General features: G+C 64.3%; 56 protein-coding genes and 1 tRNA gene (2 of these 57 cut by a window edge). 21 read left to right on the top strand and 36 right to left on the bottom strand.

Going from position 1 to position 56,351, the window contains the following annotated elements; translation table 11 throughout:
- Positions 1-1,710: the 5' portion of a S9 family peptidase gene (locus tag A9W99_RS00470; RefSeq protein WP_067371762.1), read on the bottom strand. It extends 228 nt beyond the left edge of the window; only the first 1,710 of its 1,938 coding nucleotides appear in the window; the start codon lies at positions 1,708-1,710; its stop codon lies beyond the left edge, outside the window.
- A 95-nt stretch (positions 1,711-1,805) separates the two neighbouring features.
- Here A9W99_RS00470 and A9W99_RS00465 point away from each other — a divergent pair, with 95 nt between their 5' ends.
- A complete protein-coding gene (locus A9W99_RS00465; protein WP_067371759.1) occupies positions 1,806-2,576 on the top strand; it encodes a DUF732 domain-containing protein in 771 nt (256 codons plus the stop codon).
- A gap of 46 nt (positions 2,577-2,622) precedes the next feature.
- On the opposite strand, the gene A9W99_RS00460 is transcribed toward A9W99_RS00465, so the two are convergent.
- Positions 2,623-3,432 carry a DUF4383 domain-containing protein gene (locus tag A9W99_RS00460; protein WP_082929744.1) on the bottom strand — a complete coding sequence of 270 codons (810 nt, stop codon included), beginning with the start codon at positions 3,430-3,432 and terminating at the stop codon, positions 2,623-2,625.
- 240 nt (positions 3,433-3,672) lie between these two features.
- Here A9W99_RS00460 and A9W99_RS27645 point away from each other — a divergent pair, with 240 nt between their 5' ends.
- From A9W99_RS27645 to A9W99_RS00435, 4 genes are all read left to right on the top strand, one after another.
- Positions 3,673-4,935 carry a hypothetical protein gene (locus A9W99_RS27645; RefSeq protein ID WP_067371753.1) on the top strand — a complete coding sequence of 421 codons (1,263 nt, stop codon included), beginning with the start codon at positions 3,673-3,675 and terminating at the stop codon, positions 4,933-4,935.
- Positions 4,936-5,192: 257 nt separating this feature from the next.
- On the top strand, positions 5,193-5,963 hold the full coding sequence (locus A9W99_RS00450; RefSeq protein ID WP_067371750.1) for a DUF4268 domain-containing protein: 771 nt from the start codon (positions 5,193-5,195) through the stop codon (positions 5,961-5,963).
- A 175-nt stretch (positions 5,964-6,138) separates the two neighbouring features.
- Positions 6,139-6,211 (top strand) — tRNA-Thr (locus A9W99_RS00445).
- Positions 6,212-6,630: 419 nt separating this feature from the next.
- Positions 6,631-9,315, top strand: a complete 2,685-nt coding sequence (locus A9W99_RS00435; RefSeq protein WP_067371747.1) for an adenylate/guanylate cyclase domain-containing protein — start codon at positions 6,631-6,633, stop codon at positions 9,313-9,315.
- Positions 9,316-10,070: 755 nt separating this feature from the next.
- Here the strand turns inward: A9W99_RS00435 and A9W99_RS00430 are convergent.
- A complete protein-coding gene (locus tag A9W99_RS00430) occupies positions 10,071-10,793 on the bottom strand; it encodes a hypothetical protein (protein ID WP_067371744.1) in 723 nt (240 codons plus the stop codon).
- 160 nt (positions 10,794-10,953) lie between these two features.
- Between A9W99_RS00430 and phoP the strand changes: the two genes are divergently transcribed.
- A complete protein-coding gene (gene phoP, locus A9W99_RS00425; RefSeq protein ID WP_067371741.1) occupies positions 10,954-11,673 on the top strand; it encodes a two-component system response regulator PhoP in 720 nt (239 codons plus the stop codon).
- A gap of 34 nt (positions 11,674-11,707) precedes the next feature.
- On the top strand, positions 11,708-13,135 hold the full coding sequence (locus A9W99_RS00420; RefSeq protein ID WP_067371738.1) for a cell wall metabolism sensor histidine kinase WalK: 1,428 nt from the start codon (positions 11,708-11,710) through the stop codon (positions 13,133-13,135).
- An 81-nt stretch (positions 13,136-13,216) separates the two neighbouring features.
- Here the strand turns inward: A9W99_RS00420 and A9W99_RS00415 are convergent, their stop codons facing one another.
- The 9 genes from A9W99_RS00415 to A9W99_RS00375 all read right to left on the bottom strand — a co-directional run bounded on the left by A9W99_RS00415 (position 13,217) and on the right by A9W99_RS00375 (position 20,161).
- On the bottom strand, positions 13,217-13,621 hold the full coding sequence (locus A9W99_RS00415; RefSeq protein ID WP_067372353.1) for an HIT family protein: 405 nt from the start codon (positions 13,619-13,621) through the stop codon (positions 13,217-13,219).
- 44 nt (positions 13,622-13,665) lie between these two features.
- On the bottom strand, positions 13,666-14,094 hold the full coding sequence (locus tag A9W99_RS00410; RefSeq protein WP_067371735.1) for a ketosteroid isomerase family protein: 429 nt from the start codon (positions 14,092-14,094) through the stop codon (positions 13,666-13,668).
- A complete protein-coding gene (locus A9W99_RS00405) occupies positions 14,091-15,218 on the bottom strand; it encodes an NDMA-dependent alcohol dehydrogenase (protein ID WP_067371730.1) in 1,128 nt (375 codons plus the stop codon). Before A9W99_RS00405 ends, A9W99_RS00410 begins: the two co-directional genes overlap by 4 nt.
- Positions 15,219-15,366: 148 nt before the next feature.
- Entirely contained in the window at positions 15,367-15,912 is a 546-nt protein-coding gene (locus A9W99_RS00400; RefSeq protein ID WP_067371727.1) for a nuclear transport factor 2 family protein, read from the bottom strand.
- 3 nt (positions 15,913-15,915) lie between these two features.
- On the bottom strand, positions 15,916-16,131 hold the full coding sequence (locus A9W99_RS00395) for a ferredoxin (protein WP_067233170.1): 216 nt from the start codon (positions 16,129-16,131) through the stop codon (positions 15,916-15,918).
- Between the two features lie 11 nt (positions 16,132-16,142).
- Positions 16,143-17,498, bottom strand: coding sequence for a cytochrome P450 (locus A9W99_RS00390; RefSeq protein WP_067371724.1), 1,356 nt, complete (start codon positions 17,496-17,498; stop codon positions 16,143-16,145).
- Entirely contained in the window at positions 17,495-18,319 is an 825-nt protein-coding gene (locus A9W99_RS00385) for an SDR family oxidoreductase (protein ID WP_067371721.1), read from the bottom strand. The genes A9W99_RS00390 and A9W99_RS00385 overlap by 4 nt, the downstream gene beginning before the upstream one ends.
- 1 nt (position 18,320) lies before the next feature.
- Positions 18,321-19,541, bottom strand: a complete 1,221-nt coding sequence (locus A9W99_RS00380; protein WP_067371717.1) for a cytochrome P450 — start codon at positions 19,539-19,541, stop codon at positions 18,321-18,323.
- Positions 19,538-20,161 (bottom strand): TetR/AcrR family transcriptional regulator, encoded by a 624-nt coding sequence (locus A9W99_RS00375; protein ID WP_067371714.1) that lies wholly within the window; start codon positions 20,159-20,161, stop codon positions 19,538-19,540. Before A9W99_RS00375 ends, A9W99_RS00380 begins: the two co-directional genes overlap by 4 nt.
- Positions 20,162-20,330: 169 nt before the next feature.
- Between A9W99_RS00375 and A9W99_RS00370 the strand changes: the two genes are divergently transcribed.
- From A9W99_RS00370 to purD, 5 genes are all read left to right on the top strand, one after another.
- Entirely contained in the window at positions 20,331-21,797 is a 1,467-nt protein-coding gene (locus A9W99_RS00370) for an aldehyde dehydrogenase (protein ID WP_067371712.1), read from the top strand.
- Positions 21,798-21,871: 74 nt separating this feature from the next.
- Positions 21,872-22,618: an SDR family oxidoreductase gene (locus tag A9W99_RS00365; protein ID WP_067371709.1), complete on the top strand. Its 747-nt coding sequence runs from the start codon at positions 21,872-21,874 to the stop codon at positions 22,616-22,618.
- A gap of 11 nt (positions 22,619-22,629) precedes the next feature.
- The gene (locus A9W99_RS00360; protein ID WP_067371707.1) at positions 22,630-23,493 is read left to right on the top strand and encodes an NAD(P)-dependent oxidoreductase; all 864 of its coding nucleotides are present in this window, start codon (positions 22,630-22,632) and stop codon (positions 23,491-23,493) included.
- A 2-nt stretch (positions 23,494-23,495) separates the two neighbouring features.
- A complete protein-coding gene (locus tag A9W99_RS00355) occupies positions 23,496-23,933 on the top strand; it encodes a carboxymuconolactone decarboxylase family protein (protein ID WP_067371704.1) in 438 nt (145 codons plus the stop codon).
- A gap of 182 nt (positions 23,934-24,115) precedes the next feature.
- Positions 24,116-25,384 (top strand): phosphoribosylamine--glycine ligase, encoded by a 1,269-nt coding sequence (gene purD / locus A9W99_RS00350; protein WP_067371702.1) that lies wholly within the window; start codon positions 24,116-24,118, stop codon positions 25,382-25,384.
- Between the two features lie 8 nt (positions 25,385-25,392).
- Here the strand turns inward: purD and A9W99_RS00345 are convergent, their stop codons facing one another.
- The 3 genes from A9W99_RS00345 to A9W99_RS00335 are packed head-to-tail and all read right to left on the bottom strand — an operon-like array spanning position 25,393 to position 30,417.
- The gene (locus tag A9W99_RS00345; RefSeq protein WP_082929742.1) at positions 25,393-27,000 is read right to left on the bottom strand and encodes a gamma-glutamyltransferase family protein; all 1,608 of its coding nucleotides are present in this window, start codon (positions 26,998-27,000) and stop codon (positions 25,393-25,395) included.
- 56 nt (positions 27,001-27,056) lie between these two features.
- Positions 27,057-29,201 carry a 3-hydroxyacyl-CoA dehydrogenase NAD-binding domain-containing protein gene (locus A9W99_RS00340; protein WP_067371699.1) on the bottom strand — a complete coding sequence of 715 codons (2,145 nt, stop codon included), beginning with the start codon at positions 29,199-29,201 and terminating at the stop codon, positions 27,057-27,059.
- A gap of 4 nt (positions 29,202-29,205) precedes the next feature.
- A complete protein-coding gene (locus A9W99_RS00335; protein WP_067371696.1) occupies positions 29,206-30,417 on the bottom strand; it encodes an acetyl-CoA C-acetyltransferase in 1,212 nt (403 codons plus the stop codon).
- Between the two features lie 219 nt (positions 30,418-30,636).
- Here A9W99_RS00335 and A9W99_RS00330 point away from each other — a divergent pair, with 219 nt between their 5' ends.
- Positions 30,637-31,827, top strand: coding sequence for a pyridoxal phosphate-dependent aminotransferase (locus A9W99_RS00330; protein WP_067371693.1), 1,191 nt, complete (start codon positions 30,637-30,639; stop codon positions 31,825-31,827).
- Here A9W99_RS00330 and A9W99_RS00325 read toward each other — a convergent pair.
- The 4 genes from A9W99_RS00325 to A9W99_RS00310 are packed head-to-tail and all read right to left on the bottom strand — an operon-like array spanning position 31,811 to position 34,336.
- Positions 31,811-32,248, bottom strand: a complete 438-nt coding sequence (locus tag A9W99_RS00325; protein WP_067371690.1) for an SRPBCC family protein — start codon at positions 32,246-32,248, stop codon at positions 31,811-31,813. The two genes, A9W99_RS00330 and A9W99_RS00325, sit on opposite strands and share 17 nt — an antisense overlap.
- Positions 32,249-32,290: 42 nt before the next feature.
- Positions 32,291-32,749, bottom strand: a complete 459-nt coding sequence (locus tag A9W99_RS00320) for an SRPBCC family protein (RefSeq protein WP_082929741.1) — start codon at positions 32,747-32,749, stop codon at positions 32,291-32,293.
- A 58-nt stretch (positions 32,750-32,807) separates the two neighbouring features.
- Positions 32,808-33,887 (bottom strand): CaiB/BaiF CoA-transferase family protein, encoded by a 1,080-nt coding sequence (locus A9W99_RS00315; protein ID WP_067371687.1) that lies wholly within the window; start codon positions 33,885-33,887, stop codon positions 32,808-32,810.
- A gap of 5 nt (positions 33,888-33,892) precedes the next feature.
- Complete coding sequence (locus tag A9W99_RS00310; RefSeq protein WP_067371684.1) at positions 33,893-34,336, bottom strand: SRPBCC family protein; 444 nt, start codon at positions 34,334-34,336, stop codon at positions 33,893-33,895.
- Between the two features lie 56 nt (positions 34,337-34,392).
- Between A9W99_RS00310 and A9W99_RS00305 the strand changes: the two genes are divergently transcribed.
- Positions 34,393-36,075: an alpha-keto acid decarboxylase family protein gene (locus A9W99_RS00305; protein ID WP_371514896.1), complete on the top strand. Its 1,683-nt coding sequence runs from the start codon at positions 34,393-34,395 to the stop codon at positions 36,073-36,075.
- A gap of 46 nt (positions 36,076-36,121) precedes the next feature.
- Here the strand turns inward: A9W99_RS00305 and A9W99_RS00300 are convergent, their stop codons facing one another.
- The 5 genes from A9W99_RS00300 to A9W99_RS00280 form a co-directional block, all read right to left on the bottom strand.
- On the bottom strand, positions 36,122-36,337 hold the full coding sequence (locus A9W99_RS00300) for a bacterioferritin-associated ferredoxin (protein WP_067372341.1): 216 nt from the start codon (positions 36,335-36,337) through the stop codon (positions 36,122-36,124).
- A 5-nt stretch (positions 36,338-36,342) separates the two neighbouring features.
- Positions 36,343-36,978 carry a fatty-acid--CoA ligase gene (locus A9W99_RS00295; protein WP_067371681.1) on the bottom strand — a complete coding sequence of 212 codons (636 nt, stop codon included), beginning with the start codon at positions 36,976-36,978 and terminating at the stop codon, positions 36,343-36,345.
- A complete protein-coding gene (locus A9W99_RS00290) occupies positions 36,975-38,378 on the bottom strand; it encodes a FadD3 family acyl-CoA ligase (protein ID WP_067372339.1) in 1,404 nt (467 codons plus the stop codon). Before A9W99_RS00290 ends, A9W99_RS00295 begins: the two co-directional genes overlap by 4 nt.
- Before the next feature lie 35 nt (positions 38,379-38,413).
- Positions 38,414-39,604, bottom strand: coding sequence for an amidohydrolase family protein (locus A9W99_RS00285; protein WP_067371677.1), 1,191 nt, complete (start codon positions 39,602-39,604; stop codon positions 38,414-38,416).
- Between the two features lie 79 nt (positions 39,605-39,683).
- Positions 39,684-40,100 carry a lipoprotein LpqH gene (locus A9W99_RS00280; protein WP_067371673.1) on the bottom strand — a complete coding sequence of 139 codons (417 nt, stop codon included), beginning with the start codon at positions 40,098-40,100 and terminating at the stop codon, positions 39,684-39,686.
- Between the two features lie 111 nt (positions 40,101-40,211).
- Between A9W99_RS00280 and A9W99_RS00275 the strand changes: the two genes are divergently transcribed.
- Complete coding sequence (locus A9W99_RS00275; protein WP_067371668.1) at positions 40,212-40,943, top strand: enoyl-CoA hydratase/isomerase family protein; 732 nt, start codon at positions 40,212-40,214, stop codon at positions 40,941-40,943.
- A 59-nt stretch (positions 40,944-41,002) separates the two neighbouring features.
- Here A9W99_RS00275 and A9W99_RS00270 read toward each other — a convergent pair whose 3' ends face one another.
- Positions 41,003-41,665, bottom strand: a complete 663-nt coding sequence (locus A9W99_RS00270; protein WP_067371665.1) for a TetR/AcrR family transcriptional regulator — start codon at positions 41,663-41,665, stop codon at positions 41,003-41,005.
- 210 nt (positions 41,666-41,875) lie between these two features.
- Here A9W99_RS00270 and A9W99_RS00265 point away from each other — a divergent pair, with 210 nt between their 5' ends.
- Positions 41,876-43,159 (top strand): cytochrome P450, encoded by a 1,284-nt coding sequence (locus A9W99_RS00265; protein WP_067371662.1) that lies wholly within the window; start codon positions 41,876-41,878, stop codon positions 43,157-43,159.
- Positions 43,160-43,253: 94 nt separating this feature from the next.
- On the opposite strand, the gene A9W99_RS00260 is transcribed toward A9W99_RS00265, so the two are convergent.
- The 4 genes from A9W99_RS00260 to A9W99_RS00245 are packed head-to-tail and all read right to left on the bottom strand — an operon-like array spanning position 43,254 to position 45,717.
- Positions 43,254-43,538, bottom strand: coding sequence for a cytochrome C oxidase subunit IV family protein (locus tag A9W99_RS00260; RefSeq protein WP_067371660.1), 285 nt, complete (start codon positions 43,536-43,538; stop codon positions 43,254-43,256).
- A gap of 3 nt (positions 43,539-43,541) precedes the next feature.
- On the bottom strand, positions 43,542-44,120 hold the full coding sequence (locus A9W99_RS00255) for a cytochrome c oxidase subunit 3 family protein (protein ID WP_067371656.1): 579 nt from the start codon (positions 44,118-44,120) through the stop codon (positions 43,542-43,544).
- On the bottom strand, positions 44,120-44,935 hold the full coding sequence (locus A9W99_RS00250) for a hypothetical protein (protein ID WP_067371653.1): 816 nt from the start codon (positions 44,933-44,935) through the stop codon (positions 44,120-44,122). The genes A9W99_RS00255 and A9W99_RS00250 overlap by 1 nt, the downstream gene beginning before the upstream one ends.
- Positions 44,932-45,717: a hypothetical protein gene (locus tag A9W99_RS00245; RefSeq protein ID WP_067371650.1), complete on the bottom strand. Its 786-nt coding sequence runs from the start codon at positions 45,715-45,717 to the stop codon at positions 44,932-44,934. The genes A9W99_RS00250 and A9W99_RS00245 overlap by 4 nt, the downstream gene beginning before the upstream one ends.
- Before the next feature lie 105 nt (positions 45,718-45,822).
- Here A9W99_RS00245 and A9W99_RS00240 point away from each other — a divergent pair, with 105 nt between their 5' ends.
- Entirely contained in the window at positions 45,823-46,425 is a 603-nt protein-coding gene (locus A9W99_RS00240; protein WP_067371647.1) for a TetR/AcrR family transcriptional regulator, read from the top strand.
- A 207-nt stretch (positions 46,426-46,632) separates the two neighbouring features.
- Positions 46,633-46,956, top strand: coding sequence for a hypothetical protein (locus A9W99_RS26730; RefSeq protein ID WP_082929757.1), 324 nt, complete (start codon positions 46,633-46,635; stop codon positions 46,954-46,956).
- Between the two features lie 12 nt (positions 46,957-46,968).
- Here the strand turns inward: A9W99_RS26730 and A9W99_RS00230 are convergent, their stop codons facing one another.
- Complete coding sequence (locus A9W99_RS00230) at positions 46,969-47,370, bottom strand: hypothetical protein (RefSeq protein WP_253869491.1); 402 nt, start codon at positions 47,368-47,370, stop codon at positions 46,969-46,971.
- A gap of 245 nt (positions 47,371-47,615) precedes the next feature.
- On the opposite strand from A9W99_RS00230, the gene A9W99_RS00225 reads away from it, so the two are divergent.
- The 3 genes from A9W99_RS00225 to A9W99_RS00215 all read left to right on the top strand — a co-directional run bounded on the left by A9W99_RS00225 (position 47,616) and on the right by A9W99_RS00215 (position 49,700).
- A complete protein-coding gene (locus A9W99_RS00225; protein ID WP_067372333.1) occupies positions 47,616-48,407 on the top strand; it encodes a hypothetical protein in 792 nt (263 codons plus the stop codon).
- Positions 48,404-49,045: a hypothetical protein gene (locus A9W99_RS00220; RefSeq protein WP_067371641.1), complete on the top strand. Its 642-nt coding sequence runs from the start codon at positions 48,404-48,406 to the stop codon at positions 49,043-49,045. Before A9W99_RS00225 ends, A9W99_RS00220 begins: the two co-directional genes overlap by 4 nt.
- A 133-nt stretch (positions 49,046-49,178) precedes the next feature.
- Positions 49,179-49,700, top strand: a complete 522-nt coding sequence (locus tag A9W99_RS00215) for a hypothetical protein (protein WP_067372330.1) — start codon at positions 49,179-49,181, stop codon at positions 49,698-49,700.
- A gap of 42 nt (positions 49,701-49,742) precedes the next feature.
- Here the strand turns inward: A9W99_RS00215 and A9W99_RS00210 are convergent, their stop codons facing one another.
- The 6 genes in view from A9W99_RS00210 to A9W99_RS00185 are tightly spaced (each overlapping or abutting the next) and all read right to left on the bottom strand, a layout consistent with a single transcriptional unit that may run on beyond the window.
- Complete coding sequence (locus A9W99_RS00210) at positions 49,743-51,470, bottom strand: MCE family protein (protein WP_067371639.1); 1,728 nt, start codon at positions 51,468-51,470, stop codon at positions 49,743-49,745.
- Positions 51,471-52,781, bottom strand: a complete 1,311-nt coding sequence (locus tag A9W99_RS00205) for an MCE family protein (RefSeq protein WP_067371636.1) — start codon at positions 52,779-52,781, stop codon at positions 51,471-51,473.
- A complete protein-coding gene (locus A9W99_RS00200; RefSeq protein WP_067371632.1) occupies positions 52,778-54,202 on the bottom strand; it encodes an MCE family protein in 1,425 nt (474 codons plus the stop codon). Before A9W99_RS00200 ends, A9W99_RS00205 begins: the two co-directional genes overlap by 4 nt.
- The gene (locus A9W99_RS00195) at positions 54,199-55,317 is read right to left on the bottom strand and encodes an MCE family protein (RefSeq protein WP_067371630.1); all 1,119 of its coding nucleotides are present in this window, start codon (positions 55,315-55,317) and stop codon (positions 54,199-54,201) included. Before A9W99_RS00195 ends, A9W99_RS00200 begins: the two co-directional genes overlap by 4 nt.
- A complete protein-coding gene (locus tag A9W99_RS00190; protein ID WP_067371627.1) occupies positions 55,317-56,339 on the bottom strand; it encodes an MCE family protein in 1,023 nt (340 codons plus the stop codon). Before A9W99_RS00190 ends, A9W99_RS00195 begins: the two co-directional genes overlap by 1 nt.
- Positions 56,336-56,351, bottom strand: partial view of an MCE family protein gene (locus A9W99_RS00185; protein WP_172828777.1) — the 3' portion only. It continues 1,262 nt past the right edge of the window; 16 of the gene's 1,278 nt are visible here — the last part of the coding sequence; its start codon lies beyond the right edge, outside the window; the stop codon is at positions 56,336-56,338. Before A9W99_RS00185 ends, A9W99_RS00190 begins: the two co-directional genes overlap by 4 nt.

The raw sequence follows: 56,351 nt of genomic DNA, 5'->3' as shown, positions 1-56,351 counted from the left end.
GCTGCCCTGCAACACGATCAGCGGGCGGGTGAGCCGGTCGACATGGTGGATCGGTGACCGCTCGAGGTAGCGGTCGCGGGCTGCCGGTAAGGGTCCGACGAGCCCGTCGAGGTAGCGGCTTTCAAACTTGTGGGTGTCCCGGGCCAGCGCTTCGAGATCCGCGACGCCGAAGTGGTCGGCTCCTGCCGCGAACGGCGTGTCATCGCGGGCCAAAGCCGCCAGGGTGGTGAATCCGCCCGCCGAGCCGCCACGGATGGTGAGCCGTTTGGCGTCGACGCGTCCCGTGCGGGCGAGGTGCCGAGCGGCGGCGAGGCAGTCGGCGACGTCGACGATCCCCCAGTTTCCGGCGAGTTCCTTTCGGTAGACGCGGCCGTAACCCGTGGAGCCGCCGTAGTTGACGTCGACGACGGCGAACCCCCGGCTCGTCCAGTACTGCACGGCGGTGGAGAACACCGGCGACGCCGCGCCCGTCGGGCCACCGTGGATCTCCACGATCAGCGGCGGCAACTCGCCGTCCGGTCCCGTGAGCTCGGCATGCGCGGGCGGGTAGAAAAGCGCATGCGCTGTGCGGCCGCCTTCGCCCGGGAAGGTGATGTGCTCGGGCACCGAGATCCCGCGGGCGTCGACGCCAAGCTCGCGTGGGGCCCGCAGCGTCTCGACGAGGCTGCCGTCGGGGCGGAGGCGGTGCACGCCGGGCTCCTCGGTCGGCGACCCCGCGACGACGAGCAGCGTGTCATCGGCGGCCACGCGCAGCGTCGTGAACCGCGAGAACGGTGTGTCCAGGTCCGTTATGGTGCCGTCGGGCGGGCGGCGGGCGAGGCCGTCGTAGCCCTGGCGGGTCCGCGCGAACACCACCGAGCCGTCAGTGAGCATCGCATAGCGCGCCGAGCCGAACTGCCATGGTGGGACGCCGATTTCGGCGTCGATGCGCACGACGGCCTCGACATCGGTGCCCGGCGTGTAGCGATACAAGTTCCACCAGTTGCTGCGGTCGGACACAAACCACAGTGTGTTGTCGACGCCCCAGCGGGGTTCCAGCACCGACTCGTCCGGGCCGCCCGCGATCACCCGCTCCCTGCCCGTCGCGAGGTCGCGGATGACGAGCTCGGTCGAATCCCACGGCATCGACGGGTGGTTCCAGCGCAGCCACGCCAACGCGGTGCCGTCCGGCGACAGGCGCGGCGCCGCGACGAAGTCAGAGCCGGTGACCAGCACCTCGGGTTCGGACGGGGCATTTGCGTCGAGCCGGACGATCTCGTTGTCGACCTCGGCTGCCGACGGCCCGCGGTGGCGTTCGCGCACGCAGACGAACGAACCGCCGTCCGGGACGAGGTCACCGTCGGCGAACCGGTCGGCCCGCGGCATCGGAGGTTCGGGGGTGAGCGGCACCGGCTCGGCGCAGGATGCGAGCCGATAGAGCCGTTGATCCGCCCAGTTGGCGAACCACACGACGCCCGCGTGGGCCCACCACGCGCCCCCGCCGTACTCGTGGACGGCCGTGCGCGCGTTGTAGCCGGCGGGAAGCAGATCGGTACAGCTGCCGTCGGAGCTACGGCGTACCAGTTGGGTGCAACCACCCTCGGCCGGCCGCCCCTCCGACCACAAGACGTCGGACCCGTCGAGGATCAGCTCTCCCAGTCGGACGGCGCCCGCGACGACCGACGCAGAAGTGAATCGCGTAGGCCAAGACCCATAAGGTGCGGTCGTCACGTCTGCGTACGCTAGTCGCCCCCACCCCGGCCGCCCTTCGGCAAAGTGCTTACTGGCACTTGTCACAATGTCGCGACACCCGCAGACTGACTGATATGCGCGATCGGGAGACGATCGACTCGGAATTGCGGCTCATTGCCCTGCGCCGCCGTGAGCAGGGCGGTCACCTTTCGTCCCGAGAGGTCGACGCGCTGCTCGACGAGCGGCTGGGCCATCTAGTGGAGCCGCCCGAAACCCAGGCGGTTGCGACGCGGGAGACCCGCCGCGTCACGCCGAAGAAGCATAGGAGTGCGCTGCTGCGTTTCGGCCCCCTCGCGGCGTTGCCGCTGTCTCTGCTCGCCGTCGCCGCCGTGTTGGTAACAATGTTCTGGGTCCACAAAGCAACTCCAACGCAGCCGGCCGAAGCACAGCCGGCGGAGGCGTCGCCGCCGTCAGCCGCGCCACCCAGCCCGGCTTCGCCGCGCGACTCGGCCGGCCCGGCAGGACGGCCTGCACCGTCTTTCATCGTCGACACGGCATTCATCGATGTTTTGAAAAAGGACGGCGTTCCAGTTCCCAGCCAGGAATACGTCACGACCCACGGGCACGAGGTCTGCGGTTTCCTCGCGCACCAACCCAATTTCGCGGAGGCCGTCCGCTTTGTGCAGGGATCGACGATATGGGATGCCGATCAGAGCGCCAGGTTCGCCGCTGCTGCCGTCGTCTCCTATTGCCCTCAGTACGAATCTGCAAGTCTGGAACCGATCCAGCCGGGCCTGCAAGCTGCTCTCCCGGATCTGGAAGCCATCGAACGTGATCTGCGACGGATCCAGGGTGATCTGAAGGGCATCCGCGATGGTCTGCCGCCCCTACCCGGTCAGCAGTAACTTCTGGTGAGCCACTCACACTGTTGCGCAGTGTCAACGCCGAAGATCAGCGGAAGCGTCGCCAGAGGACGATGCCGACGACGACTGCCAGGACCGCCGCCGCCATGAGGCCGCCGCGTGATCGCATCGCAGTTGTCGCCCGAGCGGCAAGTTGGTTCTCATTCGTTTCTTGACTGCTCGACTGCTCTAGAACGGGTCGGACGCTTGCCGACGGACTTGGGTTGGCATGAACGCCCGGCTCCTGCTCGCGTCCCTTCCCTCTCGAAGATGATTCGGGGTTCGTTGCCGAAACCTGGCTCGTGGGCGCAGCACTCGGATCAGTGGCCGTTTTGGAGGCCGGCAGCTGTTGCTGATCGCGGCTGCGGCGTCGCCCGCGGCGCGGCACCCAGGCCTCATCTCCCAGCTCGTCCGGGATCAGCCACATCAGCAGCGCGAGGTTGACCACGGCCAACACGCCGTGCAGCAGGATGTGGGCAGCGTGGAGTCCCAACGGCGTCGGCATTCTCTGCGACGTAGCGACACTGCTGAAAAACAACAACATTGTGTAGGCCACCGCACTCAGCGCGGTAACTGTTACCGCCGCGCGGCGCTTGCCGACGGCCGCGACGGCCAATAACCCAAATGCCAGCAGTATTGCGTTGTGCGCTGGAGTAGAAGCCAATCCGAGAACGGGTGTGCCGGTGGGATCGGCATGCGGATGCAGCGCCCCGGCGACCAGCCCGGCACTGGCGAAGGCGCTCACCAACACGCCTTCGGCCAGTAAGAACCAACGACCGCTGCGGAAACGCCGCGGATCCATCGGAACCGTGCGCAACCGGGACGTCAGTCCGGGAACGTGCCCCGCGGTAACAGGCATCGCGCAGCCTCCAGCCTCAAGAATTCGTTTATATCGGCTACCCGCGATGGGCCGGACTACTCCTGCGGTCCACGCGGCGGCTGACCGAACATGGCATGGCCTACCCTGGCCGTGTCAACGTGGGAAATATCAGCGTGGGAAATCGTGGGAAATAGAAGTGGGACACTGGTCGGGTAACGGCAAGGCGCCGTTATCGGTGGTCGCACCTCCCCAGCCAGTGCGGTCCCGAAAGGTCACTAGATGAAAGCACTCCGGATTGCGGCGGCAGCCGCTCTGGCTTTCGCACCGCTCTCGGCGGTAGTAGCCAGCACGCCCGGAGTTGCACAGGCGGCTCCGTGTTCCGGCGCCGGGTCGAGCCCCGCGTCCTGCCAGGATTGTCTGAATTACATTGCGATATATGGCATTCCGACGCCACGTTCGTGCTACGAAGGTGCGCCGTCCCGGCCGGCCCAAACGGCCCCGAGCACCGCGCCACTGCCGGCTCCGGAGTTTCCGCCGGTGCCGAGCGTGCCGCCGGCGCGGACCCCTGAGGTCGTTCCGTCAAGTCCCCCTCCCCCGAGCGCGATTCCGGTCCAGGGCCCGACGATCAATCCCTTGGCCCCCGGGACGCCCAGAAACGCCTCGGTGGTGAAACCGCCGAAAGGGCTGGATGCGCCATTGGAGGCGGTCGCGGCCGCCAAGTCTGGGCCTGCGACGCGGGTTAATCCCGCGACTCAGCAGATGCTTCAGGTGGTGGATTTCAACCATCAGCTGCACGATGCTGCCCAATCCGGCCACGTTGACGTCGTTGAGGCCGATAACCAGGAGCTGACACGCCCCCGTCATTGGGACTACATCGACTACGACGCCTACCACCGCCCGACGCTGTATAACCCGCTCACTCAGGCGATGACCTTCCGCTTCTTCTATAACGGCGCCTATCGGGAGGCGTACGTGCCGGCCCGTGGCCGGATCGTGCTGGATGTGGCCACGGTCGGTCTGTATCCCTTCACCGCGGTCGGGGACAGCTATGTGGCGTCGGGCAGCTTCCACGGCGGGGCCTGGATACCGCCCCCGGACGGAAATGGCTCTCCGCCGCCGGACTACCTCCCACCGGCTACCCCGCAGGTGTACCAGGACGTCTTGGTCTCCGTCCCGGCCGATGACCAGATCGTGCAAGTCGGCCGCGTGGAAGTGGTGGGGCACGACGACAAGCAACCTGCGGGCAGCCAGGACACCTTCCTGCTCGACGACTCCACCTTGGCCTGGGGTCAGATCAACGACCCCGGCAGCAGCAGCCAGATCAAGGTCACCAAGACGCAGTCGCTACCGGGCGTCGGGCCGACCGACAATGGCAGCTACTTGGTGGCGCTTGCCGCTTTCAAGGAGCCCACCGCTTCCCGCCCCTGGTGGCCGTCGGTGCTGGGCTACGGAGGGTTGGCGATAGGGGTTTGCCTCGTCGCCTGGATGATCAGTCGCGGGACTCGAGAGGAGCCTGAACCGCCGGCTCCCAACGGTCGCTAGGGCGCGCCGGGTCGTTCAAGCGATGAAGCACCCGGGGTGGGGACAATCAACCAGCGGAATTTCACAATTTCTGACCTAGATACGCAGCTGGTGCATACGCTCGTTTCGACGAGTCGGGCGACGTCACCGACCCTGAGGATCACCAAACAGGGAGGTTTGGGTGAGTCATGGTGTCCGCCGGCCCAGGTCCCGCGTCGGCGCTGAACAGCCCCTTGTAGTTGCCGTCTCATGACAGCCCGGTTCTAGGCGGTGACGTCGTGGATACGCCGGACTTCTTTTACGTGCTATTTCTCGTTTTCTTCATCGCTATCGGCGCAATGGTATTCGGGGCGTGGGTCGCCAAGGCGCGGGCCGCAAAGGCGAGTGCCCAAGCCGCAAGGGCAAGACAAGCAGCCGCAAGAAACCGCGATGCTCACCCCTCGAGGCTTGAGCGTGAGGTGGTCCAGACCGACCACTCCGCCCACGCACGGAATTCCGATGTGGTTACGCAGCCAAGTAACCGGCGGAAGCAAGTCAAGATCGGCGCCCGCGCAGGTGCACTGACCGAGCGTTCCAAGCTCTATTGGGATTTCTGGGAACAGTTTCTTGACCGCGTTGGGACAGAACACTCCGGCTGGACAAAGCGGAGAACGTCCACCCGCGCGTCGCGGTTCAACCTTCCTACCGGCACGAGCGCGGTTGCCTACTCGACGGCCTTCACTCAGCACGGTCTCAGCGTCCAGCTGTACTTCAGCAGTCCCGATGCCAGCCTCAATTCGGTCAGGTTCGACGCGCTGCGTGCGACAAAAGATGAGTTTGAGCGGGCCCTGGGACGAGCCGCCGAGTGGGACGACAAACCCGGCAAGAAGACTGCCGCTATCTGCGTCACATCGCAGTTCGGCAATGTTGCGGACGTGGATCTGTGGCCCGCGATGCTCGATTGGGCGCTGGATCAGCATGTGCGGTTCAGGCAAGCGGTTGAAGCGGTCGATGGGCTCGCGAGACTCAAAGAAGCCAGACCCCGCGTGCGTTATGCGGAAGCTGGGTGAAGAGCTCCCTGTCAGGATTGGACTGACGACCGCTCGCTTACCAAGCTGATTCCGCCAGCTTCCCCCGACCGGATGAACCGACCGCGGCCGGCTCGTATCTCCGCGTCGAGTTGGCGCACAGCTACGACGTCATCACCTCGTCGTAGAATCGTCATGGCTCATCGAGCCGGCCCTGGCCGCGTTAGCTCAGTTGGTAGAGCGTCGCTCTTGTAAAGCGGATGTCGAGAGTTCGAGTCTCTCACGCGGCTCTATTCCTGTCGGCACTAAGGGATAGCGTCGTCTTATGTCAATGACCTGTCTCGGGTGGGAGTCGTTTTTGCAAGCCGTCGGCCAAAGGTGTTCTGCACCAATGCATGTCAGCAGTCACACCGCCGACGCTCGCTCCTGCAGGCATGGCTCGACACCGGAGTATGCGGTCACACGTCGCACCAAGGCCATTACGTCCGGGACTACCTTCATGAGCAGCAGGGAGGTAACTGTGCGATCTGCGGCATCGCGGACGAGTGGAACGGCGTGACCCTGGTGCTCATCGTCGACCACATCGATGGAAACGCAAATAATAATCGTCGTGACAATCTGCGGCTCATTTGTCCCAACCTGTGACAGCCATCTCGTAACTCGGTCGCGATTGCCGTTTTGAACCGGTCATGTGTGACATCCTGTGCGGATGGCCACCGGGGTGTCGCCTTCGGGGGTGGTGACCTTTCTGTTCACCGACGTGGAGGGTTCAACCCGTCGGTGGGAGGCCGACGCATATTCGATGCAGGCCGCTCTCGTAGCCCACGACAAGGTGTTGCGCCAGGTGGTCGAGGCGCACGGCGGCTTCCTGTTCAAGCACACCGGGGACGGTGTGTGCGCGGCATTCTCGTCACCGAAAGCAGCGGTCGATACTGCTGTGGATGCGCAGAGGACGTTGCAGTTGCCGGTGCGGATGGGTCTGGCGACCGGGGAAGCCGAACTGCGGGACGGCGATTATTTCGGGGCCGTGCTGAACCGGGCCGCGAGGGTTATGGCCGCCGGGCATGGTGGTCAGATCCTGCTAGCCGACTCGACGGCGGGTCTGATCACTGGAGTGGACCTGCTCGATCTCGGGCCGCGACGGTTGCGTGATGTGCCAGTTCCGGTCGGGGTGTTTCAAGTACGAGCCGAGGGTCTTCGAACCGAGTTTCCGCCCCTGCGGGCACTGGATACGACGCGGGGGAATCTGCGGCCTGCCACCACGAGTTTGATTGGGCGCGAGTCCGAGGTCGATGAGATCGAAGCGGCAGTCAAGGCGCATCGCCTGGTGACGCTCACCGGCGTGGGTGGGGTCGGCAAGACCCGCCTGGCGGTGGAAGTCGCGGCGCGGGTGGCCGACGAGTTTTCCGACGGCGTATGGCTTTTCGAGCTGGCCGCGGTCACCGATCCTGGGGCAGTGCCCGACGCAGTCGCCGCCGTGCTGGGGATCACCCAACAACCGGGCAAGACCGTGAGCGAATCGGTGGCCGCTGCTTTGGAAAGTCGCGTCCGGCTGTTGGTGATCGACAACTGCGAGCACGTTCTGGTCGCCGCCGCCGACCTGATCGAAGCGATACTGGCGCATTCGGCGACGGTGCGCATCCTGGCCACCAGCCGCGAGGGACTCGGTGTCCCCGACGAGCGGGTTCGGCCGGTGCGCTCGCTGGACGCTGCAATGGGAATCGACTCTTCGGCGGTGACGCTGTTCGTCGAACGCGCTCAAGGCATTGCACCAGGCTTCTCGATGGTCGACTGCAATGAAGCAGCGGCGGTCACCGAGATTTGTCAACGCCTCGACGGCATTCCGTTGGCCATCGAACTGGCCGCTTCCCGGATGGCGTCGATGACCGCTGGTGAGATGCGTGATCGCCTTGATCACCGGTTTAGGCTGCTGGTCGGTTCGCGGCGCGGCCTGGAACGTCACCACACGCTGCGCCATGCGGTGGCCTGGTCCTACGACCTGCTCGATGACACCGAAAAGGCGGTGCTGGAACGCTGTTCGGTGTTCGCGGGCGGATTCGACCTGCAAAGCGCCTGCGCGGTAGCCGGATTCAGCGACTCTGAAGTCTTGGACGAATACGGCGTCCTCGAGATTCTCGACGCGCTCGTGCGCAAGTCGCTCCTGCTCGCCGACCGGTCTTCGGGGCGAACCCGGTTCTCGATGCTGGAGACCATCCGGCAATTCGCCGAAGAACAACTCGTCGCCCGCGACGAAGCATTCGAGATTCGGGCCGCCCACTCGCGGTACTTCGCCGGACGCGAAGCCGACATCCTGGCCTTGTGGGATAGCCCTCGCCAGCGCGAGGCGTACGACTGGCTAAACGTCGAGCTAGCCAATCTGCGTACCGCGTTTCGGTGGGCCGCCGACCACGGCGATCTCGACGCTGCTGCTGCCATCACGACATGTGCTGCATTTCTCGGCTCCTCTCTCGGGAACGCCGAGCCCACAACCTGGGCCGAAGAGCTGGTACAGCCTCTTCGCGCCGTCGATCATCCCCGACTCGCCCCCGTATGCGTGGTCGCATCGCTGTGCTGCATCATCGGACGCTTCGAGGAGGCTGTGCACTATAGCGAGATCGGCCAGACAGTTATCGCAGCTGCTGGCGATACGGTGTCGTACGTCGGTGGGGGCTGGCTCGGCAGTGCGTACGGTTTTGTCGGCCAGCTCGACCGGTGGGTCGAGATATGCCGCGCCCAGCTGGCATTCAATGGCGACACCAACACATTCGCCAGGGCGCACCTGGTGCTCGCGTTAACTGTCTCCGGTTCAACTGACGAGGCGATGGTTACCGCCAACGGGCTTGTCGATGCGGCCGAAGGGAGCCGCAATCCGTGGTTGCTTGCGTACGCACTCCTCGTGTCCGGGGCTGCCTTCCGCGACCCTGAGCCAGGCCGCGCGCTCGAATGGCTGCGCCGCGGTGTTCTCATCGCGCGGGACAGCGGAAACCGTTTCTATGAGACACAACTGGCGTACATGGCGTCCGGCCTTGAGGCCGAACAAGGCGACCGGATGTCGGCGTTGGAATACCTTGCCGTGGCGGTCCGTAATCACCACGAGTCGGGCAACTTCGGCATGGTGCATAACCCATTAGCTATGCTTGCGTGCAATTTCGACCGGTTCGGGCGCTACCTGCCAGCGGCCACCATCGCGGGTTTCGCACGGGTCAATCCCATGACCGCAGCAGGCATCCCCGAACTCGGCACCACGATCGCCCACCTTCGCGAGGTCCTTGGCGAGGCAACCTACGAATCGCTCGCCCGCAAGGGTGAGTCGATGTCCACCGCCGAGATGGTGGCTTACGCTTACGGCCAAATCGACCAGGCCCGAACAGAACTGAACACTGTCGCGGAATAGAAATGATCGCTGACCTTGCCGCGACAGGCGAATGTGGTTCAGCAGACCCGCGTCTACGACGCGACCGCGAAGAGCTGCCATTCGCCGGGCACGCCCTTCAGTTGGTGAGTGCCGCGCGGCTCGAACTCAAGGCCAGACCCGATCCTCGGTGAACGAAATGTACGCAGGGCAGTGCTGCCAGGCTCGTCGGCGGTTGGACGTCGGCGCGTAGAGGTTGTTGGGTCTTGTCTCGAAATGACGTGACACGAGACTCTCACTTCGCCACTACCGCGACGTCTGTCCGTCGAACGTGGGACAGGTAGGCACGTGGCAACGAAGCGCAAAGCGACCTGGATATAGCTGGATTGCAACGAGGAGCCAGACGAGGCGACACCACCGACCGAATGGAGCACCGTAAGAACTGCCCATGCTCGCGCTTCGACCAGTGCCTAGCTTACTTGTTCAACAATTGTCAAACTAAAGCTCTTACACCGGCTTTCAGAAGATTGGCGCGGATTGCCTGCGTTCTTTGCCGATCCTCCGGGTAACCGAAACGTAGAAAATCGAGGCACTGATGTCTTATACGTTTCAGCATCGACCAGCGGCCTTGCCAGCAAGCGGTCGCTATTACCGGCGAAAGCGGTACGCCGACGGTCAGTCCTATTGACGCTCCAGCTGCCTAAGCATCCAGGTAACGTTCGACCCGCCCGTCTTACAAGGCGAGTGCTCTACCACTGAGCTAAGGAGGCCGGTAAAACCGGTGCAAGCCTAACCGCTCAATCGTCGCTGTCGATGATGCGTTGGGACCGCACCGGCCGCACCGACGAGCGCCGCGGTGGGCGCCGGGGCAGCGGGATGCGTTCGGCGATATTGCTCAACGGGTTAACCACCAGCGTGAGCGCCGTGACGGCGTCTTGCAGCGTGGCGATGGCAGGCTCCAGCGCCTCCATCCCGGGCGCCAGCCGGGCGAGGGTGTCGGCGAGGTCGGTCAGCTGTTCCAGGGGCCCGTCCTTGGAGGTGATCTGGTCGATCAGTCCGCCTTCGGCCAGCAGCCGCTCGGCCACCCCGTCCTCAGCCAGCAAGCGCTCGACCATCCCGTCCTCGGCGAGCAACCGATCGGCCAGCCCACCGGGCTGCAGCGCGCGCTGCAGACTGCCGCCTTCCGCAGTCAGACGGTCGAGCAAACCGCCGGGCGATGTCACCAGGTCGACCAAGCCGCCCGGGCGCAGCAACCGGTCCATCGGCCCGTCGGGAGCTACGGCACGTCCCAGCGGCATGTCGTCGTCGAGCAATCTGGCCAGCCGGTTGGCCCGGGCCAGCGCGTCGTCGATCCCGAGCATGTTGGCCATCGCATTCGAGCCGCCGTTGCCGCTGTCGCCCAGCGCCTGCTTCGCCAGTCCCAGGGCCGCGCGGGCGAGGTTCAGGCTCGCCTCGGTGGCCGCTATCCCGATTCGCGCGGGAGCGGTCGCAAGAGCCACGATGCTTTTGCCCAGATCCATGCTGCGAAGTGTATTCGCGCTAAGCCTGAATAGCGCAGCAAGCATTAAGCGGACACAATGAGCACTGGCAGAATCTTGTCAGACCATTGGTACCGACCTCACAGGAATTACACAACCATTGTGAAGGTACCGTTCAACTTGATGCGAGAGAACTGACGTGATGACAGCAGCAACTCAACGCGAATCCACACCGGAGGCTCGTGTCCTCGTCGTCGACGACGAGGACAACATCGTCGAACTTCTCTCAGTGAGTCTCAAGTTCCAGGGATTTGAGGTTTACACCGCGACCAACGGGGCCCAGGCGCTAGATCGTGCCCGCGAGGCCCGCCCGGACGCGGTGATCCTCGACGTGATGATGCCTGGAATGGACGGCTTCGGGGTGCTGCGCCGACTGCGCGCCGACGGCATCGACGCCCCGGCATTATTTCTGACCGCCCGCGATTCTCTGCAGGACAAGATTGCCGGCCTGACCCTGGGCGGCGATGACTATGTCACCAAGCCGTTCAGCCTCGAAGAAGTCGTTGCCCGGCTGCGGGTCATCCTGCGACGGGCCGGCAAGGGCAGCTCCCAACCACGCAACGCCCGCCTGACGTTCGCCGATATCGAGCTCGACGAGGAGACCCACGAGGTGTGGAAGGCCGGCGAGCCAGTGTCGTTGTCACCGACCGAGTTCACGCTGCTGCGCTATTTCGTAATCAATGCGGGCACCGTGCTGAGCAAACCCAAGATTCTTGACCACGTGTGGCGCTACGACTTCGGGGGCGACGTCAACGTCGTCGAGTCCTACGTCTCATATCTGCGCCGCAAAATCGATACCGGGGAGAAGCGGCTGCTGCACACGTTGCGTGGAGTCGGTTATGTATTGCGCGAGCCGCGCTGAACTACCGGGCACTCACGCGGCGAGATAGGCGGATATGGCGAAACAGCGTCGACGTGGATTGCCGCTGCGGGTGGGCCTGGTGGCCGGCACCCTGGTCTTGGTGGCGTGCGGACTGGCGACGTCGGGAATCGCGGTCACCTCGATCCTGCGTCACAGCCTGGTGAGCCGCATCGACTCGACGCTGCTCGAGGCTTCGCGCAGCTGGGCGCAGGCGCCGCGACGCCAATTGGCGCCACCCTACGAGGGCCCCGACCCGGGCCGCCCGCCGTCGAAGTTCTACGTGCGCGGCATCGGCGTCGACGGCGCCACCTTCACCGCCATCAACGACCGCAACGCCGAACCGGCCCTGCCGCCCAGCAATGACGTCGGTCCCTATCCGACGACGCTTCCGTCGGTCAACGGCTCGAACATTCAGTGGCGGGCCGTGTCGGTGCGCGGACCACACGGGCTTACCACCGTGGCGGTCGATCTGTCCGACGTCCAGCACACGGTTCGCTCCCTGGTCTGGCTGCAGTTCGGCATCGGTGTGGCGGTGCTGGTCGTGGTGGGGCTCGCCGGCTACGCTGTGGTACACCGCAGTCTGCGGCCGCTGGCCGAAGTCGAGAAGACCGCCGCGGCGATCGCTGCGGGCCAGTTGGATCGACGGGTTCCGGAGCGTGACCCCCGGACCGAGGTCGGCCGACTTTCCTTGGCGCTCAACGGGATGCTTGCGCAGATCCAGCAAGCGCTGGCTTCCTCGGAGTCGTCGGCCGAGAAGGCCCGCGGCTCGGAGGAGCGGATGCGACGGTTCATCACCGACGCCAGCCACGAGCTGCGCACCCCATTGACGACCATCCGCGGGTTCGCGGAGTTGTACCGGCAGGGCGCCGCGCGCGATGTGGCCATGCTGCTGTCGCGCATCGAAAGCGAAGCCAGCCGAATGGGTCTGCTGGTCGACGATTTACTGCTGCTGGCCCGGCTGGACGTGCAGCGCCCGCTCGAACACCATCGGGTGGATCTGCTGGCGTTGGCCAGCGACGCCGTGCACGACGCGGAGGCGATGGACCCCAAGCGCGGCATCACCATGCAGGTGCTCGATGGCCCGGGAACCCCCGAGGTGCTGGGCGACGAGGCGCGGTTGCGTCAGGTGCTGAGCAACCTCATTGCCAACGCCATCCAGCACACCCCGGAGACTGCCGATATCACGGTCCGGGTGGGAACCGACGGCGACGACGCCGTGCTCGAGGTCGCCGACAAAGGTCCCGGCATGACCGAAGAGGATGCCGGACGGGTGTTCGAGAGGTTTTACCGCACCGACTCGTCACGGGCCCGGGCCAGCGGTGGCACCGGGCTGGGACTCTCGATCGTCGACTCACTGGTGCGTGCGCACGGTGGCGTCGTCACCGTGCGCACCGCGCCGGGCGAAGGTTGCTGCTTCCGGGTCAGCATGCCGCGCGTCAGCGATGTCGCGGCACACGTTTAACACCCGCCGAGCGTGCGCAAATGTACGTCTTTGACGGCGAATTTGCGTACATTTGCGCGCGCTCGGCGGCCGGCCGGGGCCTCAAGTCAATTGGGTCAGGGCCGCCTTGATCTTGGCCTGCGCGTCATCCAGCGATTCCGGCGAAGGATTGCGGTCGACGTTGGCGAAACCGAAGTCGCTCAGGCTACGGGTCGGGAACACGTGAACGTGCAGATGGGGCACCTCCAGCCCGGCGATGATCACTCCGGCACGCTCGGCCCGGAATGCCCGGCAGACCGCCTTGCCGATCAGCTGGCTCACCGCCATGACGCGGTTGAACGCTGCGCTGTCGACCTCTTGCCACTGGTCGATCTCGGCGCGGGGCACCACCAACGTGTGTCCTTGCGTCATGGGTTCGATCGTCAAGAATGCGACGACGTCGTCATCCTCGTACACGAAGCGGCCGGGCAGTTCACGGTTGATGATCTTGGTGAAGATCGACGGCATGCGCTCAAGCATAGGTGCGGCGAAAGTGCCGCCGGCGCCGACCGCTAGGTCTGCGACTCCTCCTTGCCGAACTTCATCATCTCCGGGTTCCAGTACCCGCGCAGGTTGGTGATCAGGGCGGCGTCATTGACGCGGTAGGTGAAGACGCCACGGACCTCGCCGGTGAAGCCGCCCTCAAACCTGCTGTGCAGCACCAGAATATGAGCAATTTCATTGGGTGAGCTCGAGGGGAACGTCTCTTCGCAGGTGATCGTCAGCTGGTTGGGGGCGATGGTCTTGTCGTAAAAGCCGGCGACGGCTTCTTTCCCGCGGATGCCGGTGCCGTCGGGGTTGGTGACGGACTTGCCGATCGGGTCCTCGACGACGACATCGTCGGCCATCAGGGCCAGCCAGCCCTCCCGATCGTGGGCCTGCACGCACCGCCACGACGACTGGGATGCGGTCAGCGCGGGCGATTCGACCGTTTGGGTCACCGGTCAGCGTCCGTGTACCGGATGACGCCTCGAATGTTCTTGCCGTCCAGCATGTCTTGGTAGCCCTCGTTGATCTGCTCCAGTCGGTACTGGGTGGTGACCATGTCGTCGAGGTTGAGCTTGCCGGCCTTGTACATCGCCAGCAATTGCGGGATGTCGTATTGCGGGTTGCCACCGCCGAAGATGGTGCCCTGCAAGTTCTTCTGCATCAGCGTGAGCATCGCCAGGTTCAGGGTCACGTTGGTGTCCAGCAGGCTGCCGATCGCTGTCGCCACACAAGTGCCGCCCTTGGCGGTGATGTTCAGGTAGCTGTCGATGTCGCCGCCATGCAGCTCACCGACGGTCACGATCACCTTGTGGGCCATCAGGCCGTAGGTGACTTCCATGATCCCCATCAGCGCGGCGTTGATGTCGGGGTAGACGTGGGTGGCGCCGAACTTCAGGGCCTGATCGCGCTTCCACTCCACCGGGTCGATCGCGAAGATGTAGCGGGCGCCGGCGGCGACGGCGCCTTGCAGCGCTGCCATGCCTACTCCGCCGACACCGACGATCGCGACGTCCTGGCCGGGCCGGATGTCGGCGGTGCGGACCGCCGAACCGTAGCCGGTGGTGACACCGCAGCCGACCAGCGCGGCCACCTCGAACGGAACGGACGGGTCGATCTTCACCACCGAGCTGCGGTGCACGACCATGTAGGGCGAGAACGTCCCCAGCAGCGTCATCGGGAACACGTTCTGCCCGCGGGCCTGGATGCGGAACGTACCGTCACTCACCGCCGCGCCGGCCAGCAGCCCGGCACCGAGGTCGCACAGGTTGCGCATGCCCGCCTGGCAGGTCGGACACTGCCCACAAGAGGGGATGAACGACAGCACCACGTGGTCACCGGGCGCAAGGTCCTCCACGCCGGGCCCGACCTCGGTGACAATGCCCGCACCCTCGTGACCGCCGAGCACCGGGAAGCCCGCCATCGGGATGCCGCCGGTAACCAGATGGTGGTCGGAGTGGCACATGCCCGCCGCTTCCATCTGGATCTTGACCTCGTCCTTGACGGGGTCGCCGATCTCGATGTCCTCGATGGACCAGGGCTGGTTGAACTCCCAGATCAGTGCGCCTTTTGTCTTCACGTTGGACCTGACCCCATTTCGCCTTTGAAAGAGTGCCTGGCCCCATCATGCCTGGCACGGTAGTGACGAGTGCCACAGGGCACTCTTGCCGGTCAGCATAGCCGTCCAACGAAACAAATGCTTGGTTGGGTCGGGCTAACCGGCGGGCTCACCAGATCGGGACGGGCGCCTGCCCCAGCGGGTAGTAGCCGGGCAACTTCTCACCGGCCAAGCTGCGCTCGATCCGCTTCTGCATTCCCTTGGAGAGCTTCCCGGCCTTCATCAGGTCCAGGTAGAGCGCCTGGACGTGGCCGAAGTCGAAGAAGTCGCGTTGCCATTCGATCTTGCCGTCGGAGTTGAGCCGGAACCAGCTGCCGCCGATCCCGTAGATCTCGGACTGCGAGCCGTCGGCGTCCGTCGCAACCTGCTTCCAGAATCCGACGATCTCGCCCTGCTTGTCGTCGATGATGACCTTCTGATACGGGTACTGCCAGTTCTCCAGCCCCTCCATCTCGAGGCCCAGTGCGATGTCGCGGATCTCGTCGATGCCGACGCACATCACGTCTTCTTTCGGGCCGATGTTCCACCCGTAGGTCGCGTCGTCGGCGTAGAAATCCGCCAGTGGCTTCCAGTCGCCTGACCGTTCGGCCGACCGGTTGGCCTCCAGCCAGCGTTCGACCCAGTCCTCGAGTGCCTCCCGCGAGTGTGATGACATGAGTCAGTCTTCTTTCTCTTGGATGAATAGTGCTTGGGTAGGGCAGGATTCGACCGCCCGCTCGACTTCGTCGCGGGCGTCTTCCGGCGGTTCGGGGTCGACGATCTCTACCTTGCCCCGCTTGGGTACGTGGAAGAAGTCCGGTGCCTCCAATTCACACATGGCGTGTCCTTGGCACAAATCCAGATCCGCTTTGATCCGAAATCCATTCGAGCCCATAGTATTAATCCTTACGCGCCGCGCCTGCGATAGCGGACCTTGGCCGGCTTGGCCAGCTGCACGACCATCTTGGAGTGGTCATTGTGATAGCTGTCGGCGGGCTGTGCCATCTCGAACTCGTACTCGCGCAACAGCACTGAGAAGATGGCTTTGATCTGCATCTGGGCGAAGGCGGCTCCGACGCACCGATGCCGCCCCGCCCCGAACGGGATCCAGGTCCACCGATTCACCAGATCCTCCTGGCGGGGTTTCTCGTAGCGGTCCGGATCGAACGCATCGGGGTTCGGGAAATCCTCCGGAATCCGATTCGAAATTGCCGGAGAGGCGGCGACGAAGTCACCGTCGTGGATCGGGAAGCCCTCGACCTCGAACTCGCCCTTCGCCACCCGCATCAGGATGATCAGCGGCGGATGCAGTCGCAGCGTCTCCTTGAGTACGTTCTCCAGCTTCGGAATCTGGCGCAGCGCATGGAAACTCACCTCTTGACCGTCGGCATAGAGCTCGTCGAGCTCCTTGACCACCTCGACGTAGACGTCGGAGTGGCGGATCAGCTCGATCAGCGTCCACGCTGACGTACCCGAGCTGGTGTGGTGCCCGGCGAACATCAGCGAGATGAACATGCCGGTGATCTCATCGGCGGAGAACCGAAGGTTGCCCTCCTCGTCTTTGATGGACACCAGCACGTCCAGCATGTCGCGGTCACCCTTGTCCTTCGGCGGGTTGGCGATCCGCTGGTCCATGATCTCCTGGACCAGCGCCACCAGGTCTTTGCGGGCCTGGTCGCGGCGACGGAAACTCTCGATCGGCAGGTAGGGGTCGACGTAACACAGCGGGTCGGTACCGCGCTCCAGCTCGTGGTAGTAGTGGGCGAACCGGGCGTCGAGCTGATTGCGGAACTTCAGCCCGATCAGGCAAGCGGTCGAGGTGTAGATGGTCAATTCGGCGAAGAAGTCCAGCAATTCGATCTCGCCCTCGTCACCCCAGTCGGCGATCATCTTCTTCACTTCGCCTTCGATGGTGGTGGCGTGACCCTTCATGTGCTCACCGCGTAACGCCGAGTTGTGCAGCATCTCCTTGCGCCGCTCCGGGCTGGCGTCGAACACCACGCCCTTGCCGAAGATGGGGGTCATGAACGGGTAGGCCTCGGCTTGGTCCAGATCCTCGTCGGCGGAACGGAAGAAGAACTCGTTGGCTCCTGCGCCAGACAGCAGGATGACGTGCTTGTCCGCCAGCTGGAACCAGCCCACATCCCCGCACTCCTCGCGGGTGCGCTTCATCAGGCCGATGGGATCGGTGCGGAATTCTTCGAGGTGCCCGTGCTCTTCCTCACCGCCGGAGACCCGTGGTACGACGGCCGTTGTCGTCATGAGTCCAGCTCTTTCTCATCGACTTTCAGTTGTTGACGTTCTTTCGCTTCGGCCAGCGGCGCCTCGGGTTGAACCTCCATGTTGACCACGAAACCACCCCTGGGCGTCTCGGCGACGAATGTGATTGCGCGGGCGAGGTCAGATGCCCGCAGGAAGTAGTTGTGCCGCGCCTGGCCCCACTTGGCCCAGTCCTCCAGCGCGGGACCGATCGACTCCAGGGGCAGGCTCCAGCCCATTCCGGTCTTCGTTGGTCCCGGGTGCACGATCGAGGCGCGAACGCCGGTGCCCTCGAGCTCCATCTGCAGGTTGGTAACCATCGCCACCAGTGCGGCTTTCGCCGCACCGTAGGCCCCCATGTGCGGGCGCTGGCGCAGGGCGACATCGGAGCCGACGAAGATGAGGTCGCCGCGCCGGCGCTCGATCATGCCCGGAAGTACCGCGGTGGCCAATCGGTTCGCTCCGATGAGATGAATCTGTACCTGTGATTCGAAAGTCTCGGTGTCGATTTCGTGCAGTTTGCCGAAGTAGGTGTCGCCGGCGCCGGTGACGAGTACCTCGATGTCGCCGAGTTGCTCGGCAGCTTGGTGCACGAATCCTTTGACCGAGTCCGCGTCGGTGACGTCGAGCGGCAACGCGATGGCCTCACCGCCGTCCGCACGGATCTTTTCGGCGATCTCCTGACACTTCTCCAGACGCCGCGCACCCAAGGCGACCGGAAAGCCATGAGCGGCAAGCTCAATCGCGGTTGCCTCTCCGATTCCCGACGATGCGCCCGCGACGATCGCGGGCCTGCGCGCCGGATGTGGTTCGAAACGCGGCATCTCAGGAGACCTCCACGGTGATGGGTAGGTGGGCGAACCCGCGGACATTACTGGAGTGGACGCGGACGGCGTTGGCCTCGTCAACCTGATACCCGCGGATTCGCTTGAAGAGTTCGGTGAGCGCGACCCGGGCTTCCATCCGGGCCAGATGGGCACCCAGGCAGAAGTGCGCGCCGCTGCCGAAACTCATGAGTTTGGACCCGATTTCGCGTCCGATCAAATAGTCGTCGGGATTGTCGAACACCCGCTCGTCGCGATGGGCGGAGCCGGGTAGGAGTAGCACGACGTCGCCTTCGGGGATCGTCGTGTCGTAGAGGTTGAGTTCTCCGGAGACGGTGCGGGCCAGGATCTGACTCGATGTGTCATAGCGCAGGGTTTCCTCGACCCACAGCGGCACCCGGGACAAGTCGGCGTAGATCGGGGTCAGTTGATCGGGGTTCTTGTGGCCCCAGAATGCGGCATTGGCAAGGAGTTTGGTGGTTGTCTCGTTGCCGGCGATCACCATCAGGAACATGAACCCCAGGACTTCCTGGTCGGTGAGGCGGTCGCCGTTGATCTCGGCTTCGAGCAGCGCCGACGTGAGATCGTCGGTCGGCGTCTTGCGGCGCTCCGCGATCATCGCCTGGTAGTAGACGATCAGGTTGATCGACGCCTCGATGGCCGAAGCCGGAACGTCGGTGACGCCGTCCTCCCGGTGCATCACGCCGTCGGCCATGGCACGGATGCGGTCGCGGTCTGCGACCGGCACACCCATCAGTTCCGAGATCACGTCCATGGGCAGCTTGCCGGCGAATTCCGCCACGTAGTCGACAGTTTCGGAGCCGGCCGCCTTCTCCAGCATGGTGTCGAGGTGCTGCGCGGCCAGCTCGGTGACCCGCGGCTCGAGTTCGCGAATCCGGCGCGGCGTGAAGCCCTTTGACACCAGCGTGCGCAACCGCAGATGGTCGGGGTCGTCCATGGCCAGGAACGACATCGTCTTGGACGCGTGCGGACCGCGGGACACCGGATCGAGGGAGACGCCGTCGCGGTTGGACAGTGTGGTGCTGTTGCGAAAGCCCTGCAGCACATCACTATGCCGCGACAACGCCCAGAAGCCGAGCTTCTCGTTGTGGTAGAGCGGCGCCTCGTCGCGCAGCCGCTTGTAGTACGGGTAGGGATCTTCGTGGAAGTCGTAGTCGTAGGGATCGAGCACCAGCTCCGGGCCGCCAACTTGAACTGTCATTGCTCGCTCCCGCTACTTCCGGATCCGGCCAGGATGAGCCGTACCACGTCGGCCAGCCGGTCCGCGATCTTGTGATAGGTGGACTCCCCGCTGCCGGCCTGCACCAGTGCGCCGAAGAAGGCCATTTCGAGCGCCGACACCGTGCTGGGGTCCGCGCCGGGTCCGATGGCCGAGGTGATGCGGCGGTGAATCTCCGCGCCGATCCGGTCGCGGGCGTCGCGCACGGCGGGATCGTTGCCGCCGCCGAGCAACGCCGCGGTACACGCCGCGCCGACCTCGGGTTCGTCAGCGACCACCAACGCCAAATGGCGCAGCACCTGATGTACCCGGGTCGGCATGGGTTCGTTGACATCGGTGAAGTACGGAACTTGCCGCACCAGGTCGAGGTAGACCTCGGCGATCAGGTGGTTCTTTGACGAGAAGTAGGTGTAGGCGGTCGCCGGGGCCACTTTGGCTCGCGCCGCCACCATGCGCACGGTCAGGTCGGCGTAGGAGTTCTCGCGCAGCGTCTCCATGCCGGCCAACAGCACCTTGCGGAAGGTTTCCTCTTGGCGGCGGTTGCGTGGCGCGCCGCCGGCCTGGTGCTGGGGTTGCGCGGTAACCAGTGCATCGCTGGACACATGTCCAAGCTAGAGGATGCTTACCTCGAGAAGCAACCCCGAGCGTTAAAACGGAGTTGACATGGGATCTTGTGGTACCGCTGAGACCGGCCCTTGCACCCTTGTCAACCCGAACGCTATGGTTCCAAGAAGCGATATCGGACAAGTGTCCATTCGATTGGAGCGAGACATGGCGTTGGTCGCCGACGGCGTGAGTGCACTTTTCATCGACGGCAAACCGTGTCCGGGCAGTGCGGGCACCTTCCCGACGATCAATCCCGCCACCGAGGAAGTGCTGGGTGTCGCTGCCGACGCCGACGCCGATGACATGGGCCGCGCCATCGACGCCGCGCGGCGCGCGTTCGACGAGACCGACTGGTCGCGCAACACCGAACTGCGGGTCCGGTGTGTACGCCAGCTGCGTGACGCGATGCAGCAACACACTGAGGAATTGCGCGAGATCACCATCGCAGAAGTGGGTGCGCCGCGAATGCTCACCGCCGCCGCGCAGTTGGAGGGCCCGGTCAACGACCTGGCGTTCTCGGCGGACACGGCCGAATCCTATGCATGGAACCAGGATCTCGGTGACGCGGCGCCGATGGGAATCCCCACCCGCCGCACCATAACGCGAGAAGCCGTCGGCGTCGTCGGCGCGATCACCCCGTGGAATTTTCCGCACCAGATCAATCTCGCCAAGCTGGGCCCCGCGCTGGCCGCGGGCAACACCATCGTCCTGAAGCCGGCGCCCGACACGCCCTGGTGTGCGGCGGTACTCGGCGAGCTCATCGCCGAGCACACCGACTTTCCAGCCGGAGTGGTCAACATCGTCACCTCCAGCGACCACAGCGTGGGCGCATTGCTGGCGAAAGACCCTCGGGTAGACATGATTTCGTTCACCGGTTCGACGGCTACCGGCCGCAGCGTGATGGCCGATGCCGCAGCCACCATCAAGAAGGTGTTTCTGGAATTGGGTGGAAAGTCGGCCTTCCTCGTGCTCGCCGACGCCGATCTGGCGGGCGCATGCGCCGTTTCGGCGTTCACCGCGTCGATGCACGCCGGACAAGGGTGCGCGATCACAACCCGGCTGGTGGTGCCGAGCACCCGCTATGACGAGGCTGTCGCGATCGCGGCAGGCACCATGGGCTCCATCAAACCCGGGGATCCGAGTGATTCCAAAACCGTTTGCGGGCCGCTCATTTCGGCGCGACAGCGGGATCGGGTACAAGGCTACCTCGATTCGGCGATCGCCGAGGGCGGAACGTTCGCGTGTGGTGGCGGCCGGCCGGCCGGTAGGGACGTCGGTTTCTTCATCGAGCCGACCGTCATCGCGGGCCTGGGCAACGACGCCCGGGTCGCCCGGGAGGAGATCTTCGGCCCCGTCCTCACGGTGATCGCCCACGACGGAGACGACGACGCGGTTCGGATTGCCAACGATTCGCCGTATGGCTTGTCGGGCACCGTGTTCAGCGCTGATCCTGACCGCGCCGCAGCAGTGGCCGCACGATTGCGGGTCGGGACCGTCAACGTCAACGGCGGCGTCTGGTATTCGGCGGATGCGCCGTTCGGCGGTTACAAGCAGTCCGGGAACGGCCGCGAGATGGGGCTTCTCGGCTTCGAGGAATATTTGGAAGCCAAACTCATAGCGACGGCGAACTAACGCCGAGTGTGTGGTTTACCCACGCGCCGGCGCGAAATGCGTGCCATAACCTCACATTGGGCAGGAAGGAAGCCATGTTCGAAAACAAGGTGGCCATCGTCACCGGGGCCGCTCAGGGCATCGGGCAAGCGTACGCCGAAGCCCTGGCCCGCGAGGGTGCCGCTGTGGTCGTCGCCGACATCAACGCCGACGCCGCCGAACGAACGGCCAAGCAGCTCGTCGCCGATGGTGGCACGGCAATCCATGTGCCCGTTGACGTTTCCGACGAAGAGTCGGCGAAGGCAATGGCCGACCGTACAGTCAGCGAATTCGGTGCTATCGACTACCTGGTGAACAACGCCGCGATCTACGGCGGCATGAAGCTCGACCTGCTGCTGACCGTGCCGCTGGACTACTACAAGAAGTTTATGAGCGTCAACCACGACGGAGTGCTGGTGTGTACGCGCGCGGTGTACAAGCACATGGCCAAAAGGGGCGGCGGCGCGATCGTCAACCAGTCGTCCACCGCGGCGTGGCTGTATTCAAACTTCTACGGCCTGGCCAAAGTCGGCGTCAACGGGCTGACCCAGCAGCTTTCCCGGGAGTTGGGCGGCCAGAAGATCCGGATCAACGCGATCGCACCCGGGCCGATCGATACCGAAGCCACCAAGAGCGTCACGCCCGGCGAACTGGTCAAGCAGATGGTGCAGCAGATTCCGTTGAGCCGGATGGGGACGCCGGAGGATTTGGTGGGGATGTGCCTGTTTCTGCTGAGCGACCAGGCCTCCTGGATCACCGGCCAGATCTTCAATGTCGACGGCGGACAGATCATCCGATCGTAGAGGAGCAACGCGTGTCCGAAAACCAACCCAAACTGGGCTACATCGGCCTGGGCAAGCAGGGCGCACCGATGGCCATGCGGCTGATCGACTGGCCCGGCGGTCTCATCGTGTTCGACATCCGCACCGAGGCGATGACGCCGTTCGCCGAGAAGGGCGCGCAGCTGGCCGACAGCGTCGCCGACATCGCGGAGGCCGACATCATCAGCGTCACTGTCCTGGACGACGCGCAGGTGCGCGAGGTGGTGGGCGCGCTGAGCCCGAATGTCAAGCCCGGCACCGTGATCGCGATTCACTCCACGATCAGCGATACGACCGCCGTCGAGTTAGCCCAAGAACTCGAGCCGCAAGGCATTCACATTGTGGATGCGCCCGTCAGCGGTAGCGGGCGGGCCGCCAAGAAGGGTGAGCTGGCCGCCATGGTGGGTGCCACCGACGAGGCGTTCGCACTAGTCAAGGAGCCGTTCTCGCTGTGGGCGTCGTTAGTGGTCCACGCGGGAAAGCCGGGCGCCGGAACGCGAATGAAGTTGGCCCGCAACATGCTTCACAACATTTCTTTCGCGGCAGCATGTGAGGCATCGAAGTTGGCTGAAAAATGTGGGCTGAACCTGCAAGATCTCGGGCAGGTGGTTCGTCACTCCGATGCCATCACGGGTGGCGCCGGCTCGATCATGTTCCGCGATGACACCAAACCCATTCCACCGGACAGCTTCCTGTATCAGCCGTTTTTACACGCGCGCATACTCGGTGAGAAGGATCTGAGCCTGGCACTGGCGCTGGGCGAGGCGGTGTCGGTAGACCTGCCCTTGGCACAGGTCGCGCTCGAACGACTGGCCGAGGGTCTCGGCGTGCCGCACACAGCGTCGACGGAGGAGTGAACATGGACGAACTGCGCCGCAAGGGCCTCGAGAAGATGAACGAGGTCTACGGCTGGGAGATGCCCAACATCGAGGGCGACCCATACTTCGACCTGACCGTCGATCACCTGTTCGGCAGCATCTGGACGCGACCAGGGTTGTCGATGCGCGACAAGCGCATCATGACGTTGACGGCGGTGACCGCCGCCGGAAATCGCGACCTGGCCGAGATCCAGATCAATGCCGCCCTGCTCAACGGGGAACTCACCGAGACCGAACTGAAGGAGATGGCCGTCTTCCTCACGCACTATCTCGGGTTTCCGCGGGGTTCGGGACTCAATGGCGCGGTCGACACCGTCGTGGCAAAGCGCAAGAAGGCCGCGGCCAAGGGCGCCGGCGAGGACAAGAAGGCCAACGTCGGCAACGCGTTGAAGATGCATTCGGGTACCAAGCCGGACTGAGTTTTCCTAGCCGGGCAGCCAACGAAGCCGACGGAGCGCCGTTGACGCATAAAACGACGCCGAATTGCTCGCCAGAAAAGTTTTACAATTCAGCGAGTGCTGCGCCGGCGGGCCGAGAGGGGGCGGCCCGCCGGGAGCAACCGCATTCAGGAAGACCGGCCCTCCCGATAGAGTGACCTGTCGTGCGCGTCCTGGTGATCGGCTCCGGTGCCCGTGAACATGCCCTGCTGCTGGCGCTGGCCAGAGACCCGCAGGTTACCGGTCTGATCGTCGCTCCGGGCAACGCCGGCACCGCGCGAGTGGCCGAGCAACACGACGTCGACGTCACCTCCGCCGACGACGTCGTCGCGCTGGCACGCAAAGTCCGCTCCGACATGGTGGTCATCGGACCCGAGGTGCCGCTGGTGTTGGGCGTGGCCGACGCCGTGCGTGCTGCTGGCATCGCTTGCTTCGGGCCCAGTAAGGACGCCGCCCGCATCGAAGGCTCCAAGGCATTCGCCAAGGAAGTCATGGCGGCCGCCGGAGTGCGCACCGCGAGCAGCGAAATAGTAGACAACCCAGCGCATTTGGACGCTGCCCTGGACCGGTTCGGGGTGGCCGCCGGTGATCCGGCCTGGGTGGTGAAGGACGATCACCTGGCCGCGGGCAAGGGAGTGGTGGTGACGCCCGACCGCGCCGCCGCCCGCGCGCATGCCGCCGCACTGCTCGACGCCGGCCACCCCGTACTTCTGGAGTCTTATCTCGAGGGGCCGGAGGTGTCGCTGTTCTGCGTCGTCGACGGCGAAACCGTGGTGCCACTGTTGCCTGCTCAGGACTTCAAGCGGGTCGGTGAGGGTGACAGCGGGCCGAACACCGGCGGCATGGGCGCATACGCGCCGCTGCCGTGGCTACCCGACGAGGTCTTCCGCGAAATGGTGGCCCGGATCGCCGAACCGGTTGCGACTGAGCTGGTTCGGCGGGGAAGCCCCTTCAGTGGATTGCTCTATGTGGGTCTCGCGATCACCGCCGACGGCCCTGCCGTGGTCGAATTCAACTGTCGCTTCGGGGATCCCGAGACACAGAGCGTGCTGGCCCTGCTGGAGTCACCGCTCGGGCAGCTACTGCATGCTGCGGCCACCGGTAGGCTGGCCGACTTCGATCCGCTGCGCTGGCGCGACGGCGCTGCCGTGACGGTGGTCCTGGCAGCCGAAAATTATCCCGGCCGCCCCCGCGTCGGAGACGTCGTGACCGGCTCCGAAGCCGAAGGGGTGCTGCACGCGGGGACGGCTCGGCGTGACGACGGCGCGATCGTCTCGTCGGGTGGGCGCGTGCTGTCGGTGGTGGGCACCGGCGCCGACCTGTCTGCCGCGCGCACACAGGCCTACGATATCCTGGATTCGATTCGGTTGCCGGGCAGCCATTTTCGCAGCGATATCGGGTTGATGGCCGCCGAGGGGAGAATCGGCGTCTAGAAGGGCCCTCAAAACCCCGCGGCCTGGCCGTCCCGACGCGGATCGCTCGCCGCGAAATACCCGTCGTCGAGCCGCCAGATCGCCTGGCAGCTGCCGAACTGGTTGTAATCGTCCACGGCGACCAAGTCGTGCCCGCGCCGGCATAATTCGTCAGAAGTTGCGGTGGCAAAACCTTTCTCGTAGGCCACCTGGAGGCCCTGTATCCACCGAAACCGTGGGCCGTCGCAGGCCGCCTGCGGGTTCTGCCCGTGGTCGGCGATGCGGGTCAGCGCCTGCACATGACCCTGGGGTTGCATCGGTCCGCCCATCACGCCGAAGCTCATTACCGGTGCGCCGTCCTTGGTGACAAAGCCCGGGATGATGGTGTGGTATGGACGCTTGCGCGGCCCCACCTGATTCGGATGCCCCTGCACCGCAACGAAGTCCGCGCCGCGATTTTGTAGGGCGATGCCGGTGTCCGGCACCACCACGCCGGAGCCGAACCCCATATAGTTCGATTGGATCATCGACACCATGACCCCCGATGCGTCGGCGGCCGTCAAATACACGGTGCCCCCTCTCGGGGTTCCGGCGGTCGCCGGCTTGGCTTGCTTCAAATCGATCAGCGCGGCTCGCTGCTTGAGGTATTCGTTGTCCAGCAAGTGTTTTGGATGCACGGGCACATGATCGCTGTCGGCCACGTACGCCTGTGCGTCGGCGAAGGCGAGCTTAATCGCCTCGATCTGCAGGTGGACGCTGTCGGCGGAATCGACTGGATACGAAGACATGTCGAACTGCTCGAGGAGTCCCAGTGCAATCAGGGCCACGATGCCCTGGCTATTGGGTGGGATCTCGTGGACGGTGTATCCGCGATAGTTTCTGTCGATGGTGCCGACCCAGTCGGCACGATGGGCAGCCAGGTCGCTGGCGCGCATTGCGCCGCCGTGGGCACTCGCGTGTGCTTCGAGTTTCGCTGCGAGTTCCCCGCGGTAGAACGCCTCGCCGTTACTGGCGGCGATCTTTTCGAGTGTGTCCGCATGGTCGGGAAATCTGAACAGCTCACCGGGTTTCGGTGCTCGTCCACCCGGCATGAACGCCTCGGCGAACCCCGGCTGCGCCGCGAACAGCGGCACCTGTTCCGCCCACTGCGACGCGACGGTAGGCGAGACGAGGAAGCCGTTGCGGCCGTAGGAAATAGCGTGCTCGAAGAGCCGTTCGAACGCTAACTTGCCGAACCTGGCGTGCAGCTCCACCCACGCCGACACCGCGCCGGGCACGGTAACCGAGTTCCACCCGAACACCGGAACGGCGTTGCCGCCGAAGTACTCTGGCGTCCAGGCTGCCGGGGATCGGCCCGATGCGTTCAACCCGTGCAATTGCCGGCCGTCCCACACGATCGCGAACGCGTCCGAGCCGATGCCGTTGGACACCGGTTCCACCACCGTCAGCGTGATGGCGGCGGCAACGGCGGCGTCCACGGCACTGCCACCGTCGGCGAGCATGCGAAGCCCCGCTTGAGCGGCAAGCGGTTGTGATGTGCAGACAACATTGGCCGCCAGAACGGGTTTGCGTGGCCAGGCGTACGGCAGGTTCCAGTCGAACGGGGTGGCGCGAGCAGACGCAAAATCACCCGACACGCCGTGCGTGCGGGTGATTTTGCGTTCCCCTACCTGCGGTGTGGGCCCAGCTCGCGCTAACTCAGCGACTTCGGCGGAAGAAAGCGGTCGCCGTACTTTTCCGCCAGTTCGCGGGCGCGGGCCACGAAGGCTTCCTTGCCCGTGCCGAGCGGACCCTGGTAGCCCACGATGAACTGCGCGCTACCACCGGTCCACGGCGGGAACCCGATGCCCATGATCGAGCCGATGTTGGCGTCGGCCGTCGACGTCAACACGTTCTCGTCAAGGCACTTCTGCGTTTCCAGCGCCTCGGCGAACAGCATCCGGTCGATCATGTCCTGCAGCGGCGGCTCCGACGAGCCGGACTTGAACGCCTCCCGCAGGCCCGGCCACAGCCCGGAACGCTTGCCGTCCGGGTACTCGTAGAAACCGGCGCCCTTCAAACGCCCCGACCGGCCGAGCTCAATCATCTTCTCCACCACGGCTTCTGCCGGGTGCGGCTCATACGTGCCGCCGGCATCCTCGACGCCCTTGCGGGTGGCCAGCGCGATCTTGTGCATCAACTCCAGGTTGAGCTCGTCGGACAGCTGCAACGGCGGCGCCGGGTAACCGGCCTGCGAACCCGCCTGCTCGATGCTGGCCGGCTCCACACCCTCGCCGAGCATTGCCAGCGCCTCGTTGACGAAGGTGCCGATGACCCGCGAGGTGAAGAAGCCGCGGCTGTCGTTGACCACGATCGGGGTCTTGCCGATGGCCAGCGTGTAGTCGAACACGCGGGCCAGGGCCTCGTCAGAAGTCTTCTCGCCCTTGATGATTTCCACCAACGGCATCTTGTCGACCGGCGAGAAGAAGTGGATCCCGATGAAGTCCTCCTGCCGCTTGACGCCCGTGGCCAGACCGGTGATCGGCAGCGTGGAGGTGTTGGAGCCCAGCACTGCGTTGGGCTCGACGATGTCTTCGATCTCCTGGAACACCTTGTGCTTGAGTTCCTGATTCTCGAAGACGGCCTCGATCACGAAGTCGACGCCCTCGAGGTCGGCGGCGTCGGCCGTCGGCGTGATGCGTGCCAGCAGCGCGTCGCTCTTCTCCTGGCTGGTGCGGCCCCGCTCCAGCGCCTTGGCCTCCAGCTTCTCGGAGTAACCCTTGCCCTTCTGCGCGGCCTCCAGGCTCACGTCCTTGAGCACCACGTCATAGCCGGCCTTGGCCGAAACGTAGGCGATGCCCGCGCCCATCATGCCGGCGCCCAGCACACCGATCTTGTTGATCTTGACCGGCTTGATCCCGTCGGGCCGCGAGCCGCCGCCGTTGATGGTCTGCAGGTCGAAGAAGAACGCCTGGATCATGTTCTTCGCGACCTGGCCGGTGACCAGCGAGGTGAAGTAACGGCTCTCGATGCGGCTGGCAGTGTCGAAGTCGACCTGCGCGCCCTCGACCGCGGCAGCCAGGATGGCCTTCGGCGCCGGCATCGGCGCACCCTTGATCTGCTTGCGCAGCAACGCCGGGAAGGACGGCAGGATAGAAGCCAGCGCCGGCGACGACGGAGTGCCGCCGGGCATCTTGTAGCCCTTCTTGTCCCACGGCTGCTCGTGCGCGTCGGGGTTGGCCTTGATCCACGCCTTGGCGGCCGGCACCAGCTCGTCGACCGTCGGCAGCACCTCGTCGATCAGACCGAGCTCCTTGGCCTTGGCCGGCTTGAACCGAGTGCCCTGCGACAGGACGGTGACAAAGGCGTTCTGGATACCCAGCATTCGCACCGTGCGGGTGACACCGCCGGCACCGGGAAGCAGGCCCAACGTCGCCTCGGGGAATCCGAACTGCGCGCCCTTGACATCGGCGGCGATGCGGTGATGGCAGGCCAACGCGATCTCTAGGCCGCCGCCCAGCGCAGCGCCATTGAGCGCCGCCACGACCGGCTTGCCCAAGGTCTCGATGGTGCGCAGTTGCTTCTTGACGGTCTCGACCAAATCGAATGCCTCACCGGCGTTTTCGGGACCGATCTGGATCATGCTCTTGACGTCGCCGCCGGCGAAGAAGGTCTTCTTGGCGCTGGTGATCACCACACCGGTAATCGAATCCTTCTCGGCGACAAGGCGATCCACCGCCTTGCCCATGGACTCGATGTAGGCCTCGTTCATGACGTTGGCCGAGCCCGACGGATCGTCCAGAGTCAGGGTGACAATGTCGTCGGCATCCTTGTCCCACTGGATTGTGTTGTCGGCCATGTACTTAAACCCTCTCGATGATCGTCGCGACGCCCATGCCGCCGCCAATACACAAAGTCACCAAGGCACGCTGGGCGTCACGGCGCTCCAGCTCGTCGACCATGGTGCCCAGAATCATTGCGCCCGTGGCACCCAGCGGGTGGCCCATGGCGATGGCACCACCGTTGACGTTGAGCTTCTCGTCGGGAATGTTCAGGTCCTTCTGGAACTTCAGCACCACCGACGCGAAGGCCTCGTTGAGTTCGAACAGGTCGATGTCGTCGACGGTCAGGCCGGCGCGGTCGAGGACCTTCTTGGTTGCGGGGGTGGGGCCGGTGAGCATGATCACCGGGTCGGCGCCGCTGGTCGCGGTGGCCACGATGCGCGCCCGCGGGGTCAGGCCCTGCGACTTGCCCGCGGCCTCGTTGCCGATCATCACGAGCGCGGCACCGTCGACAATGCCCGAGCTGTTGCCACCGGTGTGGACGTGGCTGATCTTCTCGACCCAGTGGTACTTCTGCAGCGCCACATCGTCAAAGCCGCCCATCGCGGCGAGGCCCTCGAACGCAGGCTTCAGCTTGGCCAGGCCGTCCATGGTGGTGTCGGGCCGCATGTGCTCGTCGTGGTCGAGGATCAGCAGCCCGTTCTGGTCGCGGACCGGCACCACGGACTTGGCGAAGTAGCCGCCCGACCACGCCTCGGCCGCCTTCTCCTGGCTGCGCAACGCGTAGGCGTCGACGTCGTCGCGGGAGAAGCCCTCGATGGTGGCGATCAGGTCAGCCCCGATGCCCTGCGGGACGAACATGACGTCGTAGTTGGTGGCCGGGTCCAGCCCCATCGCGCCGCCGTCGGATCCCATCGGCACCCGGCTCATCGACTCCACGCCGCCGGCCAGCACCAGGTCATCCCAGCCGGAACGCACCTTCTGGGCGGCAGTGTTCACGGCCTCCAGACCGGACGCGCAGAAACGGTTGAGCTGCACGCCGCCGGAGGTCACCGGCATGCCCGACGCCAGCACCGCGGCGCGGGCGATGTCACCGCCCTGGTCACCGACGGGTGAGACGCACCCGAGGATGACGTCGCTGATGAGGTTCTCGTCGAGGTCGGGATTGCGCTTGCGCAGCTCCTCGATCAGGCCGACGACCAGGCTCAATGGCTTGACTTCGTGCAACGAGCCGTTCTTCTGTTTGCCACGCGGCGTACGGATGGCCTCGTAGATGAAGGCTTCTTCGGACATGGGGCTTCCTATTCGCAACAGGGATTTCAGATCTGTCTTAAGACAAGGTCCAGTACACGCACCCTAACAGGGGCCTCGGCCAACCTGTTGGTTGGGCGGGTTTGGCCCGGTCAGGGCTCCGGCCCGGCCCCGCGAGTGCGCGGCTGGCCGCACGCTCGCCGCCGACTGTGCAGCTGGCCGCACACTGGACGGGCGCGTCCGCCCTTAAGCTCGACGACCATGACGGTGTCGCGGCTGCGGCCCTACGCCACCACGGTGTTCGCCGAGATGTCGGCCCTAGCCGCGCGCATTGGCGCGGTGAACCTCGGGCAAGGCTTTCCCGACGAAGACGGACCGCCCGAGATGCTGCGGGCCGCCCAAGACGCCATCGCCGACGGCATCAACCAGTACCCACCGGGCCTCGGCATCCTGCCGCTGCGGGAGGCGATCGCCGCCCAGCGCAAAAGGCACTTCGGCATCGACTACGACCCCGAGACCGAAGTGCTCGTAACTGTCGGCGCCACCGAAGCCATCGCCTCAGCAGTACTCGGCCTGATCGAACCCGGCTCGGAGGTGCTGCTGATCGAGCCGTTCTACGACTCCTACTCGCCCGTGGTGGCGATGGCCGGCGCGCAAAGGGTGCCCGTACCCCTGGTCCCCAGTGGTGCCGGCTTCGCTCTTGACCCCGATGCAATACGAACCGCGCTGACGCCGCGAACCCGCGCGCTGATCGTCAACTCCCCACACAACCCGACCGGTGCGGTATACGACGCCACCGAACTGGCGGCAATTGCCGAGATCGCCGTGGCCGCGGACCTTTTGGTGATCACCGACGAGGTGTACGAGCATCTGGTGTTCGATGACCGTCGGCACCTGCCGCTGGCGGACTTCGACGGCATGGCCGAACGAACCGTCACCATCTCGAGCGCGGCCAAGATGTTCAACTGCACCGGCTGGAAGATCGGATGGGCCTGCGGCCCAAGGCAACTCATCGCCGGACTGCGCGCGGCCAAGCAATACCTGAGTTACGTGGGCGGCGCGCCGCTGCAGCCGGCAGTGGCGTTGGCGCTCGACACCCAGGACGCGTGGGTGACCGACCTCAGAACACGTTTGCAAGCCAGACGCGATCGGCTGGCGGCGAGGCTGGCCGATATCGGCTTTGCAGTCCACGACAGCTACGGCACCTACTTTCTGTGCGCCGACCCACGCCCGCTGGGCTACGCCGACAGCACCGCGTTCTGCGCGGCGTTGCCGCAGAAGGTTGGCGTGGCCGCGATCCCGATGTCGGCCTTCTGCGATCCGGACGCGGCCTATGCCGACATCTGGAATCACTTGGTACGCTTCACTTTTTGTAAGACTGATGAAACTCTCGACGAGGCGATCAGGCGCCTGGGCAAGCTCCGTGACGAGCCGATTACTTCCGGTTCATGACGAAATCTCGCAGCCCCTCGGTCGCGGAGCTCAACACCTTCTTACGCGCTCGGTTCACCAAAAACTCCGGTAACGGCGCCGACGGCTCCAAGGTGATCTCGAAACGCACCCGCGTGCTGTCGACCCCCTCGCGGCGCAGGGTGAACTCGACGTGCTGGCCGTGCTGATGCACGGTCTTCTGGGCGTCCCACACCATCCAGTCCGGCCCCCAATGGAATTCGAGCACCTGCTGATCGACGATGCCGATCACCTTGACCGTGACCTTGGCGTGGTGCGGACGCCCGTCGGGGTAGGTGTCGATGACCTCTGCCCGCTTGTGTACCGAAGACCACACCGGAACCGAGCCGATATCGGCGAGCGCGTCCAGGATCACTTCCGGCGGCGCATCAATGACTATCTCTCGCGATGCCTGTACAGCCACTAGTCCAAAATTAGCAATCCGACCGGTGCACCGACACCACGATCAATCCTCGCTGCCCTGAACGGCCCCCTTGTTGGCGACCCAATTGCGCAGCCCCTCGGTCGCGGCATCCAGCACCACCTTGGTCGCGCGCTTGACGATGAAACCCGGAATCGGGCCCGACGGATCGACGGTGATGTCGAAACGCACCCGGCTCTTGTCCACGCCCTCGGGCTGAACCCGGTACTCGATGTGTTGACCACGCTGCTGGAACGTCTCTTTGACGTCGTAGACCACCCAGTCGGGGCCCCAGTGATATTCCAAGACCTCGTTGTCCACGAGCCCCATGATTTTGACGGTGGCCTTCACGTGGTGCGGCCTGCCGTCTGGGTAGCGGTCGAGCACCTCCACCCGCTTGTGCAGTGGAGACCATTCCGACAAGACATCGACTTCGCCCAGCGCCTGCATGATCACGTCCGGCGGCGCGTCAATCACAATTTCCCGCGATGCTTGTACAGCCACTGATGCCAACCTAGCAATCCGGTGCCCATAAAAGCACTTGTTTGATGCAATTGCTTGGTTACCAGTCGATTTCAGTGATCGGCGTGGTGGCGGCCGGCGGTGGCCCGACCGGTCCGGCCGGTGTTCGGGAAAACCGCGGCGCGGGTGCGGCCTGCGCAGCGCCGTGGGCGGTGATCACCGTGGACCGCGCCTCCAAGTGGTCGTTGGCGGCGGCTTCACTCCACGTCAACACCGGCGTGACACACGCGTCGGTGCCGGCGAAAACCTGTGCCCACTCTGCACGGGTCCGGCCGGCGAACCGCTGCGCGAACAGGTCGTGCATTTGCGGGTAGGACCCGATGTCGAGTTGATTTGGCACCTCGTCGGCCGCCAGGCCGAGCCCGGTCAGCAACGCCGCGAAGAACTGCGGCTCGATGGCGCCGACGGCCATGTACTTGCGGTCAGAGGTCTCGTAGCAGCGGTAGAACGGAGCGCCGCCGTCGAGCAGAAACGACTCGCGCTCGTCGCGCAGCGCCCCAGTCGACTTCATGGTCCACATCATCTGGGCGAGCACACTGACCCCGTCGACCATCGCGGCGTCCACAACCTGACCCTGACCCGATCGTTCGCGTTCATACAACGCGGCAACGATGCCCAACAGCACCAGCATCGAGCCGCCGCCGAAGTCGGCGACCAAATTCAGCGGTGGCATCGGCGGGCGGTCGCGGTAGCCCAGCGCCGAGAGCGCCCCGGTCTGCGACAAATAGTTGATGTCGTGACCTGCGGTCGGGGCCAGTGGCCCGTCCTGACCCCAACCGGTGATGCGCGCGTAGATCAGTCGCGGGTTCACCGCCGCGCAGTCGTCGGGCCCGATCCCGAGACGCTCGCAGGTGCCGGGCCGGAAGCAGTCCAGCAACACGTCAGCCTTGGCGGCCAGCTCCAGCAGCTGCTGACGCTGCGTCTTGACATCCAGGTCGACGATCCGCTTCCCGCGGTGCAGTAGGTCGCGGTCCTCAGACGGCATCTGCAGCCCGCCCGGCCGGCGCACCCGCACCACGTCCGCCCCCAAGTCGGCGAGCACCATTCCCGCGTGTGGCCCGGGCCCGATCCCGCCGAGTTCGATGACCCGGACGCCGGCCAGGGGCCCACCGTTGGTCACCGGAACTACTTACCCTTCTTGACTTTCAGCACCCGGTTGCGCAGTTCCTTGGTGGCCGAATCGATCGTTCCCTTGACCGCGCGCTTGAGCACGAAGCCGGGCAGCGGCACATTCGGGTCGACGCTGATCTCCATCTTGACCAGGGTCCCGTCGTCCCGGGGGACCAGGGTGTACTTGCCGTCCTGCGACTTCTGCTGGCCAGAACTGACCAGGGTCCAGGTGACCTCGTTGCCGCTCCAGGTGTAGGCCACCACCTGCTCGTCGGTGATACCCGCCGTCCGGACCTTCATCTTGACTTTGATCGGACGGCCGTCGGCTCCCGACTCGAGGATCTCGGCGCTCTGGTGGGGCTCGGACCACTCGGGCATCGCTTCGAAGTCGGCGATGACGTCCAGGATCTCCTCGGGACTGGCTTCGATGACGATGTCGCGGGATTCTTTGATTGCCATGCCCGCACCATAGCGAAACGGCGTCCCAAGGGGCGCGGTTTCGGCGGCGTACCGTCGTGGTCGTGAGTGATCCCACCAGCGATGCCGGCTACACCGTCGGCGACTATCTCCTGGACCGTCTGGCCGAGCTCGGCGTCACGGAGATCTTCGGTGTCCCCGGCGACTACAACCTGGAATTCCTCGACCACATCGTCGCCCATAAGGCCATTCGCTGGGTGGGCAGCACCAACGAACTCAACGCCGGCTATGCCGCAGACGGATATGGGCGCCTGCGCGGAATGTCAGCTGTGGTAACGACATTCGGAGTGGGTGAACTTTCGCTGGCGAACGCGATCGCCGGAAGCTACGCCGAGCACGTGCCGGTGGTGCATATCGTCGGTGGCCCGTCCAAGGACGCCCAGGGCACCCGACGGGCGTTGCACCACTCGCTCGGCGATGGCGACTTCGAGCACTTCTTCCGGATCAGTCGCGAAATCACTTGCGCCCAAACCAATCTCATGCCGGCAACCGCCTCCAGGGAGATCGATCGGGTCCTGATCGAGGTGCGCGAGCAGAAGCGGCCGGGGTACATCCTGCTGTCCACCGATGTAGCGCGCTTCCCCACCGAACCACCCAACGCACCGCTGCCTCGTCCGACCGGCGGCACCAGTCCGCGCGCGCTGGCGCTGTTCACCGAGGCCGCCGCGACCATGATCGACGACCATCAATTGACCGTGCTCGCCGACCTGCTGGTGCATCGCTTGCAGGCGATCGAAGAGCTCGAAGCGCTGCTGGCCGCCGATGTGGTTCCGCACGCCACGCTGATGTGGGGCAAGAGTCTGCTCGACGAGAGCTCGCCCAACTTCCTGGGAATCTATGCGGGGGCGGCCAGTGCCGAGCGGGTCCGCACCGCGATCGAGGAGGCGCCCGTGCTGGTCACGGCCGGGGTGGTGTTCACCGACATGGTCAGTGGCTTCTTCAGCCAGCGGATCGACCCGGCCCGCACGATCGATGTCGGGCAGTACCAGAGCAGCGTCGCCGACGAAGTGTTCGCACCGCTGGAAATGGGTGCGGCACTTCGGGCGCTGACCACGATCCTGACCCGACGAGGGATAACCTCACCACCCGTGGTTGCCCCACCCGCGAGTCCCCCGGCGCCGACCCCGGCGCGCGACGAGCCGCTCACCCAACAGATGGTGTGGGACCGGCTTTGCTATGCGCTCACACCGGGGAACGTGGTGCTGGCCGATCAAGGGACGTCGTTCTACGGCATGGCCGACCACCGGTTGCCGCAGGGCGTAACCTTCATCGGTCAACCCTTATGGGGCTCAATCGGTTACACGCTTCCTGCCGCGGTCGGGGCCGCGGTGGCGCATCCGGAGCGCAGGGCGGTGCTGCTGATCGGTGATGGCGCCGCGCAGCTGACCGTGCAAGAGCTGAGTACTTTCTTCCGCGAGGGGCTGAATCCCGTGATCGTCGTTGTCAACAACGACGGCTATACGGTCGAACGGGCGATCCACGGAAAGACGGCCCCCTACAACGACATTGCGGGCTGGAATTGGACTGAGATCCCCCAAGCCCTGGGTGTCGTTAAGCATTTGGCGTTTCGGGCGGAAAACTATGGCGAACTCGACGACGCGCTCACCGCGGCCGCGCGGCATCAGGACCGCATGGTGCTGGTGGAGGTAGTCCTGCCGCCGCTCGAAATCCCGCCTCTGTTGGCCCAACTCGTCGGACCAATGTCCCCGCCGACGCGGTAGCGCGGCGCATCACTCGCCGAACGTGGGTGATATGGACGAATCGCCCTCAAAATCCATCCATATCCCCCACGTTCGACACGCCCATACGTGCCGGTCGGTCCGTGCTTGTCGACGTGATCATCGCCCGGACGGTCCGTCGGCACCTTCCGCAGTCGGCGCCGGCCCCGCAGGCTTGGGCGACGTCCTTCGTCGTCGAGGCGCCGGCCGCAACGGCGTCGGCCACCATCTGGCTGGTGATTCCGTTACACAGGCACACCCACATCGAGTTCACTCCGGTTGGATGCGCATCATGTCGAAGAACCTGCCGACGAACAGCGGCGGGTAGGCACCAACCCCCGCGCCGGTCATCCATTGGGCCGCGGCGTCCGGGTGCTCGATCCACTCCCGCGCGCTGTCCTCGTCGGGAAACTCCTGCAGTATCAATACTTCGTCGTGGTCGTCAAAAGCCTGGAAAATCCACGTCTTCCGGATGCCGGCCGCGATGAACCGGTCCATCGCCGAGTGCACCCCTGCGATCAGCGTCCCGACGTTGTCGACGGACGCCATCGCGGCCACCACGACGCCAGGCGCCGCGGGCGCCGAAGGCGTCGGCTGCGGCCCGGCAACAATCTTGTCGACGATCGCACCCGCGAAGACCGCGGGAATGTCGTCGACGCCGACGGCATCGAACCAGTCGAAGAACACCCGCGAGCGCAGCAACTCCACGATCGGCTCAGGGGTGTGCACTCCGATCATCACCAGCACGCGGCCATAGTCATGCGTCGACGTGTAGACCATCACGTAGTGAGCACCGATGTCGGCCAGCGCGGCTTTATTGTTCTCCAGCAGCGGCCACACCCGGCTCGGGTCCGGCACGCGGTAGTCCGAGGCGATCACCATCGACTGAATGATGCCGGTACTCAACGGAGTTGGTTTTTCATCACTTTTCCCGTGGCGTTCAGCGGCAGCTCGTCGCGAAACTCGATGGATCTCGGCACTTTGAATCCCGCCATCCGTTCTCGGCACCACGCGAGCAAGTCCTCTGCGGACACTTTAGACTTTGCCACGACGAAGGCCTTGCCGACCTGGCCGAGTCGATCGTCGGAAATTCCGATCACGGCTGCTTGCGCCACTACCGGGTGCTCCAGCAGGAAGCCCTCGATCTCGGCAGGGTAGGCGTTGAAGCCGCCGACGATGAACATGTCCTTCTTGCGCCCGACAACGCGCAGCCGCCCGGCGTCGTCGAAGTTTCCCAGGTCTCCGGTGTGCAGCCAGCCATCGGCATCGATCGCCTCAGCGGTGCCGACCGGATCATCGAGATAACCCTGCATGACGTTGTACCCGCGGACCAGAATCTCTCCGTCGTCGCCAATGCGCACTTCGACACCGTCGCAGGGCACGCCCGCGGTGGTGGCCACGTCCTCGAAGGAATCGCCGGGCCGGGACAGGGTCACATTGCCGGCCTCGGTGAGCCCGTAACCGGTCATCAGCGTCTGGAACGGAAGTTCGCCATGGATGCGACGGACCAGTTCGACGGGGATGTCGGCGGCCCCCGTCACGCCGGCCCGCAACGTCGAAAGTTTGGACTTCTCGCGCACCGTCAGCAACGAGTGATACAGCGTCGGCGGGCCGGGAAGCATCGTGATGCGTTCGCGTTCAATAAGCTCCACCACTTTGTCGACGTTGAAAACCGAGACCGGCAGCATGGTCGCGCCGCGCAGGAAGGACGCGACGAGTCCCGCCTTCAATCCGAACGTGTGGAAGAACGGGTTGATCATCAAATAGCGGTCGCCCTCGCGCAGGTCCGCGAGCGTCGCCCACTCCTCGTACATTCGCAGCGTTTGGCGATGATTCAACATCGCGCCCTTCGGGCGGCCGGTCGTGCCCGAGGTGAAGATGATGTCCGAGACGTCGGTGCCGTTCACTGTCCGTTCGAACGGAGAGCCGCCGGCGAGGAAATCGGATTGCAGATCGATGACAGGTATCCCCGCGGGCGCGGTGTAGTCCTGGCCCAGAAAGCCCTTCTGCACCAGGACGGCCTTCGCTTGGGTGCGGAGGATGATGTCGCCCGCTTCTTCGGCCTTGAACCGGGTATTGACGGGCACGAGCACGCCGCCCGCGGTGAGCAGCCCGAACGCCGCGATGATCCAATCAGCCGAGTTGGGCGCCCAGATGGCGACCCGGTCGCCTTTGTCGATCCCGAATGACGCGAAAGCACCTGCGGCACAACGGATCCGGTCGACAAGCTGGGTGAAGCTCAGTCGCAGCGGGCCGTCGACGACCGCTTCGGCGTCACCGAAGCGGTCGGCCGCGCTCAGAACCATCTCGGGGATGGTCTGCCAGGGTGGTGGCTGGTCTGTCACACGGTGACGAGCCGACCGAGGTTGCCGCCCATGATCTTTGCCTGATCCTCGACGGGCAGGTGCGACAGCGCGTTGACGTAGAACGTCGGCTCCGCCAGCCCTTCCGGATGCGGCCAGTCCGAGCCGTACAGCACCCGATCCACGCCGACGAGGTTGACCAGATCGTCGATGCCATCCTCGAAGAACGGGCTGACGTGGATGCGGTTCTTGACCGTCTCGACGGGGTCGCTCGGGAAAACTTCCGGAGCCTTCCGGAAGACCTCGGCCAGGCCGTCCAACAATGGGGTCATCCACTTCGAACCGGCCTCGACGATCGCGACCTTCAGCTTCGGGTGGCGGTAGAGCGCGCCGTGGATCACCCACGACCCCACAGCGTCCTGGATCGGCCGCCACTCGTTGAGGATGCCCATCGCATTGGTCTGGAACGGCAACATCTCCTGTTCGGCGCCGTCCCACTCGGAGGTGTACCGGGAGTAGCCGCTGTCGCTGGAGTGCATGCCGACCAGCACGTCGTACTCGACGACCCGCTCCCAAAATGGGTCGAACTCGGGCACCGCGAACGAACGCGGGCCGCGAAATCCCGGTACCGGCGCCGGGCGGATCAGAATGCAACGCGCACCGCGCTTGACGGCCCACTCCAGCTCCTCGATCGCCTTCTCGACGATCGGCAGCGTGATGACCGGAGTAGTAAAGATCCGGTTCTGGTAATTGAAGCCCCAGACCTCATCGAGCCATTCGTTCAGCGCATGGATCAGGACGTGGACGGCGACCGGATCGTCGCGCAGCCGTTCCTCGAGCAGGCTGGCCAGCGTGGGAAACATCAGCGTGCGGTCCAGCCCCAGCTCGTTCATCTTCTCCAGGCGCGGGCCGGGCTCGAAGAACGCCGGGATCGCGCGCATCGGCTCGCCGAACAGCTCGCGCTTGCTCTTGCCGTCCGGGTTGCCGTACTTGAAGTACTCCTCCCACGCACCGGGCCGGGCGACGACCTCGAAGGTCGGGTTGGGAATGTAGTTGCTGATCTGCCCCCGGATCGCGATCTTCGTCCGCCCGTTGACCTGCACGTACTGGACGAAGTCCCGGTACTGCTTGGGCAGGTACTTGGTCAGCGCCTCCGGCGGCTCGTAGAGATGGTTATCCGCGTCAAAGATCGGGAACGGTACGTCCTCCCGATGCGACAACTGCCCCATGAAATCCTCCTTCGCAATTTACGAGAATACTATTCTCAAGAGGCGCCGGACCGCAACGTCGCCCTTGGCCAGTGCCGGGTTAGCAGGTGACGACGACCTTGAACGTGGCGGTTGCGGGTTCACCGGATTTGTCTGTCTTAGACCCGTGGGCCGTACCGGCAATGGTGAATTTGCCGTTGCTGAGGTTTGTGCTGGCGGCATCGCTGCCATCGCCTTGCGAGTACATGCCCGTGAAGCCACCCACATTCTGGATGTGCACGGACTGGGTGGTGACGGGCTCGCGGCGGCCATCGACCTGCACCTTGGCTCCGGAGAAGTCACCGCCGATCTCGATCATCCGGAACCACTCCACCTGACTGCACTTGACCTGGCTGAACTTCTTCTCCTTGCCGTCGACGGTGACGGCCGCGGTGTTGGCGATCGGGCCCGAAGGACCTGTGCCGCATGCCCCGAGGAGGGCGACGGCCAGCGCCGTCACCACGATCCGGATCCACATTGGGCCGCCTCCATCCTCGCCACTCGAACGTTCTGGACCTGCGGCGATGATGTTATTCTCCATCAGAGAGAATGCCAATATCATCCCTTTCCCGTCGAGGAGCAATGGCCCATGGTGGACCTCGAGGTCGACGATCTCGTTCCGGGGCTGATGGTGCTCACGATCGATCGTCCACATGCGCGTAACGCGATCGCGTTGGACACCATGCATCAGTTGGAAAAAGCGCTCGACGCGGCAACCGGCGCGCGGGCCCTGGTCATCAAGGGCGCCGGCGACCGGGCTTTCGTGTCGGGCGGCGACCTCAAGGAATTGAGCGCCCTACGTACCGAAGAAGACGCCGCGGCGATGGCTAAGCGGATGCGGTCGATCTGCGACCAGCTTGCGAGCTTCCCGGCCCCGGTGATCGCTGCCTTGAACGGCCACGCCTTCGGTGGCGGCGCGGAGGTCGCTGTCGCCGCCGACATTCGGCTGGCGGCCGACGACATCAAGATCGCTTTCAATCAGGTAGAGCTGGAAATCATGCCGGCCTGGGGCGGTGCCGAGCGACTGGCCGCGCTCGTCGGCAAGGGCAAAGCGCTTCTTCTGGCCGGAACCGGTCGGGCCCTCAACGCGGCCGAGGCCGAGCGCATCGGCCTGGTGGATCTGGTGTTCCCGCGCTCATCGTTCGATGAGGACTGGCGATCGGTGGCCAGGTCGCTGGCCCGCCACCCAGCGACCGAGATAAAGCGCGTGATCAGCGGGGTTTCATCCGACGAGGCAATCGCATCCTTCGCGCGGCTGTGGGTTGCCGACGCCCACTGGCAGGCCGCGGAGCGGGTGATGAACCGCCGCGCGAATCCATGACGGCGACGGTCTTGGCGAGCACTAGCAGACGGAGCCTTCGTCGCTTCCCAGGACGCAGCCTACGGTGTGCTCGATCCGCTGCGGACCTGGTGAACCATCCAGGCCTGTGGCACACCGGCAATCGGCTGTGGCTCGCCTTCCAACCGGCGCAAGTAGTTCTCAACCTGCTCCATGGTCTCGGCATGACCACCAGACATGCCGATCGATTGCTCGAGCACCAGCATTCGCGACAAGCTGGTCATCAGCACCGTCCACACCACCGGTGGCACGTCGTTGCCGTCGACCCCGTAGCGCTGCAGCGCAGTAGTCACCGCTTGCCGTTGCACCTCACGGAAACGTTCTGCGTAGTAAGCGATTTCAGCGCGCAGCTCTTTGCGATGGTTGGCCAGCGCCATGAATTCCATCGAGATCCGGGTGAATGCCGGATCGGTGCCGAACCGCCAGAGCGCCCACAACGGCTGGGGCGCTTGCAATGCCTGGGCCTGCACTCGCAGACCTTCTTCGGCGCGGCGGCGAAAGACTTCGAGGAACAAGTCCTCCATCGTGCGGAAGTAGTAGTGCACCAGCTGGGGTTTCAGGCCGGCCTTACTTGCAAGACGTCGCGATGTCACCGCGGCATAGCCCTCTTCGAGCATCAGCTGTTCGGCCGCGTCGAGCAGCAGGCCGCGATTCTTCGCGTCCGGCGCCCCGATCCTGCGGGCCCCGGAAGAAGAAGATGTCATTCCATCACCCCATACTCTCGGCGCCGTCACATTCCAGCATCGACCTTGTCAGATCGTAGCCAGCGGGTCCCGACACCCCGACTGGGTGATCTTGACCCTGACATTACAGGCATGCTAAGCAGGTGCTCAGCACATTTCGACCACGCCATTGGCGGCCGTTCCTTTGCCGCCGAACACCACCGGTAAACGAGCCCAGGGGGACGCAATTCGATGAGCGACTACGACTCGATCGACTTCTTCACCGATCCGTCCCTGGTCCCCGACCCGCACCCCTACTTCGACTATTTGCGCAGTAAGAATCCCGTGCTGCGGCTACCGCACCACGGCGTCGTCGCCGTCACCGGATACGAAGAAGCGACCGAGATCTACAAGGACCCCGATACGTTCTCGAACATCGTTGCGCTCGGCGGCCCGTTTCCTCCTCTGCCCTTCCAACCCGAGGGCGACGACATCAGCCCCCAGATCGATCAGCACCGCAGTTACTTTCCGATGTTCGAGCACATGGTCACGATGGACCCGCCGGACCACACTCGCGCTCGATCGGTGTTGAGCAAGCTGCTGACCCCGAGCCGGCTGAAGCAGAACGAGGAGTTCATGTGGCGCCTGGCCGACCGCCAGCTCGACGAGTTCCTTGCCAACGGTGAGTGCGAGTTCATCAGTGAATATTCCAAGCCGTTCGCCACGCTGGTAATCGCGGACCTGCTCGGCGTCCCGGAGGACGACCATAAGGACTTTCGCGTCGCCTTAGGTGCCGGTCGGGTCGGGGCGCTGGACCACAAATTCATCGGCATCAATCCGCTGGAATGGCTCGACGACAAGTTCTGCTCCTACATCGAGGACCGGCGGCGCGAACCGCGCGGCGATGTGCTGACTTTCCTGGCGGAGGCGAAGTACCCGGACGGATCGACGCCACCGGTAATCGAGGTCGTCCGCTCGGCGACGTTCCTCTTCGCCGCCGGACAGGAAACCACGGCCAAGCTGCTGAGCGCAGCCCTGCAGGTACTCGGCGACCGGCCCGACATCCAGCAACAATTGCGTGAGGACCGCAGCCTGATTCCGGGGTTCATCGAGGAGTCGCTACGGATGGACAGCCCCGTCAAGAGCGACTCGCGGCTGGCGCGCAAGGCAACCACCATCGGCGGTGTCGACATCCCCGCAGGCACCGTGGTGATGATCTTGCCGGGTGCCGCCAACCGCGACCCGCGCCGGTTCGAGAACCCGCACGAGTTCGACTTGCGCCGCAAGAACGTTCGCGAACACATGGCGTTTGCCCGAGGCGTGCATTCATGTCCCGGCGGTCCGCTCGCCCGCGTCGAGGGGCGTGTCTCGATCGAGCGGATCCTCGACCGGATGCCGCACATCGAAATCAACGAAGCCCACCACGGGCCGGCCGCCGAGCGTCGTTACACCTACGAGCCCACGTATATCCTGCGGGGCCTGAGCGAACTGCACCTCACGTTCACGACCGCCGATTCTGTGGCGTCCGTGGGCTGAAGCGTTCCGAGTGACCCAGATCGACGCCGGCGCGAAGAAGTGCGAGTGACTTGCGCGCTACCGTCTATCTCGCTGCCGATATCAACTCAGGGAACTATCCCACCTGCATCCCGATGAAGTAGCACGCGAGCAGGCTCACGACGATGAGTATTACCCAGGCGTCGGTCAGCCGGCACAGCAAGACCGGGGCCTGCCGGACTTCCATGAACTCGCGCAAGATGATGCGCACCTTGATGACTGCGATCACGATTACAGCTGAGGTGACCGCTGCGCCGGCCAGCCGCGATTCACCGGCTGAGTGATCAATCCACAGATAGGCCAGCGTGAGCGACGCCAGCACCAGCCAAACGATCAGCAGCCGTTTGTTGAATTTGATCATCGATCACCTCACCACGTAGAGCAGCGCGAAGATGAGCACCCAGAGGAAGTCGACGGTGTGCCAATAGGTGGCGCACGTCTCGACAAGTTCCTGTTCCCGCCGCGCCGGACTGCGAAGTTGATACACCACGATGCCCAGGACGACGAAGCCGATCAGCAGGTGCACAAAGTGGATTCCGGTGAGGAAGAAGTAGTAGGTGAAGAAGTCGCTGCTGTCGAAGCCGTTTCCCATGCGGACCAACCGGGCCCACTCAAACACCTTGAGAATGAGGAAGATTGCCGCGAATGCCGCGGTGATGTAGACGTCCCTAAGCGCCGCGCGGTACGCCCCCGCACGCGACGACTGAACACACCGCGCCACCGACCAGGAACTCAGCAGCAACACCAAGGTGTTGAAAACCCCGATCCGCAGGTCCAGCTGCGACTGGGCGTGCAGGAAAAGCTCGGGACTTCGGGCCCGGTAGAACAGGTAAAAGCCGAAATACCCTGTGAAGACCAACGTCTCGAACAACACGAACGCCCACATGTCCGGCTGACCCGGCACGAACTTGGCCCGTTTGCTCGCTTCGGCAACTTCGGACATCAGGCTACCGCCTTCTGCTTCCGCTGCAGGTCCGGTAACGGCCCGGTACCGAAGTCTTCGCGGCGGATCATCTGATACAGCATCACGATGAAAGTGACTTGGTAGACGCCGAACACGACCATGTCCAGCCACCAAGCGATCTGGCCATTCCAGGCCAACACGCCCCGCCGGAAGATCCAGCATGGTGCTACGACCACCTCGGTGAGCGCGTTGCACAGGTTGAGATAGCCGAACCACTTGGGAAACACCCGATTCCGGTCAAGCAGAATCGCGAGCATCCAGATCAGCGAGCCGATCAGGAATACTCCCATGGTTCCGTCGAAGGATAGGAACGCAAAGTCGTAGAGCCAACCGAGCGCCTCGGGGTCTCGCTCAGGCCGCAGCGTCCCGACGATCAGCGCGATGCAGAGCAGCAGCAGACCGGGAACCGCGCTGAGCGAGTAGATAAGCAGATACGAGTACCCGAACGCGCGGCTGACCGACATTCGTCGCATCGAGTACGCGATCAGGGCGTTGTTCATCGCCGTCATACCGCAAATGGCGAAGATGATGCCGAAGCCAATGGGTATACCGAGCTGGCGTTCATGGAACCAATGGACCTGTGTCGCGAGGTCCCAGGTGGGCTGCGGCGGCGGCTGGACTTGCGCCACTATGAAGAACACCGGGAAGAAGATGGTGTAAAAGGCGAGCAGCGTCCACCAAGCCAGCCACAGCTCGCGCTTGGGGTTGTGCCGCACGTGCCACGCGATTCGCCGGCGTAGCGGGCCCGATGGCGGTGTGGCAGCGGACGCCTGCGGTGTCAGCACCGCGCTCATGCGTTGACCAATTCTTCTCCGTGCCGGCGATACTCGGCGCGCTCCCGATAAACGGCCTGCGCCAGAACAACACTCATCACGACGATCCAGACTGCAATGGCAACGTTTTTCACCCAGAAGGACAGGAATCCATCCCACGCCAGCGGGCCGCTCAAGGCTGCGCCGACGAAGGCCGCAGGGACCAATGCGAGCGCCACCAGCAGGTTGAAGTGGGCCACCCAACGCTTGAAGATCGGCTGCGGCTGATCGTCGAAATAGATTGCCAGCGCAAGGATCACGCTCTGCCCGATCAGAAAGGGGACCAGGATGGTGAAGGTGATCCAGCCGAAATCGTTGAGCAGCTGAGTCAGCTCCGGACTCCGCTCCGGACGAAAGGCGGCCAGCAGCCAGCAGACGTTGGCGATGAGAAATAACGTCGGTCCACCGGCCACGCAACCCAACATGGCGTAGGAGAAGATCGGCGTCCGATGTGCCATTCGGCGGATCTGCATCACAATCAGAGTCAGAACCGGGACCAGGCACACGCCGAACCAGTTGAAAACGATCATGCTGTACCGGATTTGCGGCAGGTGGGCCGGATCGCGATAAAACTCGGCAACCTGCTTCGCAGGCATAGTGGGCGACATCGGCGGGTTGAAGCCGGGAAAGAGGAAAAAGCAAGCGATCCAGAGGATCACCATTACAGGCAAGGTCCAGAGCAGAATGATCTCACCGTCGACACGTCGCAGCCGGGCTCGCCGACCTTCTGCGTCGTTCTCGCTGATGTCGGGTAGCCCAGACATCCCAGACTCCTTCCGGCGAGAATTTGCGCGGCTCCAAGTGGCCAATGGAGCCGAAACTAGCCGATCGGCTAGCCATGGTCAATACCAGTCGTCTAGTCTCGTCGTGTGGCAACAGCACGACAGCCAATGGGCGACGGCGAGCTGCGGGTCGTCCAGCACAGTGCGGCCCGGACACGTGTGCTTGACGCCGCGCTGGATCTGTTCGCCCAGCACGGCGTCAGCGGCACCTCGCTGCAGATGATCGCCGATGCGGTGGGAATCACGAAAGCCGCTGTGTACCACCAATTCCGAACCAAGGAACAGATCGTGCTCGCCGTCACCGAGCGCGAACTGAGCCGGTTGAGCCCGGCGCTCGAGGAAGCCGAGGCGCACGAAGATCTGCTGGAAGCCCGAGATGGGCTGTTGGTACGAGTAGTCGAGATGGCGGTACGCGACCGCCGGCTGGTGCGGACCCTGCAGTTCGATCCCGTCGTTGTCCGATTGCTGGCCGAACACAAGCCGTTCCAACGTTTTATGGAGCGCCTGTATCGAGTGCTGCTGAGCGACGCGGGTCTGGACGGGCAGATCGAGGCGGCCATGTTCTCGGGCGCGATCAGCAGCGCGGTCATGCACCCACTGGTCGCCGATATTGATGACGAGACACTGCTTGCCCGGCTGACCGACCTGAGCCGGCGCCTGCTCGGCCTGCATAGCACTGCCCACAATTGACCGCCGCCTGTCGGATGAGCGGCAACGGTTCGGGAGTTGAAAACGCAACGGCGGTGCTACTCTCCGCTAAGGAGAATTCCAATATCGCGCAATGGAGAACGGCGCATGGTTACTACGAAGACGGTGCTCGGCGCGGCGGTGGCAGTGGTGTCGGTGACGACCAGCCTGACCGCGCCGGCGACGTCGCGTGCGGACGACAACCCGGTCATGCACCACGTGAAATACACGGTCTCGGCGGACCATCCGATTTACGCCGATATCTACTACCTCGACCAGGAACCGCAGCAGTTCTCCGACTACAGCCACAACCCGTACCAGTTCGTGCCGAACATCCATGCCGACCTCGCTCCGGGCAAAGCATGGAGTTACGAACTCGATCTGGCCAGACCCGAAGTGTGGGCGGTGGTCACTGCCAGCACCGGTACTGAACCCGGCACGCCGCAGTTCCACTGCAATCTCACCGTCGACGGAAAGGTCGTCGTGTCCAAAGACGGCCCCAAGGGCGTGCTCTGCTCGTTGCGTAATTGGTAAGCGACCTACGGGCTAGGTGTCGGCACGGACCCAGGTCGTATGACCCGAGTTGGCCATGCAGACCAAGAACAGGCCGTCGGGCGCCTGCGCGACGTAATTCTGGAACTGGGTGCACTCGGCGCCCTCGTCTTTGACACCAGCCATCGGAGGTGACCGGAACCAGCGCGGCTCGTATCTTCTCGGCGAGCCGCAGAACATCAGCCGTCCCGGCTGCGAGGCGAACGAGACGTAATAGTCCGCTGTCCCGAAGACGTAATAGGTGGTGTTGTCACAGGGCGCACCGAGCACCTGATGCGGCATGATGCCGGGGGTGCAGGCGGGATAGTCGCACACGGTCGGCCCGGCGGACGCCGACGGCGCCGCCAGGACACTAGCACCGAGCAACGCGGCAGCTATCGCCACGATGAATCGCACTCCATTACTTTGCCACACCCAAAAACAAACTGAAAAGAAAATTGTCCCAATTCGAGAAGATCAACTGAGGCGCATAGCCGTCGGACCGGATCGCATTGGAACTGCGCCCCCACCCGGATGCCTGAAACGGCCGTATGACGCATCGTAAGAGCCACGGAAGCGGCTGCCGATTGCGGCGGAAAGCCTTTGTCGGGAAGTGATAAGCTGCTTCTCCGTGCACGATGCGGAGCGGCCAGGAGGGCATTATGAGGTCGCGGAAGCGTTCGCCGAAGGCGCCTGACACCGACCATTGTGATGACCGGGCGGACGTAACCGATCTCGACGGCCCAGAACCCGACTCCGGCGCCGAAACGCTCATTCCGGAAACCGACGCACAAGACGAAGTCGCCCAGGCTGAGGCGCGAGCTGAGGCGGCCCGGGCACGCCTGCTACGGCTGCGCCAGGCAGCCGATATCCCGGACGCGGGTGACGACGTCGAGCCGCGCCTCGGAGAGCGAACCCGGACGCGCCTGAGGCGCTTGCGCCGTCCCCGGCGGCCGCGGTGGTTGCGCCGTCCCGGACGGAAAGCGGTAGCTGTCAGTGCCAGCATCGTGCTCGTCTCCGCGTCCCTCGGCGCGAGCGGCTACATGGTGTGGCAGCACCGCAAGATCATGCACAACAGGCAGCTCGTCGCCGAGTATTCTGCCGCTGCGCGACAACGGGTCACAACGCTGATGTCGATTGACGCCAACCATGCCAAGGAGGGCTTCCAGCGCATCCTCGACGCCTCTACCGGCGACCTCAAGAAACAGATGTCGGTGATGGCGGGCCTCATGGCCAAGCAGGCGGAGGATTCAAAGGTCAGCAGCACGGTGACCGTGCAAGCCGTCGCCGTCCAATCGGTGAGCGACAATTCGGGAGTCGTGCTTGTCGCGGCGAAATCCGATGCCACGGGGCCGGATAACGCCAAGCTGCCAACGGCCTTGTGGCGCATCAGCGTCAGTCTCACTCGGGACGACGGTCAACTCAAGATGTCGAAAGTGGACTTCCTGCAATGACTGTCAAGCATGACTCGTCGCCAGACAGCGCCGAAACAGTGATTGACGGGATGGGGTCCACGTCTGCCGACGAGGACACGGGTGCACCCGCTCGCCTGCGATCGGCTCTTCGTGGTGCGCTGGTCGTAATGCGCCGCTGGGCCCGCTGGTGTTTGGCGAGGTGGCTTTCCGTAGTCGCGACGGTGTTGGTCCTGGCCGCGGTGGGAGCGGCTGCCGGGTTGTTCGTCAAGTGGTACCGGCCGGATCGCCAGATCGACGATGCGGCGGCACACCAGGCGATTCAGGCCGCGTCAGAAGGCGCCGTAGATTTGTTGTCCTATTCCTACACCTCTCTGGACCGAGATTTCGCCAAGGCGAAATCACATCTCACGGGCGACTTTCTGGCCTACTACAGCAAATTCAGCGACGCGCTCGTCGCACCGGCTGCGCAGCAAGGACAACTCACTACCACCACCAAGGTGATTCGGGCCGCCGTTTCGGAGCTGCATCCCGATTCCGCTGTCGTTCTGGTGTTCGTCGACCAGACCACGGCAAGCAAGCAGAAACCGGATCGCGCCAAGGCCGACAGCAGCGTCCTGGTCACGCTGAAAAAGGTCAACGGTTCGTGGCTGATCGCGAAGTTCGACCCGGTCGCATGAGCCCGGCAAATCTTCGGTTCGAACAGCTGTCTAGTCGGCCGATGCGGTGTAACGTGATCGCTCGAGAACGCTGCAACCGACGCCTGAGCATTGCGATAGGTGCTGTCGGATTATGCGAGTCGAGGAGTACCTGATGCGTTCAGTTGGACCACTCACCGCAGTAACGCTGTTGTCTGCCATGGTATTCGGCGGTCTGGGTACGGCATCCACAGCCCAGGCAACCACCAAGGAAGATGTGGCCATCAACGGGACGTACCGCGCAACGTCGATCGGCGATTGGGCCAAGACCAATGATCAATACAACGGTGAGCCGACCGTCATCCAGACGTTGACGATCAGCTCGTCATGCGTCACATTTCAGGAATGCCACGGCACGGTGACAAGCGACCAAGGGTGGACCGCGCCAATGTATATGCTTGACGGCACCATGTGGTACGTGAAACGCGATGTGCCGAACTGGGAGCGGTGCGAGGACGGTACCGCGTACACCGGGCTGCAGACCTTGTACTTCTATCCGGTGAACTCGTACGGCGAATTCACCCTTGGGTCACCAACTTTCGCCGGAAAGGACAAGACCATCGGCCCAAGCGGCGCTTGCGGTCAAAACAGGTCGCTCGGTGTAGACATGCCGTTACGCCTGGACAAATTGTCCTGACCTGAGGTCCAGTGGGTCGCGGCCGCGTCGTCTAGGACGGCTTCAGCTGGGCAGCATCTCCCGCCAGGACTTGGGCGCTTTCGTGGTCACGAGATCCGACTGCTGGTACAACTTTCCGTCCGGACCGACATAGCGACCAGTACGCGAGTCGTACCGAGCGAACGCGACCGACGGCCCCGGATGAGGCGCACCGAACGAGCTAGGGGCAGCCTTCGGCCCGCCACCGTTGCCCGCGGGACCCGCAGGAGGGGGTGGCGCCGGTGCGCTGGGGGGCGCGGGAAGCTCCCCCGGTGCCGGCACGTCGAGCGGCGCTATCGGTATGGGCGGCAGGTCATCCGACATCGGCGACATGGGGGCCAGCGGGACTCCCGAGGACGGCAACGGCGGCGCGGCGTATCCCGGTCCAGGCGGTCCATAGGCGCCCCGCGGACCCGGCGGTGTGCCCCGCGGCACCGCCCCAGGCGGCAGCGGAGTTCCCTCGATCGGCCCAAAGATCCTGTCGTTGACGGTAACCCGGTCATCGGGCGGGATGCCCTGGGAAAGCAAGTTGGGATCCAGCGGGGAGGGACCGAGAACATGCTGGCGCATCGACAGCGGCATGTACGGCTGGTCGCTGTTGCAGATTTCGACGGTGGGAGCGCGCTTGCCCGGGTGCCCCATGCAGGGATAGTTACGGGCTCCGCGAACCGAAAGTGGGGAATCCTGCGGGAGTTTGCAATACAGCCCGTCCGGAGTGTCGATGTCGCTGGTGTCGTCCGGGGATCGCCATTGGCTGGGTGGCAGAAACCCGACCGTGCAAATAGGCGGATCATCGATCGTGAGTGCGAAGTCGCCCTTGGCCATACCGTCCGTATTGTGCGTGGGGCCGGCAACTTCCTCGATGGCAACCGCCGACGGCAGCAACACCAGCAGCTGCTCCAGCGACGGGTGGTAGGTGACGCCGATCTGCCCGATGGTAGTCAGGTTGGCAAGCAACACCGGCAGCGTCGGCTTGATTTGTTCGAGCAGCCGGGACGCTTCGTTTGCCGCTTCAGGACCGTTTCGCAGCAAGGTGCGAATGCGGGAATCGTCGTTTGCGAGCACCTCCGAGATGCCGGCGAGGCTACGGGCCCATGTTCTGATCGAATCCGTGGTGCGTGCTTGCGAATCCAGCAGCGGCCCAGTGTCTTCGGTGAGGGTCCGAGTGCGATCGACGACGCTCTTGGCGTCGCGGGATATCGTCTCTGTGGAGTCGATCAGTGACCCCAAATCGAAACCGGATCCGTTGAAGGCCTGGAAGGACTCGTCAAGCAATTGGCCGAGTTTGGTCTTCGGGATGCTGTTGACCAAGGCACTGACCTGATCGAGCATCGGCCCGACCGCTTGCGGAATCGTCGTGTCGCGCATGGCGATCACTGAGCCGTCGTGCAGGTAGGGCGGCGAATCGGTTCTGGGCCGCAGGTCCACGTACTGTTCGCCCACCGCGGACACGCTGAGCACCTCCGCTTTCAGGTTCGCGGGAACCTTGGGCGAAGTACTAAGCGACAGCGTCGCTTTCGCGCCGTTCGGTGTCAAACCAACCGAGGTGACCTTACCGATCTGCACCCCGCGATAGGTCACATTGGAGAAGCGGTACAGGCCACCGCTGGCCGGTAGCTCCAGCGTGACCGTCATCCGACCGATGCCGAGCAGCGTCGGCGCTTGGATGTAGAACAGGACCATCGCGATCACACCGATGATCCCGACGACCGCGAAGATCGCCAGCTGGATTCGGACGAACCGCGTCAGCATCTATCCGCCGCCTTCCGTCGGTGCTGCAGGTGGCGGAGGCCCGGGCAGCGGGGCAACCGGCGCAGGCCCAGGCGACGGGACGCCGGCCGGCGGAGGCCCGGGCGGTGGAGGCCCGGGCGGCGGGGCACCCGGCGGCGGGGGGCCAGGCAGCGGCGCCACCCATGGCGGCCTCACCCCGGCATGCAATGGATCAAGCGTGTAATTCAGGTAATACGGGTCCCCGGGCGCCGGTACCAAAGGCTGGTCCAGCTGACCCCAATGGGTCCCCAACATAAGTCCCCGCTTGAGCCGTGGAATCGTCAGGTCCAAATCGACGTGCAGGTTGAAGTAGTCGCCGCGGACGGCTCGGTCGACGAAGTTCTGGGTGAACGGGAAAACGAACGCGGCCGCGAGCGCCGTGTCGAGCTCCGGCCCGACGTCGGCAAGCGCGCCGATGGTCGGCTCCAAGTTCTTCAGATTCGTGACCAGGTCAGCCTGGGAGTCGTTGATCAGCCGGGTGGCGGTGTTGCTGAAGACGCGAAGTCGGTCCAGGGCGGTCGTCAGGCGCGGCCGCTCCCGGATCAGCACATCCAGCGCGGGCGGTATCTTGCGCAGGGCCTGGGTGAGAACGTCGCGTTGTCCGGCGAACGTGGCAGAAAGCCGGTTCAGCGCCTGGATGGAGGCGACGATATTGTCCCGCTGTTGGTCGAGCGTTCCCACGAAAGTGTCCAGGCGAGTAAGCAGATCGCGTATCGCACCCTCGCGCCCGGACAGGGCCGCGGAGAAGTTGTGGATGATCTCCCCGATCTGTCCAAGTCCTCCCCCGTTAACCACTGCGCCCAGCGACGACAGCGTCTGCTCGGTCGACGGGTAAGCCGATGACCGCCTTAGCGGGATGGTGGCACCCGGCGGGAGCGGTTTGCTTTTCGGCGGGGGCTTCCCGTCGGGCCCGAGCGGGGTATTGAGCTCCAGATGCATTGACCCCAGCAGGCTGGTCTGACCGACGCTGGCTTCCACGTTGGGCGGGACTTCGACGTCGCGCTTGACGGAAATCTCGACGTTGGCGATCCAGCCTTTTACCGGGTCGCGGGCCACTCGCATGGTGCTGACACTGCCGACGACGACATCGTTGATCAGCACCGGCGAATTGGACTCCATCGTACCGACATTCGGGATCTCGACGTGGTAGATATTCGCCCCCGGCCCGCGTCCTTCCGCCCCAGGCAACGGCAACGAGTTCAGGCCATGGAAGGCGCATCCCGTCAGCGTCAACGCGGCGCTGGACGCAATGGCCAGCACCCGCCGCCCCGCTGCCCCGGCCCGGGCGGTCATGGTTGCGTCCCTTCGGCCGGCAGCAGCCCGCTCGGTGCCGCCGGTGGTGGTGGCGGGGGCGCTGCCATCGGTGTCGAGGGTGGAGGCGGCAGCGGCATCGCCGCGCCCGGTATCGGCGCCGGCGGCACCGCCCCCGGCGGTCCGACGGGGTCACCGGGCAGACCGGTGTAGGCCGACACCGCGGGCGGGATCTCGGGCGGTCCGGGTTTCGGGCCCTCCCCGCCGGGCGCGAGTCGGGCTTCGGTGTACAGGATCTTGGACGGGTCTATCGACTTCTGCAGGAATATGTTGATGGGAAATGGCAAATTGTTGAAGTTCAGCAGGCGCAACCCGGGACCGAGGAACAGGGCACACAGCTTGGCCGCTTCGGTCGAGGTGACAGTCTCGAGGGCCGCGGTTTGCGAGCAGCCCGGAACGGGCAACGGAACGAACAGCCCGCCGAACGTGGGATTCGCGAAATCCATTATGCCGAAGCCTCCGACGATTGTTCCGGTGTCGGCGTTGTAGTCGTTGAAGAAGTTGCCGAGCGCGTTCGGCGCCCCGTGCAAGATGTTCTCCAGCGCCATGTGCTTGTCGACCAGGATCTGCGTGACATCGGCCAACCGGGCAATCTGCTCGCTGGTCTGGTCGCGAGTACCGGCGATGAATCGCTGCACCTCGCCAACCGCCGTCGACAAATCGGTCAGTGCCGCGTCCAGGTCGGATCTACTGTCGTTGACCACGCTGGATAGCGTGGCCAGGCGGTCGTTGAACTGGACAATCTGGGTGTTGCTGTCGCGGAGCGCGGTGACGAAGGTCTGCAGATTCTTGATGATGTCGACAATGTTGCCGCTGCCGTTGGCGAGGATGCGGCCCACACCCGACAACTGAGCGAGTGTTTGCCGCAGCTTGTCGCCCTTTCCGCCGTCGAGTGCATTGGCGGCGCTGTCGATGAAACGCCCCACCGACGTGCCGGAGACACCACTTTGAGGTCCCAAATCCGTTGCCAGCCGCATCAATTGGGTTTTGACCTCGTCCCACTCGACGGGTACCGCGGTGCGTTCGACCGGTATCACCGCGCCGTCCGCCATCGTTGGGCCGCTGTTCCGGTAGGCGGGAGTGAGTTGAACATAGCGGGCAGCTACCAGGTTCGAGGCGACGATGACGGCTTTGGCGTTCGCCGGAATGGGCACATCCCGATCGACGTTGAGAGTCATCTTGGCTACGGTGCCCTGAGGTTGAATTGACTTGACGTTACCGACTTTTACGCCGGACACGCGCACCTCGTCACCCGAATAGATCGCGGTGGTGGTCGTGAAGTAGGCGGTAATGGTCTTCGGGCGGAAGTACGTATGGTGGATCAGCACGCCCGCGCCGACGAGTACAAGCACGACAAGTACGACGGCGATGATGAGTCGACTGCGCGGGATCCGAGAAATCATTGCGTTCCTCCGACTCTTCCGCCCAACGTGCACTCCGGACACACCGGAATGCCGTTGTACGGCCAGGGGATCAGAGTTCGCGGTACTGGCGAAGGGTAGCCCGGGCCGCGTGCCGTGTCGAAGTTGCGGAATCCCCAAAGGTAGTCAAGGAACGGTTGGAAGAGTTGCGGGATAGCCAGGTTCGGCACGAAGGCTGAGTAGGCGTACATGCTGGAGATAGCCTCGCCGACGGTGATCTGGAATTTGGCGAGACCCGGCAGTGCTTTTGAGATGTTGTCGCGGTTCTTCTCCAGCATCGCGGTCACCGAATTCAGCCTCTTGAGTGTCGGCGCCAATTTGCTTTCGTTGTCGTGCACCAATCCCGTCAACTGTTTGGCCACCACCGATGTGTTGGCCAGCAAGTCCACGATCTCTTGTCGGCGCGCCACCAGGACTCGGAGCAGATCGTCGGAGTTGAGGATGAGTTTGTTGACCTGCTGGCTGCGTTCGGACAGGACCCCGGTGACGTCGCTGGCACTCTTGAACAGGTCGCCCAGGGTCTTGTTGCGCCCGTTGAGGGTGCGTGACAACCGGGTGAGTTCGTCGAAAGTCGGCCCCAATTGGGGTGCGATCTGGTTGAGCGTCGCCGACAGCGTGTCCAACGACTGATTCAGCGTCGCGGTGCTGGTGTCGGCGGCGCTCGCGGTAAAGTCGCTGACCGCTTCCGTCAACGAGTACGGCGAGGAGGTGCGCGAGACCGGGATGAGGGCCATCGGATGCATCGTGCCGCTCCCGGCGGAGTCCAAAGTCAGCATCCGCTCGCCCAGCAATGTGCCGGTGCGGATATGCGCCGTGGTCTCCGACCCAAGCGGAATGTTTGCCTTGATCGTGAATGTCACCAGCGCATCGCCGTTGCGCAGTGCCACGTTCGACACGGAGCCGACTTTTATACCCGATACCGTCACGGGGTTGCCCGCCGCGAGGCCGCCGGCTTCGGAAAACAGCGCCTGGTATCGAACCGCTGTCGCCATCGAGATCAACCGCTCCGGCGACAAGCCCACCAGGATGACCAGTACGATCAGGACCGCGCCGATGAACCCGGCTTTGAAGAGCCCAGCTCCGTGATACTTCCGCATTAGGGTTCCGTGCACCTTCCGGCTTCTGACCTGAACCAGGGGGCTTTCACCGTCTTGCCCTGAAGATCCGTACCGCGGAGCGTTATCTCGCAGACGTAGTACGGGATGGTGGCGCCGAACACGCCGAGTCGGGTCAGCTTGCGATAGTTCTTCGGCGCCCTCCCGATTGCGGCGTCGAGGCGGTCCTTGTCCTGATCGAGTATCGGTGCCAGCCGACTCAACCGATCTATAGTGCCGGCCAACGGCGGCCGTACGCTGGTCAGCAGATCTGCCAGCGAGGCGGTTCCCCTGTCCAGAGAATCGATTGCGGCGCCAATGGTGTCGCGATCGTCCGACAGCCCGCTGACAAGCCGTTCCAGGCGATCGATCGCCTCGGAGAACTTGGTGCCGTCCTTGGACAGCGTGGAGACAACGACGTTCAGGTTGTCGATCAATTGCTGCACGGTTTGATCGTTGTCCGCCAAGGCGTTCGAGAACGACGTCGTCTTGGCGAACAGCGACTCCAGCGTCGCGCCTTGGCCCTGGAAGACGTGCAACAAGGCGGAGGTCAGCGCGTTGACATCCTGCGCATTCAGGCCCTGAACCACGGGTTTCAGTCCCCCGAGCAGCAGATCGAGGTCAAGTGCCGGCGCCGTGCGGTCGACGGGAATCTGACCGCCGGCCGGCAGACGTTTGGTCGAGCCCGGTCCATCGACGAGTTCGAGGTAGCGATCGCCTACCAGGTTGAGGTAACGAACCGCCGCCCGGGTGCCCTCGGTGAGGACGATGTTGCGGTCGGCGTCGAACTTCACCACGACTTTCTTGTCCGGCCGCAGCGAGACGCCGTTGACCGTACCCACCCGGATCCCGGCGACCCGCACCGACTGCCCGGTCTTGAGACGCGACACATCGGCGAACACCGCCGAATACTTGGTCGTCGCACCCGTCCGGTACTGGCCGAAGATGAAGAACAACGAGGCCGTCAGCAGCGCCATCACGACCGCGAAGATCGCGAACTTGATCAACGTAGCGCGCGTCCTCATCCGGGTTGTCCG

It is taken from the genome of Mycobacterium sp. 1164966.3, assembly GCF_001665395.1.
Classification (GTDB): domain Bacteria; phylum Actinomycetota; class Actinomycetes; order Mycobacteriales; family Mycobacteriaceae; genus Mycobacterium.
This window is presented reverse-complemented; position numbering and strand designations above follow the sequence as displayed.

Bases quoted from the DNA above. Each gene is read 5' to 3' on its own strand.
- A9W99_RS00280 (WP_067371673.1), bottom strand. From the start codon at position 40,100: ATGTGGATCCGGATCGTGGTGACGGCGCTGGCCGTCGCCCTCCTCGGG.
- A9W99_RS00415 (WP_067372353.1), bottom strand. From the start codon at position 13,621: ATGCCGTCGATCTTCACCAAGATCATCAACCGTGAACTGCCCGGCCGC.
- A9W99_RS00265 (WP_067371662.1), top strand. From the start codon at position 41,876: ATGAGCGACTACGACTCGATCGACTTCTTCACCGATCCGTCCCTGGTC.
- A9W99_RS00460 (WP_082929744.1), bottom strand. From the start codon at position 3,432: ATGCCTGTTACCGCGGGGCACGTTCCCGGACTGACGTCCCGGTTGCGC.
- A9W99_RS00380 (WP_067371717.1), bottom strand. From the start codon at position 19,541: ATGACAGTTCAAGTTGGCGGCCCGGAGCTGGTGCTCGATCCCTACGAC.
- A9W99_RS00385 (WP_067371721.1), bottom strand. From the start codon at position 18,319: ATGCCGCGTTTCGAACCACATCCGGCGCGCAGGCCCGCGATCGTCGCG.
- A9W99_RS00370 (WP_067371712.1), top strand. From the start codon at position 20,331: ATGGCGTTGGTCGCCGACGGCGTGAGTGCACTTTTCATCGACGGCAAA.
- A9W99_RS00290 (WP_067372339.1), bottom strand. From the start codon at position 38,378: ATGGTTCTGAGCGCGGCCGACCGCTTCGGTGACGCCGAAGCGGTCGTC.
- A9W99_RS00195 (WP_067371630.1), bottom strand. From the start codon at position 55,317: ATGCGGAAGTATCACGGAGCTGGGCTCTTCAAAGCCGGGTTCATCGGC.
- A9W99_RS00220 (WP_067371641.1), top strand. From the start codon at position 48,404: ATGACTGTCAAGCATGACTCGTCGCCAGACAGCGCCGAAACAGTGATT.
- A9W99_RS00430 (WP_067371744.1), bottom strand. From the start codon at position 10,793: ATGGATCTGGGCAAAAGCATCGTGGCTCTTGCGACCGCTCCCGCGCGA.
- A9W99_RS00365 (WP_067371709.1), top strand. From the start codon at position 21,872: ATGTTCGAAAACAAGGTGGCCATCGTCACCGGGGCCGCTCAGGGCATC.
- A9W99_RS00200 (WP_067371632.1), bottom strand. From the start codon at position 54,202: ATGATTTCTCGGATCCCGCGCAGTCGACTCATCATCGCCGTCGTACTT.
- A9W99_RS00435 (WP_067371747.1), top strand. From the start codon at position 6,631: ATGGCCACCGGGGTGTCGCCTTCGGGGGTGGTGACCTTTCTGTTCACC.
- A9W99_RS00420 (WP_067371738.1), top strand. From the start codon at position 11,708: ATGGCGAAACAGCGTCGACGTGGATTGCCGCTGCGGGTGGGCCTGGTG.
- A9W99_RS00205 (WP_067371636.1), bottom strand. From the start codon at position 52,781: ATGACCGCCCGGGCCGGGGCAGCGGGGCGGCGGGTGCTGGCCATTGCG.
- A9W99_RS00395 (WP_067233170.1), bottom strand. From the start codon at position 16,131: ATGGGCTCGAATGGATTTCGGATCAAAGCGGATCTGGATTTGTGCCAA.
- A9W99_RS27645 (WP_067371753.1), top strand. From the start codon at position 3,673: ATGAAAGCACTCCGGATTGCGGCGGCAGCCGCTCTGGCTTTCGCACCG.
- A9W99_RS00210 (WP_067371639.1), bottom strand. From the start codon at position 51,470: ATGCTGACGCGGTTCGTCCGAATCCAGCTGGCGATCTTCGCGGTCGTC.
- A9W99_RS00275 (WP_067371668.1), top strand. From the start codon at position 40,212: ATGGTGGACCTCGAGGTCGACGATCTCGTTCCGGGGCTGATGGTGCTC.
- A9W99_RS00285 (WP_067371677.1), bottom strand. From the start codon at position 39,604: ATGGGGCAGTTGTCGCATCGGGAGGACGTACCGTTCCCGATCTTTGAC.
- A9W99_RS00330 (WP_067371693.1), top strand. From the start codon at position 30,637: ATGACGGTGTCGCGGCTGCGGCCCTACGCCACCACGGTGTTCGCCGAG.
- phoP (WP_067371741.1), top strand. From the start codon at position 10,954: ATGACAGCAGCAACTCAACGCGAATCCACACCGGAGGCTCGTGTCCTC.
- A9W99_RS00400 (WP_067371727.1), bottom strand. From the start codon at position 15,912: ATGTCATCACACTCGCGGGAGGCACTCGAGGACTGGGTCGAACGCTGG.
- A9W99_RS00390 (WP_067371724.1), bottom strand. From the start codon at position 17,498: ATGACGACAACGGCCGTCGTACCACGGGTCTCCGGCGGTGAGGAAGAG.
- A9W99_RS00190 (WP_067371627.1), bottom strand. From the start codon at position 56,339: ATGAGGACGCGCGCTACGTTGATCAAGTTCGCGATCTTCGCGGTCGTG.
- A9W99_RS00465 (WP_067371759.1), top strand. From the start codon at position 1,806: ATGCGCGATCGGGAGACGATCGACTCGGAATTGCGGCTCATTGCCCTG.
- A9W99_RS00215 (WP_067372330.1), top strand. From the start codon at position 49,179: ATGCGTTCAGTTGGACCACTCACCGCAGTAACGCTGTTGTCTGCCATG.
- A9W99_RS00270 (WP_067371665.1), bottom strand. From the start codon at position 41,665: ATGACATCTTCTTCTTCCGGGGCCCGCAGGATCGGGGCGCCGGACGCG.
- A9W99_RS00335 (WP_067371696.1), bottom strand. From the start codon at position 30,417: ATGTCCGAAGAAGCCTTCATCTACGAGGCCATCCGTACGCCGCGTGGC.
- A9W99_RS26730 (WP_082929757.1), top strand. From the start codon at position 46,633: ATGCACCACGTGAAATACACGGTCTCGGCGGACCATCCGATTTACGCC.
- A9W99_RS00340 (WP_067371699.1), bottom strand. From the start codon at position 29,201: ATGGCCGACAACACAATCCAGTGGGACAAGGATGCCGACGACATTGTC.
- A9W99_RS00255 (WP_067371656.1), bottom strand. From the start codon at position 44,120: ATGTCCGAAGTTGCCGAAGCGAGCAAACGGGCCAAGTTCGTGCCGGGT.
- A9W99_RS00250 (WP_067371653.1), bottom strand. From the start codon at position 44,935: ATGAGCGCGGTGCTGACACCGCAGGCGTCCGCTGCCACACCGCCATCG.
- A9W99_RS00260 (WP_067371660.1), bottom strand. From the start codon at position 43,538: ATGATCAAATTCAACAAACGGCTGCTGATCGTTTGGCTGGTGCTGGCG.
- A9W99_RS00300 (WP_067372341.1), bottom strand. From the start codon at position 36,337: ATGTGGGTGTGCCTGTGTAACGGAATCACCAGCCAGATGGTGGCCGAC.
- A9W99_RS00310 (WP_067371684.1), bottom strand. From the start codon at position 34,336: ATGGCAATCAAAGAATCCCGCGACATCGTCATCGAAGCCAGTCCCGAG.
- A9W99_RS00245 (WP_067371650.1), bottom strand. From the start codon at position 45,717: ATGTCTGGGCTACCCGACATCAGCGAGAACGACGCAGAAGGTCGGCGA.
- A9W99_RS00225 (WP_067372333.1), top strand. From the start codon at position 47,616: ATGAGGTCGCGGAAGCGTTCGCCGAAGGCGCCTGACACCGACCATTGT.
- A9W99_RS00355 (WP_067371704.1), top strand. From the start codon at position 23,496: ATGGACGAACTGCGCCGCAAGGGCCTCGAGAAGATGAACGAGGTCTAC.